This is a genomic window from Shewanella gaetbuli (genome assembly GCF_023284065.1).
Classification (GTDB): Bacteria; Pseudomonadota; Gammaproteobacteria; order Enterobacterales; family Shewanellaceae; genus Shewanella; species Shewanella gaetbuli.
On the sequence record NZ_JAKIKP010000009.1, the window covers coordinates 1 to 57,671 of the forward strand.

Sequence of the window (57,671 nt, forward strand, 5' to 3'; positions counted from 1 at the left end):
GAGCTGTGGTACCACCTGATCCCATTCCGAACTCAGAAGTGAAACACAGTATCGCCGATGGTAGTGTGGGGTCTCCCCATGTGAGAGTAGGTCATTTCCAGACGCCAAATTAAGTCCAGAAGTAGACTTCAATCATAGTGTGGCCAATACATCGTGAGTGAAAGTACTTTTAGACGCAAATTTAAGTAAGCAAGTTTTGCTGATATGGCTCAGTCGGTAGAGCGCATCCTTGGTAAGGATGAGGTCCCCAGTTCGATTCTGGGTATCAGCACCACGAATAATCTAGTGTGTCGTCCTAGAACAAAAATTTGTTTGGAAACCATAGAGCTGTGGTACCACCTGATCCCATTCCGAACTCAGAAGTGAAACACAGTATCGCCGATGGTAGTGTGGGGTCTCCCCATGTGAGAGTAGGTCATTTCCAAGCGCTAATTAAGATAAAAAAGCCCGTTGCATTAGCAGCGGGCTTTTTTGCATTTGTGGGTTTAATGCTTTGTGTTCGTCATCCTTGAGATCTGTTATCGAGGATCTGCTGTTGCTTAATGAAGATTCCGGCTCAAGGCATTGCCGGAATGACGTGGGTTAGGTTTTGACGTGGCATGAGTGTTGCTGTGAGCATACGGTGAGGCTTGATGCCCCGATCCGTCTTCCTCGAGATCAGTTATCGAGGACCTGTCGTTCTTACTGCATTAATCCACATAAACATTTTCACTTAATTGGATCTATTTTCTTGCTATTGCCATATTGGTTGCCTAACTTATTGGGCAATAGCGAATTTGAAGGATGATCAATGAAAGTTGAAATGATTTGTACTGGCGAAGAAGTGTTATCTGGCCAGATTATTGATACTAATGCAGCTTGGGTGGCTAATGAATTGATGTCTTTGGGCATCGAAATGCAATATCGTACTACGGTGGGTGATAGGCTTGAAGATTTAGTCGAGGTTTTTAAGTATCGTAGCCAGTATGCTGATGTCATTATTGTTAATGGTGGCTTAGGGCCAACGAGTGATGATATGTCTGCTTTAGCTATGGCGAAGGCAAAAGGTGAAGAGCTAGTTGAAAATGCAGTTTGGCGTGATCATTTAGAGTCTTGGTTTACCAAAAATGGTCGAGTCATGGCGAAAAGTAATTTGAAGCAGGCTTTGCTGCCAGCCTCTGCTGTGATGGTTGATAACCCTGTTGGTACCGCTTGTGGCTTTCGCGTTAAGCTTAATAATGCTTGGTTATTTTTCACACCAGGTGTCCCATTTGAATTAAAGCATATGTTTAAAGAGCAGTTTGTGCCCTTTATTCAAGCTGAGTTTGGCAAAGGTGAGAATACTCAGCTTTATAAGTTATTAACTATTGGTCACGGTGAGTCGTCACTTGCTGATACGTTATCAGCTTTGACTTTACCCACAGGTATTGAGTTGGGTTATCGCTCATCAATGCCACATATTGAGATTAAGATCTTTGCCCGTGGTAATTCTGCAATTAAGCAATTACCTAAGGTCGTTGAGGAAGTTAAATCTGTGCTTGGTCATGCGGTTGTTGCCGACAATAAAGCGACTCTAGCCGAAGAAATTCATCATCGTTTGTACCAGTCAGGCTTTAGTTTGGCTGTTGCAGAATCTTGCACAGGCGGAATGATCACCAGCCAGTTAATCGACTTTCCCGGTAGTTCATCATATTTACAGCATGGATTAGTGACTTACAGTAATGAATCTAAGGTTAAGGTGCTTGGGGTGAGTCCACAGATTTTAGATGACCATGGCGCTGTCTCAATCCAAACCGTAGAGGCTATGGCTGAAGGTGCTCGTGCATTATTAGATAATGATTTTGCGTTAGCCACAAGTGGTATAGCAGGCCCTGATGGTGGCACTGACGAAAAACCTGTTGGGACTGTGGCGATTGCGTTATCGACTAAGCAGGGGGTTTATAGCCAAATGATTAAATTACCTCGTCGTTCGCGTAGCTTGGTAAGAAGCATGAGTGCGGCGGTGGCTTACGATATGCTCAGACGGGCTTTATTAGATGAAGCGGTTATTGTTGACTACCCTTCAATTGGTCGCTTTTCTAAGTAATTGTCTTAAAGCTTAAATAGCCCCTAAAATAATAAAAGCGCCATTAGGCGCTTTTATTTTCGAGATAACGTTTGTTAAAACTTCACCACCAACTTACCTTTTTGCACAGCAAGCTCTTTGGTCATTTTTGCCATTAGAGCTTGATTCGAATCTTTCATATCCAATGTATAAACCGGCTGAGTTTCTAAGAAACCACGCACAAATGCCATTACTTGTGGTGTGGCACTCGTGAGGGCTTTTTCAATATCGGCAGGTTCTGCCGTCACATTAACTAGGTTTAGATTCCGTAGGTAAACACTTTTTGTTTCAGTGTCGTACCAAGGCTCGGCTTCAAAAGTGGTATTCAGCTTGGCACTAATAGGCATCAGCGGATTACGAATAGAGACTTTTGTGGTGGCGGTTAAGCCCATGGTATTAGGTTTATCACCTAAACTGACTTGCATATCATTAAGCACAAGGTTGATACCAATAATCTGGTTACCTTGTTTAACTTCAAAGTGCATCTCATTGTTTAGATAGTCTTCTATCTCACTTTCAGTAATGCTGTACTGGCTTGCGCAGCCAGTCAGCATTAATAATGCACTTGTGCATATCAGTTTAAGTGTATTCATTAACCCGTGTTTCTCATGCCTGCTGCAACTCCAGCAATGGTGAGCATTAATCCAAGTTCAACATTTTTAGAAGGCTCGGCTTCTTTTCGTGTACGTGCTAATAGCTCTGTTTGTAAGAAGTTTAGTGGATCAATGTATGGATTGCGAAGTTTTACTGACTCGCGGTTCCATGGTGTATGAGACATTAACTCGTCAGACTCTGTTAATGACAATACGGTATCTACACCTAGTTGAAGTCTTTGGCGTAGTTTCTCACCTAGATGATGTAGTTCAGGTTTCACCAAACAGGTTTCATAATATTTCGCCAAATTTGGCTCTGCTTTCATGTAAACCATTTCAAGCATTGAAATTCGGGTTTCAAAGAATGGCCATTGTGCTTCCATTTCCCGTAATAAGTTTAGCTCGTCCCGGTCTATTGCTGCTTTTAAGGCTTCGCCTGCACCTAGCCAAGCTGGCAACATTAAACGATTTTGTGACCAAGCAAAAATCCACGGAATAGCACGTAAGCTTTCAATACCACCATCTACTTTACGTTTAGCTGGACGACTGCCTAATGGTAGCTTGCCTAACTCTACTTCTGGAGTTGCTGCTCGGAAATAAGGCACGAAGTCTTTTTCTTCGCGAACAATTCCGCGGTAATGTGTAACAGACTCTTCAGCGATGCGTTGCATACAGTCGCGCCATTCTTTTTTCGGCTCTGGCGGAGGTAATAAAGTAGCTTCCATAACCGCAGAGGTATACAGCGCTAAACTTTGTACGGCGAGTTTGGGTAGGCCAAATTTGAAGCGGATCATCTCGCCTTGTTCTGTGACTCTAATTCTACCGTCAACTGAACCCGGAGGTTGCGACAGAATAGCTTTATGAGCTGGCCCACCGCCTCGGCCGATTGAGCCGCCACGACCATGGAACAACATTAATTTAACGTCAGCTTTTTTACACACTTCAACTAATTGCTCTTGCGCGCTGTATTGTGCCCAAGCGGCTGCCATTACACCGGCATCTTTAGCTGAGTCAGAGTAACCAATCATGACTTCTTGCATACCTTTGGTGTAGCCACGATACCAATCAATGTCTAACAATGACTTTATACAACTTGCAGCATTGGTTAAATCTTCCAATGTTTCAAATAGGGGGACGACACGCATTGGATGTGAGCAACCAGACTCTTTTAACAGCAATAATACGGTTAACACATCTGATGGTTTACCTGCCATTGAAATAACATATGAGCCTAGTGCTTCTTTTGGCTGTTTAGCAATTAATGCACAAGTGTTGATGACTTCTGCAACATCGTCAGAGGGTTGCCAGTTACTGGGTATTAATGGGCGTTTATTGGCTAATTCACGCAGTAAGAAAGCTTGTTTTTCACTTTCATCCCAGTGGTTGTAATCACCGACACCAAGGTAGCGTGTTAATTCGGCAATAACATCACTGTGTCTTGTTGAATCTTGACGGATATCAAGGCGCAGCATATGAATACCAAAGCTGGCTAGTCGACGCAGAATATCAAGCAGTAAACCATTTGCAATTAACTTCATGCCACAATCAGTTAGGCTTTGATAAAGTAACTCTAATGGCTGTTGTAGATCAGCTTGTTGCCAAATTAGTTCAGAGGTATCAACGTCTGGGTGACGGCCTTCTAAGCGATTGTTTAGGTAGTCGATTGTGTTGCGTAATTTACAGCGTAACTGACGTAGTACATCGCGATAAGGTTCATGACTATTGTTGGTGTAAGCCTGCAACTCTGCATTAGCTTGCTCCATCGATAATTCATTCACTAGCGCGGTAATGTCTTTTAAATACAGTCTTGCTGCAGCATGACGATTACGGTCAAGGACTTCTTGGGTGACCTTATGGGTAACAAATGGATTACCGTCACGGTCGCCGCCCATCCAGCTAGAGAAACGAACAGGTGCAATGCTAATGGGTAATTGCTTGCCTGTGCGTCGCTCTACTTGATCGTTAAGTTGGCGTAAAAAGTCTGGAATGGCTTGCCAAAGTGAAGACTCAATAGTGCTTAAGCCCCAACGAGCTTCGTCAACCGGAGTGGGTCTTTCACGGCGTATTTCATTGGTGTGCCATATTTGGGCAATTAATTGACGTAGCCTTAAAGTATTTTGACTGCGTTCGCGTTCAGACAGTTGGCTATTTTCTAGCTCAGTTAAACTATCTACCACAGAAGTGTATTTTTGAATTAGAGTACGACGTGAAATTTCTGTTGGATGAGCGGTTAATACTAAGTCGATTTCTAATTGTTGTAAGCAGTTAAGCAAGTCATCTTCTGCAAGGTTTGCATTTAGCAGGCGGCCTAATAATTGCTCCACGGGATCGGGTACACATACTAGCTCGTCGCAGTTGCGGCTAATAGTATGGTACTGTTCAGCAATGTTGGCTAAGTTCAGAAATTGGTTAAAAGCCTTAGCAAAAGGCACTAATTCGTCATCGGGTAATGCGGTTAATAGTGCTAGCATTTGTTCACGAGAAGACTCATCACCTTTTCGAGCTTGTTTGGCAAGAATACGAATGTGTTCTACTTTCTCAAGAAATGCATCGCCAAGGTGGCTTTGCATGGTGTCACCTAATATTTGGCCTAAATGTCCCACGTTTGCTCTCAGTGAGGCATACATATCTGCCACTTGCTCTGCCATACATACTCTCCAAAGTAAAATTAATAAACTTGTGAACTTGCTATCACAATAACCAGCGTTAACTAGTCGGTCAATACATCTGCGCGCTATTTTGTAATTAAATTTCGTTAAAAACTTACAAAAACTGTGTTTTGTGACGACTTTTATTTAATACAAGCGTGATAAATCAGTTTTTTGATCAACTCGACTGTCGGAGTGAGATATTCCAAACCAATAAATTCGTCAGGTTGATGTGCTTGATTAATGCTGCCAGGCCCCAAGACTAGCGTTTGGCAACCTAGCTTATTGATATAAGGTGCCTCTGTAGAGTAGTTAACCACTTCAGGTTCATTTCCTGATAATTCAGCCACTAATTTGGTCCACGGATTTTCAGCTTTGCCAGCAAATGACTCTGCACCTGGGTATAACGTGCTGACACTAATGCTGCCAGGGTACTCATTGCTAATATCAGCTAGGTAGTTAAGCACCAGTAGTTCAAGTTCAGCGAGCTCCATTCCCGGTAATGGGCGAATATCAAGGTGAAGGTCGCAACAACCACAAATTCTATTGGCGGCATCGCCGCCGTGAATATGGCCAAAATTCATGGTTGGATAAGGCACTGTGAAGGCGTCTTCTCGATAATTTTCGCTTAAATGCTGTTTTAACTTCATTAATTGGCTAATGACTTTGTGCATTACTTCAATAGCGTTTAATCCACGGGCGGGATCAGATGAGTGCCCACTGCGCCCAATCACTCTAATGCCTTGAGCCAAGTGCCCCTTATGCATATAAACCGGTTTTAGGCTGGTGGGTTCACCAATAATGGCGTAATCCGGCGCAATTGTTTTAGCGTCGGCAAACGCTTTTGCGCCACTCATGGTGGTTTCTTCATCGGCACTAGCGAATATGGTTAACGGGCGCTTAAAATCTTGTAATGGCATCTCTTTTAAGGCTTCGAGTACTAGGGCAAAAAAGCCTTTCATGTCGCAGGTGCCTAAACCATACCAGCGGTTATCTTTTTCGGTTAATTCAAAAGGACTTTGGCTCCAACGACCTTCATCAAATGGCACTGTGTCAGTATGGCCGGCCAACAATAACCCCCCTTCACCTTGACCAAACCGTGCAATCAGATTTTGCTTATTGCGTGAGTCAGCAACTTCAGGCGTTTCACAGCGAAATCCCAACTCGCTAAACCAATCTTGCAACAATCCAATAACTGCATGGTTACTCATATCTTGTTCAGCTTCTAATGCGCTGATGGAAGGAGTGGCAATTAACTGCCTAAATGCACCTTTCAGGTCGGGTAATGTGCTCATTTGTTGTCCTGTAATAAAAAACATTAAAAATATTTATTCAGTAATATTGCATAAATAATATCTTATGTTAGTCTAGCAAACAGATGACTAAGGTACTACAGCCTAACTGAGATAAATGAAAATATATATGTGTAACTTTACTGCTTTAACCAATAGCTCAACCTTCATGGTTCACTGCCTGCGACGATAGTTCAAATCGGGCGCATTTCGTCTATATGAACTATGATAATACCTTCTTTTTTAAATAAGACTCAACATAATGAAAAATATCGCAATTATTGGTGCCAGTGGTTACACAGGGGCACAAATCACCTCTCTTATACATGCTGATGCAAACTTAGCTGTACAAGGGTTATATGTTTCTGAAAACAGTCTTGATAAAGGCCGTAAATTAGCTGATTTGTATCCGGTTTATAGTCATATTCCTTATGCGTTATCTCCATTGTCTGATGAAGCGAAAGCTAAAATTGTTGCTGAAGCTGATGCTGTCGTATTGGCGACAGAGCACTCAGTAAGTTTAACCTTAGCAGCAGAGTTCTATAACAAAGGCTTGGCGGTATTCGATTTGAGTGGGGCTTATCGTTTTGCAGATGTTGAGCAATACCCTAAATGGTATGGCTTTGAACATACTGAACAAGCCGTTTTAGCTCAAGCCGTTTATGGTTTAGCTGAATGGAACAGTGAGCAAATTAAACAAACCAAAATGATTGCGGTGCCAGGGTGTTACCCAACGGCATCATTAACCGCTTTAAAGCCATTAAAGCCATTTTTGACTGACGCCTTTCCGGTTATTAATGCGGTAAGTGGTGTCACAGGCGCAGGTAGAAAGGCTCAATTACACACAAGCTTTTGCGAAGTCAGCCTAACACCGTATGGCGTGTTGGGTCACAGACACCAACCTGAAATTACGACACACTTGGGTCAGGAAGTTATTTTTACTCCTCATTTAGGTAATTTTAAACGTGGAATTTTAGCAACCATTACGGTGCAACTTAAACCAGGCACCACTGAAGCAGACATTGCTAAGGCTTATAGCGTTTATGACGATTCGCCTATTGTGTCAGTGAAGCAGAATCAGTTCCCTAAAGTTGATGACGTAGTGCTTACGCCTAATTGTCATTTAGGGTGGAAGTATGATGCAAACACCGGGTATTTAGTGGTTGCAAGTGCAATTGATAACTTAATGAAAGGTGCTGCAAGCCAAGGCTTGCAGTGCATTAAAATCCACTTTGGTGTTTAACACTTAAAAATATCAAGGATAACAATTATGTCTGCAAATTCTGTTTTGGTATTAAAAGTGGGTGGCGCATTGCTGCAAAATGAAGCGGCGACACTGAAGTTAATGAGCGCGATTAAAGAAATGGGCGCTACAGGACAAAAAATTGTTTTAGTGCATGGTGGTGGTTGTTTAGTAGACGAACAACTTGCCGCTAACGATAAGCAAGTGAGTAAACTGGATGGTTTACGTGTTACCCCAAGTGACCAAATTGGTATTGTGGTCGGAGCGTTAGCAGGCACTTCTAACAAAATGTTACAAGCTGCAGCTACCAAAGCGGGTATGGTTGCAGTGGGTATGAGCTTAGGCGACGGAAATACCGTTAATGCCACAATTAAAGACCCTCGTTTAGGGCTGGTTGGAGAAGTGACTCCTAATGATGCCAGCTATTTATCGTTTATTTTAGACCAAGGTTGGCTGCCTATTTGTAGCTCTATTGCCATTTCAGCAGCGGGCGACATGCTTAATGTCAATGCTGACCAAGCAGCCACTGCGCTAGCTAAATTGGTCAATGGCACCTTAGTCTTGTTATCCGATGTTTCGGGTGTGTGGGATGCCAACAAGCAAGTCATTAAAAGTTTAAATAAACATGAAATTGAAACATTAGTCGCTCAAGGTGTGATTGAGAAAGGCATGAAAGTCAAAGTTGAAGCAGCACTAGAAGTTGCTCAATGGATGGGCAAGCCTGTTTTAGTGGCATCTTGGCAAGATACTGAACAGTTAAAAACATTAGCACAAGGCGGGTCCGTTGGGACTCAAATTCAGCCTTAATGGAGTCATTTATGAACCACCTGTTGTCGATCAAAGAATTATCTCAAGCTCAGTTATTGGACCTTTTAGCATTAGCTAAAAAAATTAAAAATAACCCTGCCGATTACCGTCATGCATTAGATGGAAAAAGCGTAGTGATGTTATTTGAAAAGCCATCACTGCGAACTCGAGTTAGCTTTGATATCGGTATTAATAAATTAGGTGGCCACTGTTTATATTTAGATCAACAAAATGGTGCCTTAGGTAAGCGTGAGCCGGTATCTGATTTTGCCAGTAATTTATCTTGCTGGGCAGATGCTATTGTGGCGCGTACATACCTACACACCACAATTGAAGAGCTTGCTGAACACGGTAAAGTACCCGTTATTAATGCATTGTCTGATTTATATCATCCTTGTCAGGCTTTAGCTGACTTCTTAACCTTGTCAGAAAAGTTTGATGATGTCACTAAAGTGAAATTAGCTTATTTAGGTGACGGTAATAACGTGGCACATTCACTGATGTATGGTGCGGCTATATTAGGCGCCACAATGACCGTAGTATGTCCTGAAGGCCATTTTCCAGCAGATGAAGTGGTCACTGAAGTGCAGCAAATTGCCGAGCAAAATGGTGGCCAATTAATTTTAACTTCAGATTTAAATGCGATAAATGAGCAAGATGCCGTTTACACTGATACTTGGATTTCAATGGGCGATGATACTTCATTAGCAGAAATTGAAGCCAAGTTTAAACCATACCAAGTCACTCAAGCGTTAATGGATAAATTAGGCGCAAAATACTTTATGCATTGCTTACCTGCATACAGAGAAGTTGAAGCAACAGCAGAAGTGGTAGATGGTGAAGGCTCATTGATTTTAGATCAAGCTGAAAACCGAATGCATGCCCAAAATGCGGTACTGGTAACCCTATTAAGTTAATGTTTGGCTTAGGCCGAACACCAAAAAGAATAAAGCAACATCAAATTGAATTTAGGAAAATAAACATGTCTAGTGCAGTGAAAAAAACCGACGTTAAAAAAGTCGTATTAGCGTACTCAGGTGGGTTAGATACCTCAGCGATTATCCCTTGGTTAAAAGAAACCTATGATAATTGTGAAATTGTGGCCTTTTGTGCCGACGTTGGTCAAGGTGAAGAAGAGCTTGAAGGCTTACACGAGAAAGCACTAGCCTCTGGTGCATCAGAATGTCATATCGTTGATCTAAAAGAAGAGTTTGTTGCTGATTATATCTACCCAACTATTGCCACAGGCGCAATTTATGAAGGTACCTATTTATTAGGGACCTCAATGGCTCGCCCAATTATTGCTAAAGCACAGGTTGAAGTGGCGCGTAAAGTGGGTGCAGATGCCGTGTGTCATGGCTGTACCGGTAAAGGTAATGACCAAGTCCGTTTTGAAGGCTGTTTTGCCGCATTAGCGCCAGATTTAAAAGTGATAGCGCCTTGGCGTGAATGGGAAATGCGTAGCCGTGAAGACCTACTAGATTACTTAGCCGAGCGTAATATTAAAACTACCGCTTCAGCTACTAAGATTTATAGTCGCGACGCTAACGCTTGGCATATTTCTCATGAAGGTGGTGAGCTAGAAGACCCTTGGAATGAGCCTTCAAAAGGTGTTTGGACATTAACCGTTGCACCAGAAGATGCGCCAAATGAGCCAGAATATGTGTCATTAGCCATTAAAAATGGCCGTATTACCCATGTTAATGATGAAGCATTAACCCCTTATGCGGCACTAATGAAGTTAAACGACATTGCAGGTAAACATGGCGTAGGCCGTATTGATATTACCGAAAACCGTTTAGTTGGCATGAAGTCTCGTGGTTGCTATGAAACACCAGGCGGTACAGTAATGTTTGCTGGTTTACGTGCCATTGAAGAATTGGTTCTAGATAAAACTAGCCGTACATGGCGTGAGCAAATTGCCGGCCAAATGGCGCATTTAGTTTATGATGGACGTTGGTTTACACCATTATGTAACTCACTTATTGCTGCCTCTGAGTCACTAGCAGAATTAGTGAACGGTGATGTGGTTATTAAGCTTTATAAAGGCCAAGCAACGCCTGTGAAGAAACGTTCGCCAAATAGCTTGTACTCAGAAGACTTCGCAACCTTTGGTGAAGACGATGTGTACGACCAAAAACATGCTGAAGGTTTTATTCGCTTGTACTCGCTAGCGAGTCGTATTCGTGCATTAAGCACTAAATAACATAAGACGCTGCAGCATATCCAAATTTAGGGCGCAATGCAGCGCCCTTATTTTTAGCCACAACGGCAACATGACACAAATTTTGCAAACTCACTTTGTAAACTAAAGAGGAACACCACCATGGCATTATGGGGCGGAAGATTTCAGGGCGAAACCAGTGCACTTTTTAAATTATTCAATGACTCTTTGCCAGTTGATTACCGCTTATTTGAGCAAGATGTGGTTGGCTCAATTGCGTGGGCAGATGCCATTGCAAGCGTTAATATTATTACCGCTCAAGAATGCACAGACTTAAAAGCGGCCTTAAATGAATTATTGGTTGAAGTAGGTGATGACCCGCAAGCTATTATTGGTACGGGCGCTGAAGATATTCACAGTTTTGTAGAGCAAAAGCTCATTGCCAAAGTGGGCGACTTAGGTAAAAAGCTCCATACAGGGCGTTCACGTAACGACCAAGTGGCCACTGACTTAAAGTTATGGTGCAAAAAAGAAGGTGCTGCATTACTGGCTAAATTGGGTACTTTACATGCTGAATTAATTGCGGTTGCTGAACGTGAAATAGATGCCGTTATGCCTGGGTACACTCACTTACAACGTGCTCAACCGATAACATTTGGTCACTGGGCCATGGCCTATGTTGAAATGTTTGAGCGCGACATTAGCCGTTTACAAGATGCGTTAAACCGTGCGGACTCTTGCCCATTAGGGTCTGGTGCATTGGCCGGTACAGCGTATCCGATTGATCGTCATGCGTTGGCCGCGGCTTTGAATTTTGCTCGTCCAACCTTAAACAGTTTAGACACCGTATCTGACCGTGACCATGTTGTTGAGTTATGTAGTGCAGCTTCTATTAGCATGATGCACTTAAGCCGCATGGCTGAAGATTTAATTTTCTTCAATTCAGGTGAAGCTAACTTTATTTCATTAGCAGATGAAGTGACATCAGGTTCATCATTGATGCCGCAAAAGAAAAACCCAGATGCATTAGAGCTAATTCGGGGTAAAACTGGCCGAGTTTATGGCAGCTTAATGGGTATTTTAACCACCATGAAAGCCTTACCACTGGCCTACAATAAAGATATGCAGGAAGACAAAGAAGGCTTGTTTGACGTAGTAGACAGCTGGGCAATTTGTTTAGATATGGCTGCATTAGTGCTATCGGGCCTTTCAGTGAATCGTGAGCAAGCGCTAACTGCCGCGCAACAGGGGTATGCCAATGCGACTGAACTGGCTGATTACCTTGTAGCCAAGGGTATGCCGTTCCGTGAAGCACACCATGTGGTGGGTGAAGTAGTGGTGTATGCTATTAATCAGCAAAAGCCGATTGAAGACCTGAGTGTAACTGAGCTAAAGCAGTTTGCCGATATAATTGCCGAAGACGTTTATCCAAACCTAACCATTGAAGAGTGTTTAGGTAAGCGGGATGTATTAGGCGGTACAGCTGTTAAGCAAGTTAAGGCCGCTATTGAGGCTAAAAAAGCTTAACTCATATCAATCATATTTACTGATGCTAAAGCCCTGAGAATCATTTTTTCGGGGCTTTTTTATGGTTTATTCTTAAGCTTCATAGGCTTATGGCGTTAGTGTATAAGAAAAAAACTGGCGTCGATACTCACCTGATAAGTTAGCACTGACTTTATTGGGGTGCTTATATTCATCCCAACTGGCGACATTTCTGCCGACATTCAGTAATGGAAATTGTTGCGGTTCGTCAGTGGTTATGCCGATAAATTTGAGTAACCTTTCAAGGCTATCTGGTTGGCTAATATCAAGACTTAAAAAGTTATCACGTTCGGCAAAATAGCTAAAAACTTGCTGCTGGTGGCGTATATAACACTGGCTTAAGTGGTTTGGGTCAAATACGTCTTGTGCCTGCCAAATATCAAAACAATGCTGAAAACTCCGTTTCATGATCGGATGAAAGCGGCCAGTGGTTTTATCTAAGTGCGGCAGCATTCTTTGCAATAGCATTTGCATTGATGGTAGCCATTTATCCATTGGACGGTCTAAATAAACAAATTTAGCCTGTGGAAACAAGTTGTCTAGGTGCGGATAATCACTAAAACAAGGTGCGTCAGACACCACATCGGCTTTTTCAAAAGCTGCCATAGTAAAAGCTTGGTGCGCAACATGAAACCCCTGTTGCAGTAGTGCAACGCTAACACTGGTGGTGCCGGTTCGGGGCAAGCCAATAATAAACAACTTGGGCTGTTGGTAAGCGGAGTGTTGCGGTGGATTATTCAACAGGCGGTATCCATATCGGTTAATTTTACAGGCATAAAATTCACTGGTACTAAAACGCTAACAAGTTGGCCGCAGTTAGCCAACTTGTTAGCGGTATTTCTGTTCACTATCTTAATCGGTATTAGTCGCGAGTAAGCACTTCTAATAACTCAATTTCAAAATACAAATCAGAATGAGGAGGAATCTTATCGCCAATTTGGCGTTCGCCATAACCTAATTCAGCGGGTACCGCTAATGTGCGTTTGCCGCCCACTTTCATTGGGTTGTCACCAATAATCCCTTGATACCACCCTTGAATGACACGTTTAGCGCTAATCACAAACTGAAAAGCATCAGAGCTGTCAAACACGCTGCCGTCGGCTAATTTGCCAGTATATTTACAGGTGATCAATGCGCCTTTTTCTACGGCTTTGCCTGTGCCGATTTCAAGATCATTAATGGTTAACTCAGTTAATTTTTCTACTGTCATAATGTTGCTGCTCTTATCAATATAACGATTTATTAAACGCTAAAAAAAACGGCCTATAGCATAACAGATGATATAGGCCGGGTGGACGAGCTAATGTGCTGTTTGTGGCAATTGAGCTTACATTGCCTTGGTAGTGGGTAAGTATTGTTGTAAAAAGGCCTCAATAGCATGAAAGGTTTTTAACCTATCAGCATTGTCACTTAAATAATGATCGCCATCTTCTAATTCGACAAACTCCACTGGCTTATTATATTTTTTAAGTGCGTCATACATATCTTCACTTTGTTCAATATCTACTACACGATCTTTTTCGCCGTGGATCAGCAATACTGGCACATTAATATTGTTGGCTTTACTCACTGGCGAGCGCTCATATAAGGCGTCATAATCATCGCCTATTTGCTTTTTGACGATTTCAAAATTGGTATAACCCCGGTGTGATTTAACTAAATCTTCCACATCGGCAACCCCAGCAACGCTAATGGCACATTGGAATAAATCTTTAGTGGTCGCTACTGCCATTAAAGCCGCATATCCACCGTAACTTGCGCCAGCAATGCATATTCTTTTAGGGTCTGCTATGCCTTCGCTAATTAACCATCTGGCACCGTCTTCCACATCGGTTTGCATTTCTAAGCCCCAGTTTTTCAAGCCGGCTTTCATAAAATCAAATCCGTAGCCGTATGAACCACGAAAGTTCATGCGTAATACCGCATAGCCGCGATTTGCAAAGTATTGGGTCCAATAGTCGAAGCTGTTGTTGTCAAAACTAATTGGTCCACCATGGGGAAATATAATGGTCGGTAATTTGGTTTTTGGCGTGTCATTGGGCGTTGTAAGAAACCCCTCAATCGCTAAGCCATCGCGAGCTTTGTACTCAATGGTGGTAGTTCTAGCCATTAGTTCAGGGAGTAATTCTTTGTATCGGTAAGCAATGGGTTGCAGTGATTTTTCGTCTCTGTCACCTAAATAGTATGTGCCTGAGTCGGTTGAGCTGGTGGAAAACACAATATAACGGCGTTCATTTTCACTGTATTGCACTATGTAATTGCGGGTGTCTGGTAACACCTTGTTCAAGCCATTAATAAGCCCATTATATTCGTCATCCCAAAAGGTATATTCAGCGTCGGTACCGTCACTAATGCCAATATAATCTTTTTTAACCTTTGAATAGATTAACCCACCCGTGACGTCTACTTTGTCGCGCTTAAACACAAGCTGCTTGGTTAATTTAGCATCGGTTAAGTCGACCTTAAAAATGGCTTTATAGCCTTCGTGGTAGGCCTGAACGTACAAAATGTTAGGGTCTTTTCCGAATCCCATCGGCCAAACTTGGTCTTCGCTAAAGGCTTCAAACTCCCATAAGGTACGATAATCTTCATTGTTATCAGGTTGCTCGACAATTTTATAGTGAGTGTCGTCTCGATATATCCCCACACGGACTCTATTTTGTTTATCTGTGGTCCAATCAATCACATTTTTTTCGGCATATTGCACCGTACTTGAGCGTCCATTGCTAAGGTTCACTTTCATAACGGTTTCAAATTGTGAGTTATTACCTAACCCTCTAAATTGCATAAGGATATGGTTCTCATCGCCCTCAAGCATATTAATAATGTCAGATTGAACTTGTGGTACCCACTTGAAACGTTTAAGTAGCTTAGGTTTTAAGACGCTAGAAAGGTTTTTGTCGGATAAACGATACTTGAATAAGCGAGACTCGGTAGTGGGTGTGCCGTAGCGAACGGCTGGAAACTTGGCATAAATAAACAGTAAGTCATTACTGGCCCAAGTGAGGCCGGTAATGGTAAATTTTTGGTTGTCTGTTTGTACGGGGTAAATCGATTCCCCGCTGGCGACATTATAGATACTGACTAGGGAACCCTGTTGATTCTCTAGATCCATTTTTACTACAGTGGCAATATTTTGACCGTCGGGTGATAACGTGACATTGCTAACATCCGCTATACTGGCAAAGGCTTCTACGGGTAACTTTTGAGGTGCGGCAATAGTGTTTAGTGACACCAGAATAACTAATGCCAGTGTCGGTAAAGTCCATTTCATTTTATTTCCTTGGATGTTGTATCAATTATTAATTTATTACCTTGATAGGTTAATCTTGCTTGAGATTGAAAAACACTAAATTTACGTTTTAATTTTTTTTAATTATTTATATTGTTAGCTGAGCCTTCTGCACGGCTCAATTTATATTGATAATGCCAGCCTAGACTTAAACTCCTAAACAGCATAAAACCACATAATGCTGCCCATAAAGCATGGTTACCAAAAGATTGTAAGCTCCACCATAAAGGGAAATATACTGCAAAAGTGGCTAGTATCATACTGTTACGCATAATATGACCTTGTGCCGCGCCAATATAAACCCCGTCAAATAAATAGCAGCCAAACGCCATTATGGGCATTAAAACCAACCACAATAAAAATAGACTAGCGGTGTGTTGAACTTCAGGAATATTGGTCAACAGGTTAATTATTTGCTGTCCGCATAGGTAGAAAAGGCCGCTGAATACAAGGGCAATAATGGCCGACCATGCAAAAGCTAAGCTGACAGATTGAGTTAATAAAGTATTGTCTTGTTTGCCGATGGCTCTGCCAACTTCGGCTTCAGCATAATAAGCAATACCGTCAAGCGCATAAGAGATCAGCATGAGTAAATTCAGCAAAACCGCATTAGCGGCAAGGGTGTTATCGCCTAGGCCAGCACCATGAAATGTCATAAAACTAAATGCGGCTTGTAAGCATAGGCTGCGAATAAAGATGTCACGGTTCAAGCTGAGTAATTGTGACATCCCTTGTAAGCGACAGTGGGGTAATAGTTGCGACCAATTAAAGTTATGTTCAGCTAATAAGTGCTGCCTCACCATAAATATCGCCACTGAAAAAGCACATATATCGGCAATAACTGATGCTAAAGCGGCGCCTTGAACATTCAGCCCGAAGCCAATAACGAATACAATATCAAGAATAATATTTACGCTGTTGGCAATAATTAACTGCCACATTGCCGCTTTTGGGGCCTGTCGACCCAGCAGCCAACCTAGTAATACGAGGTTTGTTAACGCAAAAGGTAATGACCATATTCGAATATCTACATATTGGCGACAATAAAACTGAACTTGTTCGCTGGCTTCTGTGAGCTGTAGGGCAAATGAGATGAGTGGTTGCTGAAAAATAACCCCACTAAAACCCAGTAAACACGCTAAAATAACCCCTTGAACCAATAATTTTTGTTGCTTGTGACTGTCATTAGCACCATAGGCTTGTGCAACCAAGCCGGTGGTCGACATACGTAAAAAGCCTAACAACCAAATAATAAGCGTGATAATGGTGCTGCCTAATGCAACACCACCTAAATAATAGGCTTCACCTAAATGGCCTATGACAGCCGTGTCGACTAATCCTAATAACGGAATAGTGATATTAGATAAAATCATTGGAATGGCTAATGCCATTAATTGGCGATTTTTATCGCCATTTGTTAGTAAACGTAGCCAAGCCATATTGAGAGATAATTATGCTAAAAAACTTAATGACTGCCTTATGCGCAATATTATTCAGTGCTATTGCGGCCAAAGCAGATGCTGTGGTGATATTACAATACCATCATGTATCTGATAACACACCTAAAAGTACCTCGGTCACTCCCAGTCAATTTGCGGAGCAAATGCAATATTTAGCCGACAACGACTTTAGCGTTATTCCGTTAACTCAGGCGGTTGCGCAAATTAAAAATCAGCAAGTATCAAAACCTAAGCAAGTAGTGATAACTTTTGATGATGGCTATGACAGCATTATTAATAATGCTGCCCCGATATTAGCCCAACATCAATTTCCTTATACGGTGTTTATTTCAGTTGAGCCCATTGAGCAAGCTTTTAAAGGCATGATGAGTTGGCAACAAATAAACCAGCTGGTGGAGCAAGGTGCGTTGATGGCTAATCATAGCTGGGCACATGAACATTTGATTCGTCGTTTGCCAGATGAAACCGATGGCCAGTGGCGTGAGCGTATTAAGCAAAATTTGTTAAATACCGAAGCCAAAATTCTTGAAAAAACAGGCCAAAGTGCAAAAATGCTGGCCTATCCCTATGGCGAGTTTGACCAGCAATTAGCTGGCTTGGTAACCGAGTTAGGTTTTGTCGGCTTTGGTCAGCAGTCTGGGGCTGCTGGGCCGTACTCAATGTTAACCGGGCTACCTAGGTTTCCCGTTGCTCATGATTATGCTGATATGGCGAGCCTTAAAACCAAATTCAATAGTTTAAATATGCCCATTACTCATATGAATATTACTGACCCGTTATTACCTCAGGGACAGTGGCGTCCTGAGCTAAAAGTGACCATTGAAACTGATGATATTAATCCGGCGCAAGTGATGTGTTTTATTCAAGGCCAAGGAAGTCAAACGCCTAGATGGTTAGATAAAAACACTTTTGTGGTTCAAGCTGAACAAGACTTGCCCGCGGGACGGTCGCGTTACAATTGCACCGCCCCGAGTATTAAGCAGGGCGGCTATTATTGGTTTTCCCAAGCCTGGGTTCGACAAAAAGATGATGGTACGTGGGTGAAAGAATAACTCACTCCTCAACCTTGTATGTTAATGATATTTGAGGGAGCGTTATGAATGATTGATGATTTTCTTGAAGTCATCAATCAGTTCAGCATTAATTATTTGAGGTAGTTGTCCCGGTTGGGGTTTTGCTTTAAAAACAGCAAACTTTTCACCTTTTGGAGATACCAATACATAAGATGCACTGTGATCAACTTGATAATTATCTCCCTCTCCAACCATGGCATAAGCAAAACCTAAATCGCGACTAAACGGAAATAGCTGGCTGTGATCCGCCGTTATCGCTTTAAAGTCACGATTAAAAAAGTTGATGTAGTCTAAGCGTTTTGTTTGGGTGTCTCGCTGAGGATCGGCTGACACAAAAATAATTTGAATATTATCAGTAATTTTTTGTAGCTCAGGGTAGGCGGCAGCGAGCTTATTGAGTGTTGTTGGGCAAACATCAGGGCAAGAAGTAAACCCGATAAAAAATAAACTCCAATGGTTTTGCAAATTAGCATTAGTAAAACGATTACCGTATTGGTCATCTAAGGCAAACGGAGCCAACGGTCTTGGGTTATCGTAAATAAAGCTGGTGGCTAGCTCTATATTGGGTTTGGTTAATGGGGCATTTTGTGGGGCGCGAGTATCTGTGCTATTGCTGAACCATTGATAAGCAAAGCCACCCAAACCGATTAATATAAATACAAAAATAACATGACTTTTACGCATTGAAACTCCACATAAACATACCCGAGCGTAGAAATAGATAATATTGTCGTTGCAGGCTTGAGATAAAACAGGCTTTATCTCAAGCTGACATTTGGCAACTTACTGAGTTAGCTTACCCAAAGATAATGGTCGACCAGTAACACAATAAACAGCACCATTAAATGATAAATAGAAAACTTAAACACCTTCATGGCTAAACCTGAATAGTCTTGGTATTTAAGTTGCCATGCTTTGTAAATAAAGCCACAACTCAGTATGGTTGAACCAATTAAATATAGCGGACCGCACATGCCAACTAACACCGGCAATAAGCAGGCAATCGCTAATAAAACGGTATAAAGTAAAATACAGGTTTTGGTAAACTCAGTGCCGTGGGTGACAGGCAGCATTGGAATATCAACCTTGGCATATTCTTTCTTACGGTGAATGGCTAAAGCCCAAAAATGCGGTGGCGTCCAGGTAAAAATAATAATCACTAACAGTAACGCATGCCCATGCAGTTCATTGGTTACCGCAGTCCAACCCAGTAACGGTGGCATGGCGCCTGCTAGCCCACCAATAACAATATTTTGCGAGGTAGCGCGTTTTAAATAAGCGGTATACACCACTGCATAGCCGATTAAGCTGGCAAATGTCAGCCAAGCGGTAAGTGGATTTACTAAACTATAAAGCAGGGCAAAGCCAATAGTGCCAATAGAAACGGCAAAAATGGCCGCCTTAGTCCCAGACACTTTCCCTTTAGGCAATGGGCGGTTATAGGTGCGAGCCATTAGCCCATCAATACGGCGATCAATTAAATGATTAAATGCCGCCGCAGCCCCAGCCATTAATCCAATACCCATCATGCCAAAAATTAACGGCTGTAGCGGGACGATACCGGGAACTGCTAAACACATACCAACCAGCACGGTTAATAACATTAATGCGACTACTTTGGGCTTAGTCATTTCAAAATAAGCACGCCATTGCCATGAAAAAACAGTGGATGGAGCGATGAGGGTGATAGGTTTTGTCATGTTACTTCCCCTTGTTACGCTTTACGCCATAGAGCGTAATTAATAAAAACGACACAAAGCAGTAAAATTGCTGCTCCGCCATTGTGTGAAACAGCAATACTCAGTGGTAAATGCATAACGACATTACTGATACCTAAACCCACTTGAATAATGACCAAGGCGATGAGTAATAAACCGCTGTTTCTCATTGTTGAAGACTGTGCTTTGAGTAATTTAATCGCTAGCCATAGCAAGAGGATGGCTGTGATAACGCCCCATATACGATGGGTGACGTGAATGGTCATGCGGGTTGGATAGTCTAAAACGCCAAATTCAAAACTAGGATGCTCGCCCTGAAAAGGCGAAAAAGCATCCGCAAAGCGTAGATTATCGACCCAATTTCCTTCACAAATGGGCAGTGAAGTACAGGCCAGTGCTGCGTAATTTGATGAAGTCCAGCCACCCAACATAATTTGAATCACTAAAACGACTAAACCTAATACTGCCAACGGGGCGAGTTTACGTGCATAAATGTCGCCGCCAGGAATGCGTAACGGTTTGGTTCGTAGATACAACAGAAATAACAAGCAAAATAACGTGAAGCCCCCAAGCAAGTGCGACATAACTACAATGGGCATCAACTTCATGGTAACGGTCCACATGCCCAATAAAGCTTGGAAAATAATCAAGGCAGAAATAAACACCGGCAACTTTTTAGGCGCTTCTTCTTGCCTAAGACAAATGATTAAAATCCCTAAAACCATTAATCCCAATGTACCGGCAATATAGCGATGGATCATTTCTAACCATGCTTTATCTTGCTCAACCGTGAACTCAGGAAAATACTGTTCGGCTTTGGCTATTTCATGGGTTTCGTTTGGAACCGTTAAATGACCATAACAGCCCGGCCAATCTGGGCAACCTAACCCCGCATCAGACAAGCGGGTATAAGCGCCCATTAAAATGACCATTAAGGTAAATACCAGGGTGATTTTTAATATATTGGACAATTGCATCAACCTACCCTCGACAACTTCAGCATTTTACGTAAGTCAGCAATAATGGCTTTACCTTGCGCAATATTGGCTTCGCGGCCATCTACTGGGTCATATTGCATAATCAAGCTGCCAAGCGGATCGACAATAATGACTTGATCTTGCTGTAATAGGCTAGCGAATTGGTTATTCACTTCAGCGGTACTAAACTCAATATTCAGCTGGCTTAGTGCATTTTTATCACTGTTGGGCTGCACTAAAATGATGGGCTTAACTCGTTTTCGTTCTCGCCCTAATGCAATATAACTTTGGTTGAGCACGTACAGGCGGTCGGCACATTGTTGATCACATTGCTCTGGTAACAAGTACACGATTTGCCATAAGTGAGGGGTAGGGTTATCCATATTTAAGCTTTGATAACTTAAATTTGAGTCCAGCAGTGCGCCTTTATTGGTTGCGCCGCCCTGATATAAATCAAAACTTAACACCAATTTAGCTAACGCAACTGGCACAATAAATACCACTAATAGCAGTATTAAGGTTTTTTGACTTCGTTTCGGTTGGGAGTTCATTCCATCTCCTCTTTTATCATGTATGTATTATTATGAGTTTGCGCGCCAATACTTCATTGCTAGCCAACCCATTAGCCCTAAAAAGACCGCAGCCATGGTGAACCATTGCAACGCGTACCCTTGATGTTTTTGTGCTGATAACGGAATAGGCTGCCAAGGTTGTGGGTAGTGAAGGTTTGGCAAATTATTCGGTTGTAACACCACGTTTAGTAACGATAAATTCTCTGTGCTTGCTAACTCGTCAATGGCTAAGTTTTGAAATCGCATCGGATTACCGGGTTCGGCATAAAGATGCTCACTTAACGGGTTAGCTTGCTTTTGGTAAATACGGCCTGTTAACTGATACTCTTTGTTGGGCAGCGCATCAACAACAGGCAATACTTGGCGATCTTTATTTGCCGCTATAAAACCCAGTTCAACCAGTAAATATGGTGAGGCGTCGTTATGCTTGAATATTTGGTAAGCTAAATAACCCACTTGCCCTTGGTATACTTGGTTGTCCAGTAAGTAAATTTGGTTTGAAACCGGACTAACATTCACAGCCACCTTGTAACCTGTTAATAGCTGAGTGGGTATATCTGTGCTGGTGGATTGGCTTTGGATTAATAAATCTACTAATTCGTCATAATCCATTGCCGGTAAAGTTTCTCGGTTATGGATTGTTTGCTGCCACTGAGTTTTAAATTCTGCTCGGTCTAATTGCCAAAAACCTAACTTGACCAAAACACTAAACACGCTCACAGTAATCAATATAAATAACCCAGACAGCCAACCTAAACCCATTAAAGGATTGCTTGTGACAGCCCCTCTATTTGTTAAGTTAGTTTTAGTATTACTGCTGCTATTCATATTGTTTAATCTGGCCCGAGCCTTATTTATTATGGTTAAGGGTGAAAACAAACAGTCTATGAGCCCATTTTTAGGGCGGCGAGTGATGTTTTCAGCCATAGTGGTTGTGCTTTTACTGTTGGCCATGGGGCTAGGCATTATTCAACCTAACCCTAGGCCATATTAAGTAAGGTGCTTTACAGCACGTAAACAAACACAAACAGGCATAGCCATACCACGTCGACAAAATGCCAATACCAACTACCTGCTTGGAAGGCAAAATGTTTGTCAGCTGTGAAGTGTCCCTTAATGATTCTGAAAAATAGCACCAGTAAAAATACCGTCCCTAATGTCACGTGCATGCCGTGAAACCCAGTTAACAAAAAGAACGTATTGCCATAAATGCCAGACTGAAGCGTTAGCCCCATATCTTGGTAAGCATGGGCGTATTCTTCCACTTGTAAAAATAAAAATACCACCCCTAAAACAATGGTCAGGGCTAACCATATCACTAAGGGTTTGCGGTTATTTTTTTCTAAACTAGTGTGAGCAAAATGCAGGGTGACTGATGAGGTTAGCAGCAACAAGGTATTAATTAACGGCAACCCTGTCCATGGCATCGCTTCTGTTGTAGTGCCGTCAGGGGTTTTAATTAATGGCCAAATGGCTTCAAATGTGGGCCATAATAATTCATGGGTCATGGCGTTATTTGACGCACCACCTAGCCAAGGTACAGCAACCATTCTGGCGTAGAACAAGGCACCAAAAAATGCGCCAAAGAACATAATTTCAGAGAAGATAAACCAGCTCATACCTTGACGGAAAGAGCGATCCATCTGAGCCGAGTATAACCCTGACATAGATTCGTCGATGACATTTTTAAACCAGCCGAAAATCATAAAGATAATAACGGCGATTCCGGCAACGAGAATATAGCCACCCGAACTTTGTTCGGTTGATAATTGTTGAACATAATTGCCAGCGCCAAAGGCAATAAGAAATAGTCCTATTGCGCCAACAATGGGCCAGGCACTTTGAGCTGGCACATAATAGTTTTCATGCTTTGTGGTCATTTTGCTGCTCCTTGCTTTAAGCCACCACCGACCTTAGCGGTAATATCATAAAGAGTATAAGAGAGGGTCAATGTATTGATGGATTCCGGTAAGTCGGGATCGACATAAAATATTAATGGAAGTTCTGCACTGGCAGATGCCGCAAGCGGTTGTTGATTAAAGCAAAAACATTCCGTTTTATTAAAGTATGCTGCGCCTTGTCCAGGTGAAACAGATGGAATAGCTTGCCCAACGGTATCTTTACTGGATAAGTTTTTGGCATAAAACTTTGCATGGGTTAATTGCCCCGGGTGAACTTCTATTCGGTTTACGGTAGGAATAAACTCCCACGACATACCCGATTGCACATGCGCAATAAACTCAACGGTTACGGTCCTGCTTTCATCTACAATGACCGCCTCATAAGTGCTAGCAGTGCCTTGGGGTTTACCATTAATTCCCAAGGCGTCGCATAGCACGTCATATAAAGGCACCAACGCAAAACCAAATCCAAACATACCTACCGCACCCAAAATGAGCATGGTAAGTAATTTACGGTTTGATTTAGGTTGAGTTGTCATCTCACTTTACCTCTGGTGGCGTGGTAAATGAGTGATAAGGTGCAGGGCTGGCTATGGTCCACTCCAAGCCTTCAGCACCTTCCCAAGGTTTATCTGCTGCTTTTTCGCCACCTCTAATACATTTAATCACCACCGCTAAGAAAATCAGCTGAGACAGGCCAAATGCAAATCCACCAATTGAGACAATTTGGTTAATATCGGCAAATTGAATCGCATAATCAGGAATACGTCTTGGCATACCAGCCAAGCCTAAAAAGTGCATTGGGAAAAACAACACGTTGACTGAAATAACCGAACACCAGAAGTGCCATCTTCCCAAGGTTTCGCTGTACATATGGCCGGTCCACTTAGGAAGCCAATAGTATGCTGCAGCCATAATGGAGAATACGGCACCTGTGACTAAAACATAATGGAAATGTGCCACAACGAAGTAGGTATCATGATACTGGAAATCTGCTGGTGTAATGGCCAGCATCAGGCCAGAAAATCCACCAATAGTGAATAATATGATAAAGGCGAGGGCAAATAGCATTGGTGTTTCAAAGGTCATTGACCCTCGCCACATGGTAGCAACCCAGTTAAATACTTTTACCCCAGTGGGTACAGCAATCAACATGGTACAGTACATAAAGAACAGCTCAGCAAATACCGGCATACCTGTGGTAAACATATGGTGAGCCCATACTAAAAACGACAGGATGGCGATACTGGCTGTGGCGTATACCATTGACGCGTAACCAAACAGCCTTTTACGACTGAATGCCGGAATAATGGCAGAGATAATGCCAAAAGAAGGCAAAATCATAATGTATACTTCAGGATGACCGAAGAACCAGAAAATATGCTGGAACATAACGGGGTCACCCCCTCCAGCGGCATCAAAGAAGCTTGTGCCAAAATATTTATCGGTTAATACCATGGTTACTGCGCCAGCCAGTACAGGCATTACCGCAATTAATAAGAACGCGGTAATTAACCATGTCCATACAAATAGCGGAAGCTTCATCCAAGTCATACCTGGTGCGCGCATGTTCACAATGGTCACAATCACGTTAATGGCACCCATGATTGAACTGATACCCATAATATGGACCGAAAATACAAATAGTCCTGTAGTATCAGGGCTGTAAGTTGTCGACAGCGGAGCATAGAATGTCCAACCAAAGTTGGGACCGCCCCCTTCCATAAATAGTGAACCAATCAACATCGCAAAGGCGAAGGGTAAAATCCAAAAGCTCCAGTTGTTCATGCGAGGTAATGCCATATCTGGCGCACCAATCATCATAGGTATTAACCAGTTTGCTAAACCTGTGAAGGCTGGCATCACCGCGCCAAATACCATGATAAGACCATGAACAGTGGTCATTTGATTAAAAAAGTTTGGCTCGACTAACTGTAAACCAGGCTGAAATAATTCAGCACGGATCACCATCGCCATTGCGCCGCCAGTTAAAAACATAATGAAACTGAACCATAAATACATTGAACCAATATCTTTATGGTTGGTGGTTAATAGCCAGCGCATTATGCCTTTAGGTGCACCATGGTGATGATCATCATGGGCTGCAACAGTATCGTGGGTTGTTGTACTCATAGTCATCTCCTATTGTCCGTGGCTATTAACATCGGTGGCTTGCACCGTGTCGCCTGAATTATTACCCCATGCATTTCGCTCGTAGGTTATTACCGCCGCCATTTGTCGGGGAGATAACGAACTAGCAAAAGCTTGCATTGCTGTGCCGGGTTTGCCGTTACGCACAATGTCAATATGCGCATCAACTGGGCCGGTAATAATTGGACTGCCAATAAGAGAGGGGAACACGCCAGGTAAGCCAGCGCCAGTAGCTTGGTGGCAAGCTAAACAGCTGGTGGTGTATACCTGTAGGCCTTCGGTCATTAATTCGTCATGGGTTAATTCCGTTAAATCGACCGGCATAACCGTTGCGGCCATATCATCACCTACGTCAGCTTGAACTGGCTCAGTTGGCGTAGTGCTTGCCTCTGTTGGCTGCTTTGCAGTTGGTGAGCTCATGTCAGCGGTATCACCCGTGGCGACATTATTCACATCAGCAGCTTGTACTATATCGCCAGTGTCATTACCCCAGGCGTTTCTTTCATAGGTCACGACTGCGGCAATTTGTTTGGCTGATAGTTGCTTAGCAAAAGATTGCATTGCTGTTCCTGCTTTACCATGCAATACAATATCAATATGTCCGGCTACAGACCCCTTGATTAGCGGACTGCCTATTAATGAAGGGAAAACACCAGGTAAACCTGCGCCATTCGGTTGATGACATGCAGCACAAGTTGATAGGTAAACTTGTTCACCTTCTGCCATTAGCTCTTCTTTAGATAAGGTTTCTGACAGTGCTGCTTGTGCAGCAGCTTGTGCATTTTTAGCGAGTTGTTTTTGCTCTTGAAGCCATGCATCGTATTCAGCCTCAGGTAATGCTTTTACGACAACTGGCATAAAGCCATGGTCTTTGCCGCATAATTCGGCACACTGTCCACGATAAACACCAGGTTTATCAATTTTTGTCCATGCTTCATTAATAAATCCGGGGTTAGCATCTTTTTTGACCGCAAACGCAGGTACCCACCAAGAGTGAATTACATCATCAGAAGTCATTAAAAATCGTACTTTACGATTAATGGGTAGCACTAAAGGCTTATCGACTTCTAAAAGGTAATTTTCGGTTTTAGTTTCGTCGCCGTCTATTTGGCTACGAGGGGTAGATAAAATGCTATAAAACTCGACATCTTCATTGAAATAGCTGTAATGCCATTTCCATTGAGAGCCGGTGACTTTAATCGTTAAATCTGCATTGGTAGGATCTTCCATGGCGATTAAAGTTTTCGTCGCTGGAATAGCCATGCCAATTAAAATTAAGAACGGAATAACGGTCCAAGCGATTTCCACTTTGGTGCTTTCATGAAAATTTGCTGGCACTGCTCCTTTGGATTTTCGGTGATAAATAATGGAGTAAATCATTATTCCAAACACCAAAACACCAATAGCGCAGCAGATATAAAGAATAATCATGTGAAGGTCATAAACCTGCCCACTAATATTCGTTACACCTTTCGTCATGTTGAGGGGCATTTCACTTGCCCCAAGAGAGGGGGCAACTAGCGCTGCCAAAAAACAATACAACCATTGCTTCACAAGACTTCTCCTCTGTCCATTGCTGATAGCAATTACAAAGAAGAGTCACACAGTAAGTCTCTGCTCTATGCAAACTCTTCGGTTCCCAAAAAAGCTTGATGACTTCAAAGTACGTTGGTGGTTGTAAGCGTTATTGGCTTACTAATAAATGTTAAACTTGCACCACACTGGTACCTACAACTGAACTAATCAACTTATATTTGACGCATTTTTTAGCTAATAAAAACATAGCTTCAGCGTTTCATTGGTCGAAAAATGTTTCGACCTTGTAACAACATTACTTGCAGTTTAAATATTGATCAAGATCACTTTTATGTCTAGCTTGCTGAAAAAACATACAAAAATGCCCTGCGCATTAGGCAGGGCATGATAAAAAGACACCTGAAAATTAGTGAAAAGAATTAAAATTTATTCTACTTATCGTTGAGTGACTTGGTTTGATGAAGCTGTTATCGGCTAATTCAGTGTCTGTATGACTTGAAATATCCTCAATTACGACCCCTAAAGCTCTGGCACTTTTGGCAACCAACTGTAGTCTTCTACTGTCTCGGGTATCTAACTGACTTGTCCATGAAATGACTGCGCTAGAAGTCCCGCTAGTAAGGGCTTTTTCCATCGCCCAAAGAGTTTCTATTTCGTCTTTAGTGTGAACAAGTAATACTCTGTCCATTCTTACGCCAGCACTGGCTAACATTTGTTTGTAACTGATGTTGGCTGGGTTAATCAGTACTATCCATTGCCCTTGATGACTAAGCCTTGCTAGCTCACTTGCATAAGCCGCTAACTCAGTTTTGCCATGGGTTTGTGTTTTTAGTGTTGTAATGGATTTGGCCGACGGCATGACTTCCGTTGGTATATCTGTCCATAATCCTGGGTGACGAGGAGCATTGCCCATTAGCTTGTTCATAACCATTCTCCATTACGAATAACACCAACTGCAAGCCCTTCAATCGTTAGGCTTTGGTAACTTAAATCAACTTTAATTGGGTTGTAGGCTTCGTTTTCTGCATGTAAAAAGACCACATTGCCTTTTTTCTCAAATCGCTTAACAGTGACATCATCTTCCACACGCGCTACCACAACTTGACCGTTGCGTGCTTGCTGCATTTTGTGTACCGCAAGTAAATCACCTTCTAAAATGCCAATATCTTTCATGCTGTCACCACGCACACGCAGTAAAAAATCAGCAGCAGGCTTAAACATACTAGGGTCGACTTGGTAATACTGTTCAACATGCTCTTGGGCTAAAATCGGCTCACCTGCGGCGACTTGACCGATTAAAGGCAGGCCACTTTCTTCAGCTTCTTCCTCTTGAGGTAAACGGATACCTCTAGATGTGCCAGGCATAATTTCAATAAACCCTTTTTTAGCCAATGCTTTTAGGTGCTCTTCAGCGGCATTTGCACTTCTGAAACCTAAGCGGGTTGCAATTTCAGCTCGAGTAGGAGGCATACCTGTTTCAGAGATATTGTTTTTAATTAGCGCTAAAATTTCAGCTTGGCGTGGTGTTAAGGGTCTCATGTTGTTTCCTGTCTTTCTATACAGTAACTGTCATTATATACAGTGTTTTTTATTGTGCAAGTATTCACCAATTGTTTTTTAACATAAATATTATAATGTTCTAAAAATGTTAACTTTATCAGTGCTGTGAAGTAGTTTTTTTGATGCGATATTTAAAAGCGGCTGTTGGTTTTCATTGCAATTAGTGAAAGGCGTACAGTTTCTGGTATTCTATGCGCCCATATTAAAAGGGCGTTATTGCGAAGATTATTATGTCAAAACCAGATTCAATTATGCTTAGGCTTTTGCGTTGGATTCAAAAACGTATGGTACATACTATTGTTGTGCCACATGATCCATTTGCAGACTTGAACTACGATCCTGAAAAACCCATTGTTTATGTCATGAAAACCGAGTCTATCAGTGACACGGCTGCATTAAGTGAGATGACTGAAAACTTGGGGCTTCCTAGTCCATATGATCCTTTGAAACTAGACGGTTTAACTGTGCCAAGAGTGGTTTGCCTAGAAGGCCGGAAACCGATTATTGGTAAGCGGGAAAATGGTGATAAGTTTCTAGATTGTTTTACCCATTTATTAACGCTTCATCGTCAACAGCCTGAGTTAGATATTCAGCTGGTACCTGTTAGTCTTTATTGGGGGCGTACACCTGGTAAAGAAGATGACACCATGAAAGCCGCTGTACTTGAGCGTGAAAGCCCAACTTGGCTGCGTAAGTGGTTGATGATTTTGTTTTTAGGTCGACATAACTTTGTGCAGTTTTCAAATGCGATGTCTTTGCGCTATATGACTGATGAGCATGGCAGCGACAAAGCTATCGCACACAAACTTGCTCGTGTCGCTAGAGTGCATTTCCGTCGTCAGCGTAAAGTGATGACTGGGCCACAACTGCCTAATCGTCAAGCGATGTTTGCTTCATTATTAAAGTCAGACTCGATTACTAAAGCGATTGAAGAAGAAGCGACAAATAAAAAAGTTTCTAAAGAAAAAGCCCGTGAAATCGCAATAGAGTATTTAGATGAAATTGCAGCTGATTATTCCGATAGTTTAGTTCGAATTGCGGAGAGATTTTTAACATGGCTGTGGAATAAGTTATACAGTGGGATCAACATCAAAGGTGCTGAGCAAGTGCGTCAATTGCATCACGATGGCCATGAAATTGTTTATGTACCTTGCCATCGCAGCCATATGGATTACCTGCTGTTATCTTACATTTTGTATTATCAAGGCATGGTGCCACCGCATATTGCAGCGGGCATTAATTTAAATTTCTGGCCTGCAGGCCCAATGTTCCGTCGTGGCGGGGCATTTTTCATTCGCCGAAGCTTTAATGGTAACAAACTCTACACAGCGGTTTTCCGTGAATACCTAGACCAGCTATTTGCCAAAGGTTATTCCGTTGAATACTTCACTGAAGGTGGACGTTCTAGAACGGGTCGCTTACTAGCCCCCAAAACGGGCATGTTGGCGATGACTGTGAATAGCGTATTACGTGGTATTGAACGCCCTGTAACTCTAGTGCCCGTTTATTTAGGGTATGATCATGTGATGGAAGTGGCCACTTATCACAAAGAATTGAGTGGTAAGAAGAAAGAAAAAGAATCGGTTTGGCAAGTCTTTGGCGCGATTCGTAAGCTGGGTAATTTTGGTCAAGGTTATGTGAACTTTGGTGAGCCGATTAATTTACAGAGCTTTTTGACCCAACAAGCGCCAAGCTGGCGTGAAGAAATGGCAAAAGATCTTGAGCAAAAGCCATCGTGGATCACCCCAGCAGTGAACCAATTGGCGAATCAAGTCATGACTAATATCAATGGTGCTGCAGCCGCCAGCTCTGTGACGTTAACCAGCTTGGTGCTATTGGCATCTGAGCAGAATGCGTTACAACGTCATCAATTGGAACGTCAGTTAGACTTCTATTTGAAGATCATCAAAAATGCGCCTTATTCAGACTATACCTCGGTTGCTGAAGGTGATGGTAAAGCGATTGTTGAACATTGCTTGACGCTGAATAAGTTCACCTTAGAAAAAGATCCATTAGGCGACATTATTGCTATCGACCCTAATCATGCAATTACCCTAAGCTATTATCGCAATAACATTATTCATTTAATGATTATTCCAGCGATGATTGCCAGCTGTTTAGTACGTTACGAGAATTGCAGCCGTGAACAGATCATCGCCATTGTTGAAGATTTCTATCCGCTCATTAAAGCGGAGCTATTCATGGGAATCGATGATATTAGCCATTACGTTGACCAAGTGCTTGAGCAAATGGTTAACGAGAATCTGATCACCGATAGTCAACAGTGTGAAGTTGTGACTCGTCAGATTACTCAGCTTGAATTGCTGGCTGAAACCGCCAGTGAAACACTGCAACGCTATGCGATTATTTTCAATTTATTAGCGATAAAACAGCAATGTGAACGAGCCGATTTAGAGCGAGACAGCCACTTGTTAGCACAACGTTTAGGTGCATTACATGGCGTTACCGCCCCAGAGTTTTATGATAAAAAACTCTACAACACCCTCAGTGTCAAATTAAAAGAGTTAGGTTATTTATGTAGTACAGAGCATCTTGATGATGTTGCCCGTATACGTGACCACGCGAATGGATTATTGCGCTCTTCAGTTAAACAAACCATTCAAGATAGCGTAAACGCGGAGCATTTAAATTAATGGCAAACCATATGAATGCGGCAAAAAGCCGTAAAAATAAATCACTATTAGGTGGCGCAATGATTATTGCGGGTACCACCGTTGGCGCAGGTATGTTTTCATTGCCCGTTGTGGGTGCGGGAATGTGGTTTAGTTATTCAATGTTGATGTTGGTCGGCATTTGGTTTTGTATGTTAATGTCAGGGCTGTTACTGCTTGAAGCGAATTTACACTTCGAGCCAGGAGCCAGTTTTGATACCTTAACTCGCGATACCTTAGGGCAATTTTGGCGTATTATTAATGGCTTATCGATTGCCTTTGTATTGTATATTTTAACCTACGCTTACATCAGTGGCGGTGGCTCTATTGTTAACCATAGTCTTGAGGCTATTGGTATTAGCTTGCCTCAAAGTGTCGCTGGATTAATTTTTGCCGTCGTATTGGCTTTCATTGTACTGATTAGTACTAAAGCGGTTGATAGAATTACTACCATTATGTTGGGTGGTATGGTGATCACCTTCTTTTTAGCCACCACTAATCTATTAATTGAAATTGAGCCAAGTCGATTATTTTCACCTGATGGCGAAGCAAAGTATTTACCTTATATGTTAGCCGCTTTGCCATTCGGATTAGCCAGCTTTGGTTACCATGGTAATGTTCCTAGCTTAGTTAAATACTATGGCAAAGATGCCAACACTATTGTGAAAGCGTTAGTATTAGGCACCTCAATTGCGTTAGTGATTTATGCTTGTTGGTTAGTCGTCACCATGGGGCATATCTCTCGTAGCATGTTCTCAGACATTATTGCCCAAGGCGGTAATATGGGTGTGTTAGTTGGCGCACTGTCTGAAGCCATTGCCAACGATAATTTATCGCGCATATTAACCCTGTTTGCCAACCTTGCAGTCGCGTCATCATTTTTAGGTGTTACTCTTGGTTTGTTTGATTATCTAGCTGATTTATTTGGCTTTGATGATTCTAGAACTGGGCGCTTAAAAACAGCCTCTATTACCTTTATTCCGCCGACATTTTTAGGGCTACTATTTCCAAATGGCTTTTTAATTGCGATAGGATTTGCCGCATTGGCAGCCAGTATTTGGGCTGTCATTGTGCCAGGGTTATTAGCTTATAAAACGCGTAAAATGTTCCCTAACAGTCAAACTTATCGTGTGCCAGGTGGCACTGGATTAATTGTGATTGTGGTATTGTTTGGCGCAGTGACTGCAATGTGTCATTTGCTGGCAATGGCAGGGATATTACCTGTATACCAATAGCGCAACCTAGCGCGTTCAGCAGTTATTCAAAAAGTCTTCTTCGGAAGACTTTTTTGCATTTATGGCACTTTGGGTCTTAACTTTGAATCAATACCATAAATTGTAGGATTGAAAATGAAAGTATCACAATATTTTCAAGGGCAACCTTGCTGGGTTGAGTTAGCATCGACAGATTGGGCGGCAGCGAAAGGGTTTTATCAAGCCTTATTTGGTTGGCAGGCATTTGACTTATCAATGCCTGACGGACATTACACCATGCTGCAGATAGACAATGAAGATGTGGCGGCACTGTATCAAATATCTGCCTCAATGGGCGAAAATATACCTACACATTGGACCGTTTATTTTGCCGTCGATGATGTGGATAGCTCTATTAACGATATCACCGCGGCTGGCGGGCAACTGCTAATTGGTCCTCACAATGTAGGTGATGCCGGTCGTATGGCGCTATTTGCTGATCAAGAAGGAAGCCGTTTTGCCATATGGCAAGCCATTAACCATACCGGTATTAAACTCGCGCAAGTTGATAATACTCTTTGTTGGGTTGAGTTAGCTTGCCGAAACATTCAACAAAGTGAAGCGTTTTATTGTCAATCTTTAGGCTTTAAGACTCAGCATTCTGACATGGACGGCTTTACTTATACTGAATGGTTGGTGAAAAACCAACCTATTGGCGGCATGATAGAAATGACCGAAGAATGGGGCGAGACTCCTGCTCATTGGATGCCATATTTTATGGTGGCCAGTTGTGATGAAACCGCGGCCAAAGTGGCTGAATTAGGCGGTAAAGTTTGTGTGCCTCCAACTAACATTGAAAAAGTAGGACGATTTGCCGTCGTTAATGACCCTCAAGGCGGGGTGTTTTCTATCATTACTTTACAGGAGTAGATTGAACTTGGGGGCGGAGGAGATTTATATGGGTTTATTATCAATAATTAAAATGAAGATTAGGTGATGGTTAAAAGTTGGTCGATATGAGATCTGTGTTGCATTTATACTGCTGATTTTTAGTGTTTAGTTGTTAAACAGCTGAAGCTGTATTAAGTTTAGTTTAAGTTTGGAGTGAGTTAGTTCAAAATTGATTGTTGATCGACTTCAAAGTTTAGATGAAAGATAAATTTTTTTTCATGTAAACCTAGAGGCATATCTGTTTTTTGGGTTCGAGAACACTCTACACTTGCCGATAATTAAAAATGTAAATTCTGTAAAAAACGGAGATGTGTGATGAACTGGCGTGCACTATTTAAACCAAGCGCGAAATATTCAATAATTGTACTGATTGTTATTGGTGTGATTCTGGGTGTTGTTGGCTATTTTGCTACTCAACAAACTTTACATGCAACAAGTACAGATGAATTCTGTATGACTTGTCATAGCAACCATTCGCTAAAAGATGAAGTATTAGCTTCTGCGCACGGTGGCGGTAAAGCTGGCGTAACAGTTCAGTGTCAAGACTGTCATTTACCTCATGGTCCAGTTGATTACTTGATCAAGAAAATCATCGTATCTAAAGATTTATACGGCTTTGTAACCATTGACGGCTTCAACACTCAAGAATGGTTAGACGAAAACCGTAAAGAACAAGCTGATATCGCATTAAAGTATTTCCAAGCTAATGACTCAGCTAACTGTCGTCATTGTCATACTCGTATCGAAGAAAACCAACCTGAAGATATGAAGAAGATGGCGAAAAGAATGCATGCGAACAACTTCAAGAAAGCTCCAGAAGACAGAAAAACATGTGTAGACTGTCATAAAGGTGTAGCGCATCCTTACCCTAAAAAGTAAGTTTACCTAGCACGCATATTAAAAACCTCGCTAATTAGCGAGGTTTTTTTATGCCTGAACAAGTTAAATCAACGGTAGGGTAATCGCTTATTTTTGCAATATTTTTTGCCGATATGATAACAGGGCAAAAACACCAAATAAGTAAGCCGTAGCGTAGTCTTTTGCCGTTAATGTTAACTGTGGGCTGAATAAGGTGTGGAAAATGAATACTTGTAAACCATGCATTACGGCCATAAAAGCCAAAAAGATATACAAAATCATCCCGATACCATTGTCAAAAGGCATGATGAGATTAAACAGCAGCACCAACCATGTTACAGAGGTTAACCCATAACCTATTTTGATAATGTAGTTCATGCTGATGGCTCCGACTGTAATTGGAATAAGCGGTAGCAAACTTGTCCAGCTTGTTTTTCTTTTAAAAGTTGCCAGTTGTTTGGAATAACAAGGTCGCTAATATCAGATTCAGTTTCTAAATAAATTAACGCTTCAGGATTAAGCCAATTATGCTTAACAAGCAGTTCAATGGTGTTATTCGCTAAGCCTTTTCTGAATGGCGGATCAATAAAAACCACATCAAAACCGTCAGTGGTACCTTTAGCCAATAACTGCAAGCTGTCACCATGAACCACTTTGGCATTAGTACATTTTAATGTGTCTAGGTTTTTAGTTAGTTGTAATGCAGCACTTTTTTGTAATTCACATATTAATGCATAGTCAGCATAGCGAGACAACGACTCTAAACTGAGAGCACCGCTACCGGCAAAGCAATCAAGCACTCTTGCACCACGAATATCCATAGCAAGCCAGTTAAATAAGGTTTCTCTGACGCGGTCTGTAGTTGGACGTAACCCTTCTAAATCATGAATAGGTAATTTTCTAGAACGCCATTGCCCTGAAATAATTCTGACTTGTCCACTGCTGGTATTTTGTCGTGCCATGGGTTCCTCATGATTTTGCCTGAACAAAGAAAAAGAAAGTGATAGACTATGCTCACCTTAAACGGCTGATATTTTATCTTAAACTCAACGAAAATACTGAGTATTCTGAATTTACTCGCGTTGACACATTTAATTAGCTGTAATTGAACTTATTTTTATCTCTATTACTGGTAGCAAACATGGCAAAGAAAGGTTTTTTCTCGTGGTTTCGTAAAGACAAAAAAGAACAAGCAAAAGACGTTGTTTCGGAATCCGTTGATACAAATATTGTTGATAGTGGCTCTGAAAAGACATCTTCAACTCAAACGCTAGAAAAAGCCCCATCAAATGAAGCCCAAGCTGCAGAAGAAGAGCGTTTAGCCGCTGAAGCCCAAGCTGCAGAAGAAGCGCGTTTAGCCGCTGAAGCCCAAGCTGCAGAGGAAGCGCGTTTAGCGGCTGAAGCTCAAGCTGCAGAGGAAGCGCGTTTAGCGGCTGAAGCACAAGCCGCAGAAGAAGCGCGTTTAGCTGCTGAAGCCCAAGCTGCAGAAGAAGCGCGTTTAGCCGCTGAAGCCCAAGCCGCAGAGGAAGCGCGTTTAGCCGCTGAGGCTCAAGCCGCAGAAGAAGCGCGTTTAGCCGCTGAAGCTCAAGCTGCAGAGGAAGCGCGTTTAGCCGCTGAAGCTCAAGCTGCAGAGGAAGCGCGTTTAGCTGCTGAAGCACAAGCCGCAGAAGAAGCGCGTTTAGCCGCTGAAGCCCAAGCTGCAGAGGAAGCGCGTTTAGCCGCTGAAGCTCAAGCTGCAGAAGAGGCCGCTCAACAGCTTGCTGTTCAAGTTGAGCCAGAACCACAAGCTAAGCCTCAAAAAGAAGGTATGTTTGCTCGTTTAAAGCGCGGTTTAATGCGCACCAGCGAGAATATCGGCTCAGGCTTCATGGGTCTATTTAGTGGCAAAAAAATCGATGATGACTTATTTGAAGAATTAGAAGAGCAGCTATTAATTGCCGATGTTGGCGTTGAAACCACCACCAAATTAATTAATAGTTTAACTGATCACGCTTCTCGTAAGCAGTTGAAAGATGCTGAAGCTTTATATGAATTAATGCGTGAAGAAATGCAAAAAATGCTCGCGCCTGTTTCTATTCCTTTAGTACCAGACAATGCAGACGGCCCATTTGTGATATTAATGGTGGGCGTTAATGGTGTGGGTAAAACGACTACTATTGGTAAATTAGCTAAGCAATATCAAAATCAAGGTAAATCGGTCATGTTAGCCGCCGGTGATACCTTCCGTGCTGCAGCCGTTGAACAGCTTCAAGTTTGGGGCCAACGTAATGATATTCCGGTAGTCGCACAGCACACGGGTGCCGATAGCGCGTCGGTATTATTTGATGCATTACAAGCGGCTAAAGCAAGAAATGTAGATGTATTGATTGCTGACACAGCGGGACGCCTACAAAACAAAGGCCACTTAATGGAAGAGCTTAAAAAAGTGGTCAGGGTGATGAAAAAGCTCGATGCCAACACCCCACATGAAGTTATGCTAACGCTAGATGCAAGCACAGGTCAAAATGCCATTAGCCAAGCGCAGCTATTCCAAGAGGCTGTAGGGGTGACGGGCATTACCTTAAGTAAGTTAGACGGTACAGCTAAAGGTGGGATTATTTTCGCCATTGCAGACAAATTTGCCATTCCAATTCGCCACATTGGTGTGGGAGAGCAAATTGATGACTTACGTACTTTTGATGCAAACGACTTTATCGAAGCACTTTTTAGTCAACAGAAGGCAGAATAATAAAAAATGATTCAATTTGAGCAAGTCAGTAAAGTCTATCCAGGTGGGCAAAAAGCACTAATGGATGTTAATTTTCATCTGCGTAAAGGTGAAATGGCTTTTTTAACCGGTCACTCAGGTGCCGGAAAAAGCACCTTGCTCAAATTAATCACCGTCATAGAACGTGCGTCCGCAGGTAGAGTCGCCATTAACGGGCATGATATTGCTAGTGTCAGCGCTAAACATGTGCCTTATTTACGCCGTAATATTGGAATGATTTTTCAAAATCATCATTTATTAATGGAGAAAACCGTTTTTGATAATATTGCCCTGCCATTGGTGATTGAAGGCTTTTCTCATTCCGAAATTAAAAAGCGCGTAGCAGGTGCGTTAGATATGGTGGGTTTATATGGTAAAGAGCGCCATCAACCCATTATGTTGTCAGGTGGTGAGCAACAGCGTGTTGGCATTGCCCGTGCTATCGTTAACAAACCGCCTATCTTATTAGCCGACGAGCCAACAGGTAATTTAGACCCTAAATTGTCGATGGACATTTTACGTTTATTTGAAACCTTCAACGATGCCGGCACCAGTGTGTTAATTGCAACCCATGATTTAGGGCTAATTGCTCGAATGAAATACCGTACATTCACCTTAAAGCAAGGTCGAATGATTGGAGGGGAGCAATAATGGCCAAACAGAATAATATTACTCAAAGCAAACTCCCCATTACTGGCCGAATCGTAATGTTTTTTATTCGTCATATTCAACAGGGTATGTCGAGTATTGGTGAGCTTTGGCGTAACCCTGTGTCATCAATAATGACTATGGCCGTATTAGGGGTAAGCTTAAGTTTACCAGCGGCTTTGCAGGTATTAGTTAAAAATGCTGAAACGATTACCCAGTCTTGGAACAGTGCTGCTGAAATTTCATTATTTATTAATGAAGGCCGCAGCGAGCAATCGATACAAAGTTTAATTTCGCGTATTAAAGTCTTTAGAGAAGTCGAATCCGTTGACTACATCAGCCGCGAGCAAGCACTGGACGAGTTTCAACGTTTGTCGGGGTTTGGTGAGGCATTGTCCTACTTAGATGAAAACCCATTACCAGCGGTTGTTACCGTGACACCATCATTAAAGTTTTCTAGCCCAACAGGTGCCAGAGAATTATTAGTAAAACTAGAGCGTGAACCAGAAGTGAGCTTTGGCCGACTAGATATTGAATGGTTAGAACGGCTACAAGCATTAGTTCGATTATTAGAAAAGACGGTTTTGGCCATTGCTGCGCTATTGGTGCTTGCTGTGGTGTTAGTGATTGGTAATACGATTCGACTTGCCATTATGAATCGGCGCACTGAAATTGAAATTATGAAGCTAGTTGGCGCCACAGAGGCGTTTATTCAACGCCCTTTTTTATATACCGGCATTTGGTATGGCGTTATTGGAGGCATGTTAGCGTGGTTAATCATTAATGCGTTGGTATGGTATTTAGATGGCGCGTTAGCTGAATTAATGGGCTTGTATGGCAGCCAATTAAGTTTAGAGTCATTAACTCTGACTGAACTCGGTCAATTAGTGTTACTGGCCTCGTTTTTAGGTTGGTTAGGGTCATATTTATCTGTTCGTCAGCATTTAAGAAAAATTGAACCGTCATAAAAGGGTAACCTCTGTTCTGCTATGGTTATCAGCTAATATTAGGCGGGTTTAATTTTTTCGATTTTCCTTATCGATTTAATGACCGTAAATGAAGCTTTGTTTACTTGCAAAGTGACTCATTTACAGGTTAAATAACACCTCGAATGAACTTATTTTGACATAAGATGTCATAAAATTAGCAGGTTCATTAGCTAATATTTTGTGAGTTGATTTAATTTTTTATTTGAATTCATTAATTTATAGCGTGTTTTTTATGAAGTAGTAGGAGAGCGAATGACTTATCAAACGCAATCAATGGCGCTAGCGTTACCACAAAGCAGTGGCAGCATAGAAGCGTATATTCAGTCAGTATCTAAAATTGAAATGTTAGATGCGCAAACTGAGTATGATCTTGCCAAGCGTTTACAAGAAACTGGTGATCTTCAAGCGGCAAAACAATTAATTATGTCGCATTTACGCTTTGTTGCGCACGTTGCTAAAGGCTACTCTGGTTATGGCTTACCTCAAGCCGATTTAATTCAAGAAGGCAATGTTGGTTTGATGAAAGCGGTAAAACGTTTTGATCCTGACGTTGGTGTTCGCTTAGTTTCATTTGCAGTACATTGGATTAAAGCTGAAATCCATGAATACGTGCTGAAAAACTGGCGTATTGTTAAAGTTGCGACGACCAAAGCGCAACGCAAGTTATTCTTTAACATTCGTAAAGCAAAGCAGCGTTTAGGTTGGTTTAGCGATGAAGAAGTTTCAATGGTTGCAGAAAACTTAGGCGTATCTAAGGCTGATGTAACAGAAATGGAATCTCGAATGGCAGCTCAAGATCCTGCATTTGATTTAACCAATGACAGTGACGACGACAGTACAGACTTCGCTCCAGCATTATATTTAGAAGATCATTCTTCAGATTTAGCGCAAAACATTGAAGATGATAACTGGGAGTCAAACTCTCAAAATCGTTTATTATCGGCAATTAAAACCTTAGATGAACGTAGCCAGCATATTCTACGAGCACGTTGGTTAGACGACGATAAAATAACCCTTCAAGAGTTGGCAGATACGTACCAAGTGTCTGCAGAGCGTATTAGACAGTTAGAAAAAAATGCCATGAACAAGCTTAAATCTTGTATGGAAATCTAACGCTATAGATAGTTAAAAAAACCTGCTTCGGCAGGTTTTTTTGTGTCTTTTTTACAATCATAAAATTATTGATTCGTATCAATAATGATTAAATCTTTACAAAAAATATTAAAATAGATTAATGCACCATAACCTATAACAACGGGTTTTTGACTAGCTGAACAATGGCGGTTTTGATAACATCAGATATCAAATAATGAGCGAGAAATAATATTGAATTATTCAGTTGCAGTGAAAATGTTATTAGTTGTGGTGATTGTTCTGCAATCATTGACCGCTTTTGCATCTGCAACACCTCAAAATCATGCTATTGATATTGAACACCTGCAAACTCAGCATGATCATCAATCAGATACTAACATTGCTAATACCTCAGCCAATAATCAACAACACGACATTAATGACTGCCATCATTGTGGTCATTGTAATGGCCATCATTTAACGTGGATATTAGTCGATACTTCAGATGATACCGCGCAGTTATTTACCCGTCATATTAGCGCGTATCAACAACGCCATACTCAGCAATTTTTAAATGCGATTCTGCGCCCTCCTATTGCTTAATCTTGTTGGTTTTTAAACTCTCAGCCTGTCTTAAATAAGCATAACAGGCTGTTATTTATCAATAAGAACACTTAAGACAACACCTAAAAACAACACATAAAACCGTTTCGATTTTATGGGGTAATGGCTGCCATTTTAATGGGCGCTAATTATTTACTCCCATGAAAGGTTGTGGTGTCTTAAGCTCAATAAAGCGTTATAGGGACAACATGAATATAGATTACGTTGACTACAAGCACGCCTTTCTAATGGCAGGCCTGTTAATAGGGCTATCATCAAGCTCTGCTGCCCATGCTCAAACTGAACAGGTTAATCACGAAATAACCATAGGGGTGACAACTGACTCTGTTGAGCCAGAATCTAACCATGCTTCACAATACCAACATGCCCACCATGATGACTCATCCAGTATGGATTTAAGCTATGCAGATGAAGATAATCATCAAAAACACATTAACCTTGAGGATGATGAACATGCTCATGTTAGTGCCAGTGAAAGTGAACCACACTCTCCTCATGAAGAATCACTGCATAATGATGATTCTCAATATAATGATAAAAATGCCGAAGAAGATGAGCATCAACAAGGTATTACTTTAAGCCCTGAAAAAATCGCCTTGGCTGATATACAGATCAGGGCTATTCAGCCTGAGATTCAATTCAGTACCGTTTATGCTCCTGCAGAAGTGTTGGTAAATGGATATAGCAGTTATGTGGTTTCACCACGAACAGAGTCGGTCATTATTAGCCGTCATGCAGCATTAGGTGAGCATGTAAAGAAAGGGCAAAAGCTGGTGACCTTATTTAGTGAAGAAATGGTGCAAGCTCAGGCGGACTATTTAATTGCTTCAACCGAATGGCAACGCGTTAAAACATTGGGTAATAGAATTGTCAGTGACAGCGATTCAGTTCAGGCTAAAACGGCATTTAAAGCGGCTTTTGGCAAACTGATTGCCTATGGGGTTACTCAGGCTGAAATTAATAATATTTCTAATAATGATGTGACCTCATTTGGCGAATACACATTAATAGCACAACGTGATGGGGTAGTGTTACAAGACGACTTTATTCAAGGTCAACGTGTTGATGCCGGTGAAGCCGTTATGTTGCTGGCTAATGAACAACAGTTATGGGTTGAAGCCAAAATATCGCCCTACAAGCAACTCGAGTTAACCGCTAATGCGCCTGCAATAGTAGAGCTTGATGGACAAACTTATCAAGCCAGTGTGATTCAAGAGTCTCATACTATTGACCCCGTTACCCGCACCAGAATTATTCGCTTATTAGTCAACAATAGTGATGACAGCCTTCATCCCGGCATGTTTGTAAAAGTGCATTTTCAATTTGCTACCGCCACTAAAGTGATAGCCGTTCCAGAGCAAGCGTTGATCCGTAGTCCAGATGGCGATTGGATGGTATTTGTTGAAGACCATCCCGGTGAGTTTCAGGCTGTTGAAGTCGAATTAGGCAGAGCTTTAGGCAGTAACAGGGAGATATTGGGTTTAGCTAACAATACCCGAGTGGTAACAAAAGGGGCGTTTTTTGTTGCTTCTGAAATTGCGAAAGGCGGATTCGATCCGCATAACCATTAGGGGTTGGCATTATGTTTAATCGAATTATAGATTGTGCGGTAAATAATCGACTGCTTATCGTAATCATGCTTTTTGCCACCATAGTGGCCGCAGTATTGGTTATTCCTAAGCTAAATTTAGATGCGTTTCCTGATGTGACCAACGTGCAGGTTGCGGTCAATACTGAAGCCCCAGGACTAGCCGCAGAAGAAGTAGAGCAGTTAATTACTTACCCCATTGAAGCCGTTATGTATGCGCTACCAGATGTAGAGCAGGTTCGCTCAATTTCCAAAACAGGACTGTCAGGCGTTACGGTGGTATTTAAAGAAGGCACCGACATTTACTTTGCAAGGCAATTAGTTTTTGAACGACTACAAGCAGCCAAAGAGTTAATTCCCCAAGGTGTTGGCACACCTGAAATGGGGCCAAATACTTCAGGCTTAGGCCAAGTTTATCAGTACTTACTTATGGCTGATGAAGAGGCGGATTATGATTCAATGGCGCTACGTAGTTTAAATGATTGGATAGTTAAATTACTGATTATGCCGGTGGATGGCGTGACTGACGTATTGTCATTTGGCGGCAATGTGAGGCAATACCAGGTTAATTTAGACCCGGCAAAATTATTGTCTTATCAATTAAACCAACAAACCGTGGTTAAAGCGCTTGAAAATAATAATGCCAATGTAGGCGGTTGGTATATGAATCGTGGCCAAGAGCAATTGGTAATTAGAGGGACGGGCTGGTTTGAAAGTGGCCCCGCAGGCATTGAAAACATAAAGCAAGTTCCAGTGAAAACTGTTGACGGTACGGTGGTGACGGTCGCCGAAGTGGCTAAAGTCGAAATGGGCAGCAAGATCCGTCAAGGTGCGGTGACCATGACTCGTAAAAACGCCGACGGTAGCTATGACAATTTAGGCGAAGTTGTGTCTGGTATTGTGCTAAAGCGCATGGGCTCGAATACCAAAGCCACCATTGACGGCATAAACGCAAAAGTAGCCTTAATTAACCAAGCTCTGCCCAAAGGCGTGAAGTTTGAAGCATTTTACGACCAAGCTGATTTAATCGAGCAGGCGGTTACTACGGTAGTTAACGCCTTATTACTGGCATTTGTGTTCATTAGCATCGTACTGGCGTTATTTTTAATGAATTTACGTGCGACGTTGTTAGTGCTGATTTCTATTCCTATTTCTATAGGTATCGCCCTGATGGTAATGTCTTGGTGGGGTGTGTCGGCGAATTTAATGTCATTAGGCGGTATTGCCGTTGCTATTGGAATGTTAGTTGATGGTTCAGTTGTGGTGGTTGAGAACATGTTCAAACACCTTAGCAATGCCAATGAAAATGCCAATAACCCTGCTTTAAACGCCACAGAACATCACGACCAACAGCAGAAAACACTAGGGTTTTATGATGCTTTAACCGTAAAACCAGATGCTCAACAAGTCTCTTTACGGTTAAAGCAAGCTTGCAAAGAAGTGACTCGGCCGGTGTTTTTTGCAACCGCCATTATTTTAGTGGTTTTTATGCCCCTGTTTAGCTTTGAAGGGGTTGAGGCTAAATTGTTTCAGCCTATGGCCATTAGTATCATTCTTGCGGTAATTTCGGCCATTGTCGTGGCGTTATTTATTGTGCCCGCATTAGCGACATATTTGTTTAAAAGCGAGGTAAAACAACGTGAAAGTTGGGTGCTTAAACCCCTCGACAAACTCTATAAAACAGGCCTTAAGCTGGCGTTAAACCACACTAACATAATTATTTCAGTTTCAATTGTTTTAGTGGTGTCAGCGTTTGCCATAATACCCAAAATTGGCACAGAGTTTGTGCCCGAATTAGAAGAGGGCACTATAAATTTACGGGTAACATTAGCTCCATCTGCCAGTTTAGAAACCGCATTAACCGTTGCGCCTATTCTTGAGCAAAAACTGATGGCCTTTCCAGAAGTAACCTATGCCCTCAGCCGCATTGGCCGCGCCGAAATTGGTGGCGACCCAGAGCCGGTTAATAACATTGAAATCTACATTGGATTAACGCCCACTTCAGAGTGGACAACAGCAACAAACCGTTATCAGCTGCAAAATAAAATGGAGCAGTCTTTGGAAGCGTTTCCAGGGCTATTGTTAAATTTTTCGCAGCCCATTGCCACGCGGGTAGATGAACTGTTATCTGGGGTAAAAGCTCAGCTGGCGATTAAATTATTCGGCCCAGATTTAGCGGTTTTAGCGGCTAAAGGTCAGCAACTTGAGGAGGTGATAAAAACCGTTGATGGCGCGCGAGATGTTGCCCTTGAGCAAATTGCCGGAGAAGCGCAATTAGTCATAAAACCTAACCGACAAGAGTTATCACGCTTTGGCTTGTCTGTTAGCGATATTATGGATGTGGTTCAAAATGGCATTGGGGGAGTTGAAGCAGGGCAAATTATTAATGGTAATGAGCGATACGATATTTATGTGCGCATTGCTGATGAGTATCGCAATAACAAAGAGGCCATTGCTGATATTCGCATTCAATCACCCACAGGCGCATGGGTTCGTTTAGGTGATGTGGCTTTTGTCACTTATGAATCTGGTCCACCTCAAGTAAGAAGAGACGATGTACAACGACGAGTAGTGATACAAGCCAACGTACAAGGCCGAGATATGGGCAGCGTAGTCGCTGATATTCGCCGTGAAATTGCCAATAAAGTTGACTTACCAGCTGGCTATTCGGTTGCCATTGGTGGCCAATTTGAAAGCCAGCAACGCGCTCAAAAACGTTTGGCTATTGTTGTGCCTTTGTCTTTAGCCCTAATCGCCTTATTACTGTATTTAGCCTTTGGTTCCGTTGGCCAAGCATTACTGATATTAGTTAATGTGCCGTTAGCGGTAATTGGGGGAGTATTTGCTTTGTATTTATCAGGGCAATATTTATCAGTACCTAGCTCAGTAGGGTTTATCACCTTATTTGGCGTGGCCGTATTAAATGGTGTGGTGATGGTGGAAAGTATCAACCAACGGATAACGGCAGGTTTGCCGACCGCAGAAGCCATTTTTGACGGCGCCACATCACGTTTAAGACCGGTATTAATGACCGCCATCACTTCCGCACTAGGGTTAATCCCGATGTTGATGTCGCACGGCGTAGGCGCAGAAATTCAACGGCCATTAGCCACCGTGATTGTAGGAGGTTTAGTCACCGCAACCCTGCTTACGCTATTTGTACTTCCGGTGTTATATCGCAGGTTTTCAAAACAAAAAATTGTAGAGTTAGCAGGGTAGGTTTTTAAAGTATCAAGCCTTCAGGTTGGCATCTGAAGGCTTGGTTTTATGTAGAAGCTTGAGGGGAAGTGTTTAATGGGTATTCTGGGGTAGCCCATTGGGCAGCGTTATAATGGCAAGTAAAATCAACAGCTTAATATTAGTTGTATTCAAGGGTGCCTGTTTGCTCATCAGGCTGTCTATGGCTTTTACTAAATATTAGTGGTTAGCAATGGAAAAACAGTGCCATTTTTATGCTGCTGTTAGGACTCAAAAATAACCGTTTAAAAAGGCTTTATCGAGCACGATTTTTTCGCTTTTTCTATGCAATAGTGGTGGTTCAGCAGGAAACTCACCTAACCAGAAATGGACATTATGATGTCCATTTTAATAGAGATAAGCTTGATATGGGTACTACGGTATCCAAGAGAGATAAGGCTGAGTGTCGAATGGCAGGCATCAGGTCTACAAATTGTTACCTCAAAGGTGACTTTGTGTAGACCTCGGGGCTAAGCAACGCGCCTTTACCATCTCTGAGGTAAATACTGCGTGAAATACAAAGGCATTACGATATTGGCTTGTTCTAACGCTGAAGAGCCTTGTGTACCCGTTAACTTAAAGGTTTTACTTGGAGTACATTTTTCAACGTAGGATGCCAACGATTTTGCTCTTGTACGTTTACCACTTTTGACTTCAACAGGGACGATATCGCCGTCATCGGTTGCCAAAAGAAATTCGATTTCGGCGCGGGCGTCATTCCATGAATAGCTTGGGTCAACGCCAATAGCTGTGAGCTCTTGTTGCACAAAGTTTTCAGCCACATAGCCTTTGTATTCATAGTTTTGTTGCTTAATCTCTTTATAACTGCTGCCTAGCATATGATTGAGCAGGCCCACATCAAACAGAAACAGTTTAACCATATTTTCTTTTTTATAGGCCGCCAGCGGAGATTTCGGCAATCCTTCAATAGGGTGGTTTGGCAAAGCTAAGCGGCAGCCGTTAAGCCAATGGATCGCGGTTTCAAAGTCGCTATAACGAGATTTACGCTCATGCACATGCTTAAATTTAAAGCGTTTAACCGACTCATCGATGACAAGTGATAGCTGGGCTGGAATGCTATTAAATACCGATTCAATCAGTGTGGCGTCGACCTTGCCCGCGTACTTACCAAAATCGCGGCGATAACCTTCAACTAAATCGGCATGAATTTTTGTGACTTTTTCAACACGCTCTAGAATGCTTGAATCCTTATACTGATACCAAGCTGAAACGGCTTCCGGCATACCACCGGTAAAAAAGTAGTCTGTTAGTTTATCCATCAATTTAGTGTGCACCGCCGGTGTGCTTGCTTGGCTATCAAATGCTTTGATCAGTGCTTGCTCGTTGGATGCGTAAATAAATTCTTGGAAGGTCAGTGGTCGTAAATTGTATTGTTCTACCTTGCCCACAGGGAAGGTGTTGAGCAAACCAATGTTCGAACCGCTGGCTGCGACGAAATAGGACGGTGCTTTTTCGGCAAAATACTTAAGCGAGGTAACAGCACGTTCACATTCGCCAATTTCATCTAATATCAGCAAGTCGGTTTCTGGGTTGAACGCTTGGTTGGTTAACAACTCAATGTTCATTACTAGCTCGTCAGGTGACAGTGAGCCATCGAACGCCTCTTTGTAGACAGGATTTTCAAGGAAGTCGATACGAAGGATGTTGGCAAAGGTGTTCCCAAATAACTCTTGCAGCAGATAGGTTTTACCTGTTTGTCTTGCGCCATCGATTAATAATGGCTTGCGCACAGGTTGTTTTTTCCATGCTATTAGGGCGTTAAGTAAGTTGCGCTGCATTGTCATTTCCCGCCAATTAAAACTGTTAACTGCCTGTAGTATAGCTCAGTCTACACTTTTACGCGCAGAAAAGTGTTATATTTTACATTTTTATGCGCATAAAAGTGTAATTTGCTGGCCTTTGGCATTCAGGGATTCACATCATCGCCTTGACCAACGTGCAAGCTAAACCTAAAGGTGGAATATAAATCCAATTATATTGAGTAAAGTGGGAATATAGTCCCTTTGGTTGGTGATATGGCTAAGCGTGACTTACACAATGTACTGTTTCCAAAGCAGCGCAAAATCCTGACGCATTTTGGTGAAGACTTGCTGTTGGCGATGAAACGACGTGGTTTTACAAAAAAGCTACTGTGTGAACGGTATTGGTTTTGATTATAAAACCGTGAATAAAGTCTTCGCAGGTGATCCGGGTGTTGCCATAGGCACTTACTTAAAAGTGATGGCCGTTCTTGGCATGGAAAGCAACTTTGCAGAAATGGCCGCTCATGATGAAGTTGGTATCAAGCTGCAAAACATAAAATTGCTGGAAGGTTCAAGATGAGTCGTGAAATCGTTGAAGTCTATGCCGACTGGCAGCCAATTGAAGCGCCTTTGCTAATTGGGCAACTTGCTTACAGTGATTCAAGCCGGGGTGGCGTGTTTAGTTTTACCTACGATAAAGCATTTTTAACCTCAGCCTATCGCTTGCAAATTGATCCAATCCTGACGCTTCCCCCCGGTGTGGGTAGCGAGCGTCATTCATGACAACATAATTTTTATGCGCAGCGCTATGAAGCGCGAACTTGCGGCGGCTTGATTAGCGACTCTGCTGGAATACCTAGCCCTTCATGAAGTTTCCAAATCATTTTTAGCGTGAGTGATCGCTTATGGTTTAGGATTTCATAAACACGATTGCTTTTACCTATCATGGGCTCAAGGTCTTTAATCGTTAATCCTTTGCGCTCCATCTCAAACTTTATTGCCTCAACAGGGTCTGGCAAATCCATTGGAAAATGCTTTGCTTCGTAGGCTTCAACTAACGTAACCAAAATGTCCAGCTTTTCGCCTTCGACGGTATCAGGCTCCGCCATCATTAGGTTTTCGATGTCGTTTAATGCCGCGCGGTAGTCGGCATCTGTTTTAATAGGTCTGATGTCCATTGTATTTACCTCTTGTTACTACCTTTTGGCTTCAAATCGTTTGCACATCAATTTTATCGTATTGTGTATGGGTGCCGATAAACCGTATGTAAACCACCTTGTAGGTATAATTGATCCAAACAACTAACCGGTATTTATTACCGGCAATGTTAAACACGACACGCCCATCTTTTAGGATGCTGGCATTTCTAAAGTCCTGTTTCACATCCACCGGTGATCCCCAATCAGCGTTTAATGCATGCCTATACCACGCTAAAGTTGGATCTTTAGCATCAATATATTCTGGGCTGTCTTCCCAAAATGTTTTTAAGGTTGATAGTGCGATAATTCTCATAAATAGATGGTAGTCCCAATTTGGGACTCTTGCAAGTTTGGCGGTTTTGATGCTGTTAGGAGTTGTTACCGCATCCCCTATTGCACCATTCCTTGGGGCAGTTTAATCTCCTCTTACTCACCCTCTAAAGCTCGGCATTTCAAGTGTTGTCCCATTGTCCCAACTGCCCACGGTAAGTGAGTAAATGGGGGCTTGTTAGTTTCGCCTGATTGGCTTTTTCGGCTTGCCATCGAAGAAGGCCAATACTCTGAACCAGTAGAGTGATTCTTCATAACCTAGGCTATGCGTTGGGCGTGCAGGCGGGATGAACCCCAGTTTACGTCCTAGGCTGATAATCACATAGAACGTGAATTTTAGCGTCAGCTAAGGAGCGAGTACTACGAATACCGTCAGACAATATCGGGTAAGCGCGTATCCTGCGCCATAAGGTTGTTCGAGTAAGGCAATGTCAATACACCACCAAGGCCTGCCAGCATGGCTATTGGTAAGGTAATGGGGGCTCGTCGCATCACAAATTGCATGTTAACGCCCTCCAGTGTTGTGCTGTGAGCTTTCCCATGCTTACTCCACAGTAGCTGAAATAATGGAGGGGGAATAATGGCTGCCCACCACTAAACAGGTAGTTGGTAACGGACATCTGCACACCGATTTGGACGGTGAAAAATAAAAAAGCCCTGTATTTACAATGCTCTTCACAAGGTAACACAGGGCTTTTAAGACATTCTTGGGCGGGTGAAAAAGCTACTCAATATTCTGGATCTGCTCTCTCATCTGCTCAATTAGCACTTTAAGTTCTACTGCTGCAGCGGTGATTTCTGCGCTGATTGATTTTGATGCTAGGGTGTTTGATTCACGGTTAAATTCTTGCATCATGAAGTCGAGGCGTCTGCCTTCGCTGCCGCCTTTTTTGAGGATGCGGCGGGCTTCGGTGACGTGGGCTTCTAATCGATCCATCTCTTCGGCTACATCTTGTTTTTGTGCCAGTAATACCATTTCTTGTTCGATGCGTGCTGGGTCAAGTTCACCTTGAATATCGGCTAGGCGATTGGTGAGCTTTTCACGTTGGTATTGCATCACGGTGGGCATGTGTTCACGTACGATGTTAACTTGCTCCATCACGCTGTCTAGACGTGTCATTAACATGTCTTTCATTGCGCTTCCTTCACGGCCACGTGCTTCAATAAATTGGTCGATGGCGGTGTCGAATACGCTCATTAATTCGGCGCCGATGCTGTCCATGTCTTGTTCGGCTGATGATAAAACACCTGGCCAGCGTAGTACATCTGTTAGGCTCAGTTCACCTTGGCCAGCTTCTTGTTTTAACCAGTTTGCAGCGCTAAGTAATTGCTTGGCGAGGTCTTGATTAAGTTGTAGCTCGTTGTTGCTGTTGTCGGCTAATTCATAACGTAAGTTCACTTCAACTTTACCGCGATTTAAGCGTTTACGTAGGCGATCTCTTAGTACAGGCTCAAAGCTTCGAAATTGTTCAGGTAAGCGTAGGTAGGTTTCTAAATAACGTTGGTTGACTGAACGGATTTCCCATGAGGCGGTTCCCCATTCGGCTTTGTGCTCGATGCGAGCGTAGGCTGTCATGCTTTGGATCATGAAGTGTCCTATTATCATTTAAGTCAGATTGATAGGTGATTATAGCGGGTTTCTGGTGACGTATTAAAGGATTCGTTCACAGAATGACGGCTTTGCATGGCATCTGGGCATTTATATGACTATAATATCGACCCAATTTAAAGACGAATTCGATAACAGGACTATACATGCGCCCAAGCAATCGTACACCCGCTCAAACTCGCCCAATTACTATTACCCGTAACTTTACTGCTCATGCAGAAGGGTCTGTTTTAGTTGAATTTGGTGATACCAAAGTACTTTGTACTGCTAGTTTTACTGAAGGTGTACCGCGCTTTTTGAAAGGCCAAGGCCAAGGCTGGGTTACGGCTGAATATGGCATGTTACCGCGTTCAACTCATAGCCGTATGGATCGTGAGGCGGCTCGTGGCAAGCAGTCTGGTCGTACTCAAGAAATTCAGCGTTTAATTGGTCGTTCTTTACGTGCTGCGGTTGATATGAAATTACTGGGTGAAAACACTATTGTAATTGATTGTGATGTTATTCAAGCGGATGGTGGTACACGTACTGCGGCAATTACAGGTGCTTGCGTAGCATTAGTTGATGCGCTTAATTGGGCGCGTGGCAAAGGCATTATTAAAGCCAATCCATTGAAGTTCTTAATTGCTGCCGTTAGCGTGGGTATTTTTGAAGGTGAAGCAATTAGCGACCTTGAATATATTGAAGACAGTGCAGCTGAAACCGATATGAACGTTGTAATGACGGAAACAGGTAAAATTATTGAAATTCAGGGTACTGCTGAAGGTGAGCCGTTTAGTCATGAAGAGTTGATTGAGCTATTGGGCTTAGCGAAAAACAGTATTCGTGAAATTGTCGATGTTCAGAAAGCGGCTTTAAGCTAAAATTGTTGTGAAAATAGGGGGCCGTTTACGGTCCCTTTTTTTAAGTAAAAATTGTCATTTGAGGAAGAATAGTGAAAGCTTATCAACGCGAGTTTATTGAATTTGCTCTAGAGCGTCAGGTGTTACGTTTTGGCGAGTTCACCTTAAAGTCTGGACGTACTAGCCCATACTTTTTTAACGCTGGTTTATTTAACACGGGCAAGGATTTAGCGCGTTTAGGTCGTTTTTATGCTGCGGCATTAATGGATGCAGGCATTGAGTTTGATTTACTATTTGGCCCTGCTTACAAAGGTATCCCTATTGCCACTACTACGGCGGTTGCCTTGTGTGATCACCATGATGTTGATGTGCCTTATTGCTTTAACCGTAAAGAAGCTAAAACTCACGGTGAAGGGGGTAATTTAGTGGGTAGCGCGCTACAAGGTAAGGTCATGTTAGTGGATGACGTGATTACTGCGGGTACGGCTATTCGCGAATCGATGGAAATTATTAATGCTAATAATGCGCAACTTGCTGGGGTGTTAATTGCATTAGACCGCCAAGAAAAAGGCAAGGGTGAATTGTCGGCGATTCAAGAAGTTGAACGGGACTTTGGCTGTGAGATTGTATCGATTATTAAACTTGCTGATTTGATTAGCTATTTATCTGAAAAGCCTGGAATGGAAACTGAGTTGGCTTCTGTGAGTGCGTATCGCGAGCAATATGGTATTTAATCACGCTTGTTAGTATATGGCTTTAAAACAAAAACGCAGCCCAATGGCTGCGTTTTTTTGTGGGCATTCTATGTTGCCGTGGGGTCGCTTTATACTTGATGTAAAAACTCGGCGCGGGTGGCGGGGTTTGATTTAAATATGCCCCCCAATGCGGTGGTGGTAGTTGAGCTGGTGGAATCCATTACCCCACGTGATTTAACGCAGTAATGTACGGCATCCATTTTCACGGCGACATCTTTGGTTTCTAATAACGTTTGTAATGCGACCAAAACCTGTTGAGTTAAACGCTCTTGTACTTGGGGGCGTTGGGCAAAAAAGCGCACGATACGGTTAATTTTCGATAAACCAATAATTTTAGTTCGAGGTAAGTAAGCCACAGTTGCAACCCCGTCAATGGTAACTAAGTGATGCTCGCAGGTACTGGTTAGGCTGATGTCTTGAACTCGTACCATTTCATCAACGCCCATTTTATTTTCTATGACGGTAATTTTTGGAAAGTTTTCGTAGTCAAGGCCCGAGAAAATTTCATCAACGTACATTTTGGCTATTCTGCGTGGAGTATCAGCTAAGCTGTCGTCTGTTAAGTCTAGTGACATTAACGTCAGAATTTCACGCATGTGATGCTCTATTTTGACCTTGCGATCTTCTGGGGTAGAGGTTTTTGGCAGCATAGGGGTTTCAAGCCCACGATCAGCTAAGGCTTTTTGGACTTTAATAGCGGCTTCAGATAATGCCATGAGATCCTCCAACAACGAATAATGCAAAATAGAGTGACTATGTTGGCCACAGGATGTGGATAATAACGTTATTTGAAACAAATTAATATTATTGAAACACAAAAGCCGACCTTTTTAGTCAAGTATCGGCTTTTAACGACAATTACGTTCTAGTTATCAGTTGCTTTCAGCGCTTTAGCTATTGGTCTTAGGAACATATAAATTGGCGATTTAGGCACAGTTGAGTAGTAAGCTATAACTAAACCGTCTTCAGGGGAGACATAAAGCCCTTGGCCAAACATGCCCCCCTTAAAGATGCCACCATCAGCATATACCGCATCCCATTGGCGAGATTGGCCTACTGGTTGCTCACCTAAGTAGTGTTCAACAAAGACAGGGCCATCGCCTTTCATAAATGAATCTGGATGTTGTACATCGGCTATACGAGCCAAGGCTTTGTCAGAAACAACTTGCTTATCAGCAACTAATGACCAATATGACGTGTACAATAAACCATAGCGTGCAAGGTCGCGTAATCGAGATGACACTATGCCATGAGCCATTGCCATACCGTCTGGTGCTAAATTAATTTGCAGTGAACTGTCGGCTTTAACATGTGACCACACGCGCTCATCAAAAGCATCAGACCAAGTTTTTTGGGTAATAGCTTCGGCAATAAAGACTAGCATTTGGGTGATGCCAGAGCTGTATTCAAAAGCTTTTCCTGCAGGACCTGTGCGTTCTGCTGTTTTTAAAATCTCACGCATGGTTTCAACTTCGCCGTTTTTGTATGCTTCATTAAACTCTGCGAGGTAATAACGGGTTGCTATCGAATCTGGGTTTGCGCGAGACTCAGGGCTGTCGTGAGTATCAGTGCCAGGCACCATATCAAGTAACTCAATAATGCGGGTGTCGCCTAGTGCGCTGCCTTTAAAGTCAGGTAAAAATTTCTCAACTTTATCTGAATCTTTAATCTTGCCTTCATCAATAAGTTGTTCAATGAGGAGAGCAGCAGTTGGCTTGGCTACCGATGCCCAAAGGTGGTTATCCGCTGGGTGGATACCTGGATAGCTTTCGTAGACGATTTCTCCTTTATGCATGATGATCATGGCTTTTAGTGCCGAGCGAGGATCGTTGACAGCTTGCTTGAATGTCATCTCTCCCCATAGAGTATTAGCGCGAAGATCGCCAAGCGTTTTTTCCCAGTCAATATCACTTTGTTTGAAAGTATTTTCTGGTAAGCGATTAGGGATAATTGCGGTAAGCATGGTGCGAGAGATGTTTTCGCTCCACCACGAGGTGACCTCACCACCACTTAGTAATTTTACATAACTAGTATCACTGGCGTAGAGCTGATTTTGTTCGAGTGAAAATCCATCTCGGGTTTTAGTGACATCAAGTTGGCCAGCGTTAAGAGCGAAGCTAGTGAGTAACAAGCTTGGAATAGTTTTAGTTAAAAATGATCTCATATTTCCCTCATGTATGTGAATAAAGTATAGCCTTGCACCATGAGGACAATAGAACAGGTGGAAAGGGTTATCAATAAAGATAACCCAATAATATTAGTAAGTTATGCCTGTGTGAATATTTTGACTGCTAGCTGTTTAGAAGTTGTTGTTGAATAAAGTTCCACTGCTGTTCAAAGTGCTGTGTCGGTTTTTGTTTAAAATCGCTACGAACAAATTGTGAAATACGTCCTTCAGCAAATGCCAACAGTAAATTGGCTAAAATGGCTTCGTCAATGTTGAAACCTTGTCCTTCTCGTAAGGTTTTTTCACGGAGTATTTGCTTAATTTGGGTTTCTACTTTGGCAAATAAAGCACTGATACGACTTCTTAATCGTTCATTTTCACCTAATAGTGCGTCACCGTTAAGCACTCTAGAGATGCCTGGGTTACGCTCTGAAAACACTAATAGCAGTTGTAGCACTAATTGGCAGCGCTTCATGGTGTCTTTTTCATCGTCCATGATGATATTTAGACGCGATAAAATAGCGTCTTCGATAAATTCGATAAGTCCTTCAAACATTCTAGCTTTACTGGGGAAATGACGATATAACGCGGCTTCAGAAACTCCCACTTCGGCGGCTAATTTAGCCGTGGTGATCCGTTGACCAGGGCTAGTTTCAAGCATTTGTGCTAAACATTGTAATATGTGTTCGCGACGATTAATTTTCGGGCTGTCAGCCATTATTCTTTTCCTTGACTCAGTGACAACATGTGATGGTTATTTGGTGCTAAAGTGACCAAATCCACCTTCACCTCGATCTGAGCGATTAAATTCATCAACTACAGTAAATTGTGCTTGTACAATTGGAACAAAAACTCATTGCGGCATCGGGTGTCGCGTAATCTGATAGAGGGAGCTCACTACTTCCTATGCGATATACGCGAATCCAGAATTTTCAGTTCAACGGGTGTTTGCTTTAATTTGGCATTTGTTGATTAATTAACGCTAATAATTGGCGTGCCAGTACAAGTTTATCTGCCACGGGTAAAGCCTGACTTCCGTTAGGCCAAAATACTTGCAACGCGTTGTTATCGGCATTAAATCCTAAGCCTTTAACAGATACATCATTAGCGGCAATCATATCGAGTTTTTTATGTTCGAGCTTGCCTTTAGCATACCCTTCAACGTTGCTGGTTTCTGCGGCGAACCCAACCGTAAATGGCTTGTTAGCTAAAGCGGCAACGCTGGCCAGTATATCGGGGTTTTTAACTAAATTAAGTTGCATTTTATCGGCAGATTTTTTTATTTTTTCATTAGCAGCATCAGCAAAGCGATAATCTGCTACCGCAGCACAACCAATAAAAATATCAATGCCTTCTACATTGTCCATTACCGAGTCGAGCATTTGCTGCGCTGACTCTACATTGATTCGCTGGACATTGTTAGGAGTGGCTAAATTAACAGGCCCTGAAATTAAAGTGACGTCAGCGCCCATTTCTGCCGCTGCTTGCGCCAATGCAAAGCCCATTTTGCCTGAACTATGATTTGAGATATATCTTACCGGATCAATGGCTTCTCGAGTTGGCCCTGCGGTTAATAATAACTTTTTGCCTTGCAATGGTTTATTTGTGGTTGTTGCAACAAACTCAACGGCTTTTTCGGCAATGTCTAGTGGCTCTAACATTCGACCAGGGCCGATTTCACCACAAGCTTGGCTACCTGATGCTGGCCCCCAAATGGTGTAATTTTTACGTGATAAGTTAGCAATGTTCTCTTGAGTGGCGATGTTTTGGTACATCTGCTGGTTCATGGCTGGACAAACAATCACTGGTGCGCTGGTGGCTAAGCATGTTGTTGTCAGTAAATCGTCAGCCATGCCGGCATTGACTCTAGCGATAAGGTTTGCTGTCGCGGGCGCTAAAATGACCATATCAGCCCAGCGAGCAAGCTCTATGTGGCCCATTGCCGCTTCTGCAGCGGGGTCAAGTAAGTCTGCAGCAACAGGATGGCCTGATAGCGCTTGAATCGTTAACGGGGTTATAAACTCCATTGCGCTTTGGGTCATTATCACTCGAACATCTGCGCCGCGCTCTTTTAAGCGGCGTATCAGGTCAGCACTTTTATAAGCAGCAATACCGCCACCGATACCTAATACGATTTTTTTATCTGTCAGCATGGGAAAAATTCGCTTCAAATACTAATGCGGCTAAAGATACCACAAAGCAATCCAAAGTGGGTGAAGATCAATACGCAAAATATTCGGTTTTATTCATTTTAGATAAGGCTATGATGGTGATGTAAAGCGACCCAGCTAAACAAGGAACGTTTATGGCGATAAAAGATTGGCCTCAGGGAGAAGGGCCAAGAGAAAAGTTACTTTCCCATGGTGCAGCATATTTATCTGATGCTGAGTTACTGGCGGTTATTTTGCGTAATGGCCAAGCAGGACAAAATGCGCTGGAGTTATCACGACATCTGATCAGTGAATTTGGCGGCTTACGTAAATTAGTTTCATCATCAAAGCAGCAGGTTTGTAAAATTTCTGGTATTGGGCCGGTAAAATATGCTCAATTACAGGCCGCAGCCGAAATTTCTACCCGAATTGCACGAGAAAATTTGCAAAGAGGTCAAATTTTGACAAATCCTGATTTAACTCGGGACTATTTAATGAGACAATTAGCAGACCGATCCTATGAAGTGTTCGCTTTATTATTGTTGGATAGCCAACATAGAGTCATTCAATTTGTAGAATTATTCCGCGGAACCATTAATGCCGCCTCGGTTTATCCTCGTGAGGTGATAAGCTTAGTGCTGGAAAAAAATGCCGCGGCTGTAATAGTGTGTCACAACCATCCATCTGGAATTGCAGAGCCCAGTCAAGCTGATCGGCGAATAACTGAGCGAATAAAAAATGCATTAGAAACTATCGATGTTTCTCTTTTAGATCATATGGTTGTAGGTGATAAAGAGATAGTGTCCTTCGCCGAGCGAGGATGGATAATTTAATCAGTACTTGATCTTGTGTAGCCAATCGTGTATAAAATGCGCCCTCTTTGTGCCTCGGGCGACGGCCATACGAGGCACATTAATGCTCGAGCGTTAAAAATTTGTTTTGGAGAAGATTGACATGTCAAGAGTATGCCAAGTAACTGGCAAAAAGCCTATGGTTGGTAACAACCGTTCGCATGCTAAAAACGCGACTCGTCGTCGTTTTTTACCTAACCTACAAAACCACCGTTTTTGGTTAGAAGAAGAAAAGCGTTTCGTACAATTACGTGTATCTACTAAAGGTATTCGTATCATCGACAAGAAAGGTATTGAAGTTGTTGTTAAAGAACTTCGTGCCCGTGGCGAAAAGGTATAATAGAAAATGGCTAAATCTAAAGGTAACCGTGAGAAGATCAAATTAGTCTCTAGTGCTAAAACTGGTCATTTCTACACTACTGAAAAGAACAAGCGTAACATGCCTGAAAAAATGGAAATCAAAAAATTTGATCCAGTTATTCGTCAGCACGTTATGTACAAAGAAGCTAAAATCAAGTAATTGATATTTAATTTCTTTAAAAAAGCCCCTTAATAGGGGCTTTTTTTATGCCTGCAGAAAACCTCTACATCCATTTAAGCTTACTGCTTCAATTCTGTCATAAAGGTTATATACTTCTGAGATACGATATATTTATATAAAATGAAAATAAATGCTTTAAAAGTGAATTAAAATGCAATAGCATTGCTTTTTAATACATGTACTAGGTGGTTGTAGCCTAGTTGAAGTTAATATTTAATCAATTTGAGGTGAATATACCTGTGAGAACCACTGAACTGGTTGATGGATTTCGT

General features: G+C 42.3%; 54 protein-coding genes, 1 tRNA gene, 2 rRNA genes and 3 pseudogenes (1 of these 60 running past the window's edge). 30 read left to right on the plus strand and 30 right to left on the minus strand.

From position 1 onward, the window contains the following. The 4 genes from rrf (L2672_RS12090) to L2672_RS12105 all read left to right on the plus strand — a co-directional run. Positions 1 to 103: ribosomal RNA gene (rrf, locus tag L2672_RS12090) — 5S ribosomal RNA — on the plus strand; the annotation flags it as partial. 95 nt (positions 104 to 198) lie between these two features. Continuing rightward, positions 199 to 274 (plus strand) — tRNA-Thr (locus L2672_RS12095). A gap of 37 nt (positions 275 to 311) precedes the next feature. Continuing rightward, positions 312 to 427, plus strand: a 5S ribosomal RNA gene (rrf, locus tag L2672_RS12100). A gap of 363 nt (positions 428 to 790) precedes the next feature. Then, positions 791 to 2,065, plus strand: coding sequence for a competence/damage-inducible protein A (locus L2672_RS12105; protein WP_248996116.1), 1,275 nt, complete (start codon positions 791 to 793; stop codon positions 2,063 to 2,065). 74 nt (positions 2,066 to 2,139) lie between these two features. Here L2672_RS12105 and L2672_RS12110 read toward each other — a convergent pair whose 3' ends face one another. The 3 genes from L2672_RS12110 to argE all read right to left on the minus strand — a co-directional run bounded on the left by L2672_RS12110 (position 2,140) and on the right by argE (position 6,619). Further along, complete coding sequence (locus tag L2672_RS12110) at positions 2,140 to 2,676, minus strand: YceB family lipoprotein (RefSeq protein WP_248996117.1); 537 nt, start codon at positions 2,674 to 2,676, stop codon at positions 2,140 to 2,142. Then, positions 2,676 to 5,324: a phosphoenolpyruvate carboxylase gene (gene ppc / locus L2672_RS12115; protein WP_248996118.1), complete on the minus strand. Its 2,649-nt coding sequence runs from the start codon at positions 5,322 to 5,324 to the stop codon at positions 2,676 to 2,678. The genes L2672_RS12110 and ppc overlap by 1 nt, the downstream gene beginning before the upstream one ends. A gap of 143 nt (positions 5,325 to 5,467) precedes the next feature. Beyond that, positions 5,468 to 6,619 carry an acetylornithine deacetylase gene (gene argE, locus L2672_RS12120; protein WP_248996119.1) on the minus strand — a complete coding sequence of 384 codons (1,152 nt, stop codon included), beginning with the start codon at positions 6,617 to 6,619 and terminating at the stop codon, positions 5,468 to 5,470. Positions 6,620 to 6,878: 259 nt separating this feature from the next. Between argE and argC the strand changes: the two genes are divergently transcribed. The 5 genes from argC (at position 6,879) to argH (ending at position 12,357) form a co-directional block, all read left to right on the plus strand. Then, a complete protein-coding gene (argC, locus tag L2672_RS12125) occupies positions 6,879 to 7,859 on the plus strand; it encodes an N-acetyl-gamma-glutamyl-phosphate reductase (protein WP_248996120.1) in 981 nt (326 codons plus the stop codon). 24 nt (positions 7,860 to 7,883) lie between these two features. Continuing rightward, on the plus strand, positions 7,884 to 8,666 hold the full coding sequence (gene argB, locus L2672_RS12130) for an acetylglutamate kinase (RefSeq protein ID WP_248996246.1): 783 nt from the start codon (positions 7,884 to 7,886) through the stop codon (positions 8,664 to 8,666). A gap of 11 nt (positions 8,667 to 8,677) precedes the next feature. Further along, entirely contained in the window at positions 8,678 to 9,583 is a 906-nt protein-coding gene (locus L2672_RS12135) for an ornithine carbamoyltransferase (protein ID WP_248996121.1), read from the plus strand. Positions 9,584 to 9,648: 65 nt separating this feature from the next. Further along, the gene (locus L2672_RS12140) at positions 9,649 to 10,872 is read left to right on the plus strand and encodes an argininosuccinate synthase (protein WP_248996122.1); all 1,224 of its coding nucleotides are present in this window, start codon (positions 9,649 to 9,651) and stop codon (positions 10,870 to 10,872) included. 120 nt (positions 10,873 to 10,992) lie between these two features. After that, complete coding sequence (gene argH, locus L2672_RS12145) at positions 10,993 to 12,357, plus strand: argininosuccinate lyase (RefSeq protein WP_248996123.1); 1,365 nt, start codon at positions 10,993 to 10,995, stop codon at positions 12,355 to 12,357. Between the two features lie 87 nt (positions 12,358 to 12,444). On the opposite strand, the gene L2672_RS12150 is transcribed toward argH, so the two are convergent. The 4 genes from L2672_RS12150 to L2672_RS12165 all read right to left on the minus strand — a co-directional run bounded on the left by L2672_RS12150 (position 12,445) and on the right by L2672_RS12165 (position 17,106). Continuing rightward, on the minus strand, positions 12,445 to 13,116 hold the full coding sequence (locus L2672_RS12150) for a sulfotransferase family protein (RefSeq protein ID WP_248996124.1): 672 nt from the start codon (positions 13,114 to 13,116) through the stop codon (positions 12,445 to 12,447). Between the two features lie 121 nt (positions 13,117 to 13,237). Continuing rightward, complete coding sequence (locus L2672_RS12155) at positions 13,238 to 13,585, minus strand: FKBP-type peptidyl-prolyl cis-trans isomerase (RefSeq protein WP_248996125.1); 348 nt, start codon at positions 13,583 to 13,585, stop codon at positions 13,238 to 13,240. 117 nt (positions 13,586 to 13,702) lie between these two features. Further along, positions 13,703 to 15,649 (minus strand): alpha/beta hydrolase family protein, encoded by a 1,947-nt coding sequence (locus L2672_RS12160; protein WP_248996126.1) that lies wholly within the window; start codon positions 15,647 to 15,649, stop codon positions 13,703 to 13,705. 98 nt (positions 15,650 to 15,747) lie between these two features. Next, the gene (locus L2672_RS12165) at positions 15,748 to 17,106 is read right to left on the minus strand and encodes an MATE family efflux transporter (RefSeq protein WP_248996127.1); all 1,359 of its coding nucleotides are present in this window, start codon (positions 17,104 to 17,106) and stop codon (positions 15,748 to 15,750) included. 14 nt (positions 17,107 to 17,120) lie between these two features. On the opposite strand from L2672_RS12165, the gene L2672_RS12170 reads away from it, so the two are divergent. Beyond that, positions 17,121 to 18,179, plus strand: coding sequence for a polysaccharide deacetylase family protein (locus L2672_RS12170; RefSeq protein ID WP_248996128.1), 1,059 nt, complete (start codon positions 17,121 to 17,123; stop codon positions 18,177 to 18,179). A gap of 42 nt (positions 18,180 to 18,221) precedes the next feature. On the opposite strand, the gene L2672_RS12175 is transcribed toward L2672_RS12170, so the two are convergent. The 5 genes from L2672_RS12175 to L2672_RS12195 all read right to left on the minus strand — a co-directional run bounded on the left by L2672_RS12175 (position 18,222) and on the right by L2672_RS12195 (position 22,229). Beyond that, on the minus strand, positions 18,222 to 18,884 hold the full coding sequence (locus L2672_RS12175; RefSeq protein WP_248996129.1) for an SCO family protein: 663 nt from the start codon (positions 18,882 to 18,884) through the stop codon (positions 18,222 to 18,224). Between the two features lie 107 nt (positions 18,885 to 18,991). Continuing rightward, on the minus strand, positions 18,992 to 19,900 hold the full coding sequence (gene cyoE / locus L2672_RS12180; RefSeq protein WP_248996130.1) for a heme o synthase: 909 nt from the start codon (positions 19,898 to 19,900) through the stop codon (positions 18,992 to 18,994). A 14-nt stretch (positions 19,901 to 19,914) separates the two neighbouring features. Continuing rightward, complete coding sequence (locus L2672_RS12185) at positions 19,915 to 20,895, minus strand: COX15/CtaA family protein (RefSeq protein ID WP_248996131.1); 981 nt, start codon at positions 20,893 to 20,895, stop codon at positions 19,915 to 19,917. Then, positions 20,895 to 21,446 (minus strand): hypothetical protein, encoded by a 552-nt coding sequence (locus L2672_RS12190; RefSeq protein ID WP_248996132.1) that lies wholly within the window; start codon positions 21,444 to 21,446, stop codon positions 20,895 to 20,897. Before L2672_RS12190 ends, L2672_RS12185 begins: the two co-directional genes overlap by 1 nt. A gap of 30 nt (positions 21,447 to 21,476) precedes the next feature. Next, positions 21,477 to 22,229, minus strand: a complete 753-nt coding sequence (locus L2672_RS12195) for an SURF1 family protein (RefSeq protein ID WP_248996133.1) — start codon at positions 22,227 to 22,229, stop codon at positions 21,477 to 21,479. Positions 22,230 to 22,242: 13 nt separating this feature from the next. Between L2672_RS12195 and L2672_RS12200 the strand changes: the two genes are divergently transcribed. Further along, positions 22,243 to 22,461: a DUF2909 family protein gene (locus L2672_RS12200; RefSeq protein WP_248996134.1), complete on the plus strand. Its 219-nt coding sequence runs from the start codon at positions 22,243 to 22,245 to the stop codon at positions 22,459 to 22,461. A 10-nt stretch (positions 22,462 to 22,471) separates the two neighbouring features. Here the strand turns inward: L2672_RS12200 and L2672_RS12205 are convergent, their stop codons facing one another. The 6 genes from L2672_RS12205 to lexA form a co-directional block, all read right to left on the minus strand. Then, entirely contained in the window at positions 22,472 to 23,347 is an 876-nt protein-coding gene (locus L2672_RS12205; protein WP_248996135.1) for a cytochrome c oxidase subunit 3, read from the minus strand. After that, positions 23,344 to 23,907, minus strand: coding sequence for a cytochrome c oxidase assembly protein (locus tag L2672_RS12210; RefSeq protein ID WP_248996136.1), 564 nt, complete (start codon positions 23,905 to 23,907; stop codon positions 23,344 to 23,346). The genes L2672_RS12205 and L2672_RS12210 overlap by 4 nt, the downstream gene beginning before the upstream one ends. Before the next feature lies 1 nt (position 23,908). Continuing rightward, positions 23,909 to 25,501, minus strand: a complete 1,593-nt coding sequence (gene ctaD, locus L2672_RS12215; RefSeq protein ID WP_248996137.1) for a cytochrome c oxidase subunit I — start codon at positions 25,499 to 25,501, stop codon at positions 23,909 to 23,911. Positions 25,502 to 25,510: 9 nt separating this feature from the next. Then, the gene (gene coxB, locus L2672_RS12220) at positions 25,511 to 27,073 is read right to left on the minus strand and encodes a cytochrome c oxidase subunit II (RefSeq protein WP_248996138.1); all 1,563 of its coding nucleotides are present in this window, start codon (positions 27,071 to 27,073) and stop codon (positions 25,511 to 25,513) included. A gap of 388 nt (positions 27,074 to 27,461) precedes the next feature. Further along, positions 27,462 to 27,980: a cell division inhibitor SulA gene (locus tag L2672_RS12225; protein ID WP_248996139.1), complete on the minus strand. Its 519-nt coding sequence runs from the start codon at positions 27,978 to 27,980 to the stop codon at positions 27,462 to 27,464. Then, positions 27,977 to 28,594, minus strand: coding sequence for a transcriptional repressor LexA (lexA, locus tag L2672_RS12230; protein WP_248996140.1), 618 nt, complete (start codon positions 28,592 to 28,594; stop codon positions 27,977 to 27,979). Before lexA ends, L2672_RS12225 begins: the two co-directional genes overlap by 4 nt. Positions 28,595 to 28,845: 251 nt before the next feature. On the opposite strand from lexA, the gene plsB reads away from it, so the two are divergent. From plsB to L2672_RS12250, 4 genes are all read left to right on the plus strand, one after another. Continuing rightward, positions 28,846 to 31,269, plus strand: a complete 2,424-nt coding sequence (plsB, locus tag L2672_RS12235; protein WP_248996141.1) for a glycerol-3-phosphate 1-O-acyltransferase PlsB — start codon at positions 28,846 to 28,848, stop codon at positions 31,267 to 31,269. Then, positions 31,269 to 32,522, plus strand: a complete 1,254-nt coding sequence (gene mtr, locus L2672_RS12240) for a tryptophan permease (RefSeq protein WP_248996142.1) — start codon at positions 31,269 to 31,271, stop codon at positions 32,520 to 32,522. The genes plsB and mtr overlap by 1 nt, the downstream gene beginning before the upstream one ends. Before the next feature lie 114 nt (positions 32,523 to 32,636). Beyond that, the gene (locus L2672_RS12245) at positions 32,637 to 33,410 is read left to right on the plus strand and encodes a VOC family protein (protein ID WP_248996143.1); all 774 of its coding nucleotides are present in this window, start codon (positions 32,637 to 32,639) and stop codon (positions 33,408 to 33,410) included. A gap of 336 nt (positions 33,411 to 33,746) precedes the next feature. Beyond that, on the plus strand, positions 33,747 to 34,310 hold the full coding sequence (locus L2672_RS12250; RefSeq protein ID WP_248996144.1) for a NapC/NirT family cytochrome c: 564 nt from the start codon (positions 33,747 to 33,749) through the stop codon (positions 34,308 to 34,310). An 87-nt stretch (positions 34,311 to 34,397) separates the two neighbouring features. Here the strand turns inward: L2672_RS12250 and L2672_RS12255 are convergent, their stop codons facing one another. Then, positions 34,398 to 34,667 (minus strand): DUF1145 domain-containing protein, encoded by a 270-nt coding sequence (locus L2672_RS12255; protein ID WP_248996145.1) that lies wholly within the window; start codon positions 34,665 to 34,667, stop codon positions 34,398 to 34,400. After that, positions 34,664 to 35,251: a 16S rRNA (guanine(966)-N(2))-methyltransferase RsmD gene (gene rsmD / locus L2672_RS12260; RefSeq protein ID WP_248996146.1), complete on the minus strand. Its 588-nt coding sequence runs from the start codon at positions 35,249 to 35,251 to the stop codon at positions 34,664 to 34,666. The genes L2672_RS12255 and rsmD overlap by 4 nt, the downstream gene beginning before the upstream one ends. A gap of 179 nt (positions 35,252 to 35,430) precedes the next feature. Here rsmD and ftsY point away from each other — a divergent pair, with 179 nt between their 5' ends. The 7 genes from ftsY to L2672_RS12295 all read left to right on the plus strand — a co-directional run bounded on the left by ftsY (position 35,431) and on the right by L2672_RS12295 (position 45,177). Further along, positions 35,431 to 37,017: a signal recognition particle-docking protein FtsY gene (gene ftsY / locus L2672_RS12265; RefSeq protein WP_248996147.1), complete on the plus strand. Its 1,587-nt coding sequence runs from the start codon at positions 35,431 to 35,433 to the stop codon at positions 37,015 to 37,017. A 6-nt stretch (positions 37,018 to 37,023) separates the two neighbouring features. Next, complete coding sequence (ftsE, locus tag L2672_RS12270; protein WP_248996148.1) at positions 37,024 to 37,686, plus strand: cell division ATP-binding protein FtsE; 663 nt, start codon at positions 37,024 to 37,026, stop codon at positions 37,684 to 37,686. Beyond that, complete coding sequence (gene ftsX, locus L2672_RS12275; RefSeq protein ID WP_248996149.1) at positions 37,686 to 38,651, plus strand: permease-like cell division protein FtsX; 966 nt, start codon at positions 37,686 to 37,688, stop codon at positions 38,649 to 38,651. The genes ftsE and ftsX overlap by 1 nt, the downstream gene beginning before the upstream one ends. Before the next feature lie 273 nt (positions 38,652 to 38,924). After that, positions 38,925 to 39,785 (plus strand): RNA polymerase sigma factor RpoH, encoded by an 861-nt coding sequence (rpoH, locus tag L2672_RS12280; RefSeq protein ID WP_248996150.1) that lies wholly within the window; start codon positions 38,925 to 38,927, stop codon positions 39,783 to 39,785. Between the two features lie 213 nt (positions 39,786 to 39,998). Beyond that, entirely contained in the window at positions 39,999 to 40,349 is a 351-nt protein-coding gene (locus L2672_RS12285) for a hypothetical protein (protein WP_248996151.1), read from the plus strand. 209 nt (positions 40,350 to 40,558) lie between these two features. After that, positions 40,559 to 41,941, plus strand: a complete 1,383-nt coding sequence (locus tag L2672_RS12290; protein ID WP_248996152.1) for an efflux RND transporter periplasmic adaptor subunit — start codon at positions 40,559 to 40,561, stop codon at positions 41,939 to 41,941. An 11-nt stretch (positions 41,942 to 41,952) separates the two neighbouring features. Beyond that, positions 41,953 to 45,177 carry an efflux RND transporter permease subunit gene (locus L2672_RS12295; RefSeq protein ID WP_248996153.1) on the plus strand — a complete coding sequence of 1,075 codons (3,225 nt, stop codon included), beginning with the start codon at positions 41,953 to 41,955 and terminating at the stop codon, positions 45,175 to 45,177. Between the two features lie 503 nt (positions 45,178 to 45,680). Here L2672_RS12295 and L2672_RS12300 read toward each other — a convergent pair. Continuing rightward, complete coding sequence (locus L2672_RS12300; RefSeq protein WP_248996154.1) at positions 45,681 to 46,994, minus strand: ATP-binding protein; 1,314 nt, start codon at positions 46,992 to 46,994, stop codon at positions 45,681 to 45,683. Positions 46,995 to 47,231: 237 nt separating this feature from the next. On the opposite strand from L2672_RS12300, the pseudogene L2672_RS12305 reads away from it, so the two are divergent. Then, positions 47,232 to 47,538, plus strand: a pseudogene (locus tag L2672_RS12305) (transcriptional regulator). Then, positions 47,535 to 47,717, plus strand: a pseudogene (locus L2672_RS12310) (type II toxin-antitoxin system HipA family toxin); the annotation flags it as partial. The pseudogenes L2672_RS12305 and L2672_RS12310, both read left to right, overlap by 4 nt. A 47-nt stretch (positions 47,718 to 47,764) precedes the next feature. Here L2672_RS12310 and L2672_RS12315 read toward each other — a convergent pair. The 4 genes from L2672_RS12315 to L2672_RS12325 all read right to left on the minus strand — a co-directional run bounded on the left by L2672_RS12315 (position 47,765) and on the right by L2672_RS12325 (position 50,075). Further along, a complete protein-coding gene (locus L2672_RS12315) occupies positions 47,765 to 48,136 on the minus strand; it encodes a helix-turn-helix domain-containing protein (RefSeq protein WP_248996156.1) in 372 nt (123 codons plus the stop codon). A 31-nt stretch (positions 48,137 to 48,167) separates the two neighbouring features. After that, entirely contained in the window at positions 48,168 to 48,470 is a 303-nt protein-coding gene (locus tag L2672_RS12320) for a type II toxin-antitoxin system HigB family toxin (protein WP_248996157.1), read from the minus strand. Positions 48,471 to 48,859: 389 nt separating this feature from the next. Next, a complete protein-coding gene (locus L2672_RS17325) occupies positions 48,860 to 48,991 on the minus strand; it encodes a hypothetical protein (protein WP_275975039.1) in 132 nt (43 codons plus the stop codon). Positions 48,992 to 49,211: 220 nt separating this feature from the next. Next, on the minus strand, positions 49,212 to 50,075 hold the full coding sequence (locus tag L2672_RS12325) for a YicC/YloC family endoribonuclease (RefSeq protein ID WP_248996158.1): 864 nt from the start codon (positions 50,073 to 50,075) through the stop codon (positions 49,212 to 49,214). Between the two features lie 167 nt (positions 50,076 to 50,242). Here L2672_RS12325 and rph point away from each other — a divergent pair, with 167 nt between their 5' ends. Beyond that, positions 50,243 to 50,956 carry a ribonuclease PH gene (gene rph, locus L2672_RS12330; protein ID WP_188842163.1) on the plus strand — a complete coding sequence of 238 codons (714 nt, stop codon included), beginning with the start codon at positions 50,243 to 50,245 and terminating at the stop codon, positions 50,954 to 50,956. Positions 50,957 to 51,027: 71 nt separating this feature from the next. After that, on the plus strand, positions 51,028 to 51,669 hold the full coding sequence (pyrE, locus tag L2672_RS12335) for an orotate phosphoribosyltransferase (protein ID WP_248996159.1): 642 nt from the start codon (positions 51,028 to 51,030) through the stop codon (positions 51,667 to 51,669). Between the two features lie 89 nt (positions 51,670 to 51,758). Here the strand turns inward: pyrE and folE are convergent, their stop codons facing one another. The 5 genes and pseudogenes from folE to coaBC form a co-directional block, all read right to left on the minus strand. Beyond that, a complete protein-coding gene (gene folE / locus L2672_RS12340) occupies positions 51,759 to 52,406 on the minus strand; it encodes a GTP cyclohydrolase I FolE (RefSeq protein WP_248996160.1) in 648 nt (215 codons plus the stop codon). Positions 52,407 to 52,555: 149 nt separating this feature from the next. Next, positions 52,556 to 53,854, minus strand: coding sequence for a serine hydrolase domain-containing protein (locus L2672_RS12345; protein WP_248996161.1), 1,299 nt, complete (start codon positions 53,852 to 53,854; stop codon positions 52,556 to 52,558). 127 nt (positions 53,855 to 53,981) lie between these two features. Then, positions 53,982 to 54,575, minus strand: a complete 594-nt coding sequence (gene slmA / locus L2672_RS12350; protein WP_248996162.1) for a nucleoid occlusion factor SlmA — start codon at positions 54,573 to 54,575, stop codon at positions 53,982 to 53,984. A gap of 36 nt (positions 54,576 to 54,611) precedes the next feature. After that, positions 54,612 to 54,710 (minus strand): annotated as a pseudogene (locus tag L2672_RS12355) (dUTP diphosphatase); the annotation flags it as partial. A 100-nt stretch (positions 54,711 to 54,810) separates the two neighbouring features. Further along, positions 54,811 to 56,010 carry a bifunctional phosphopantothenoylcysteine decarboxylase/phosphopantothenate--cysteine ligase CoaBC gene (gene coaBC / locus L2672_RS12360; protein WP_248996163.1) on the minus strand — a complete coding sequence of 400 codons (1,200 nt, stop codon included), beginning with the start codon at positions 56,008 to 56,010 and terminating at the stop codon, positions 54,811 to 54,813. A 152-nt stretch (positions 56,011 to 56,162) separates the two neighbouring features. On the opposite strand from coaBC, the gene radC reads away from it, so the two are divergent. From radC to argA, 4 genes are all read left to right on the plus strand, one after another. Continuing rightward, the gene (radC, locus tag L2672_RS12365) at positions 56,163 to 56,840 is read left to right on the plus strand and encodes a RadC family protein (RefSeq protein WP_248996164.1); all 678 of its coding nucleotides are present in this window, start codon (positions 56,163 to 56,165) and stop codon (positions 56,838 to 56,840) included. Between the two features lie 121 nt (positions 56,841 to 56,961). After that, positions 56,962 to 57,198: a 50S ribosomal protein L28 gene (gene rpmB, locus L2672_RS12370; protein ID WP_130600401.1), complete on the plus strand. Its 237-nt coding sequence runs from the start codon at positions 56,962 to 56,964 to the stop codon at positions 57,196 to 57,198. A gap of 6 nt (positions 57,199 to 57,204) precedes the next feature. Then, on the plus strand, positions 57,205 to 57,378 hold the full coding sequence (gene rpmG / locus L2672_RS12375) for a 50S ribosomal protein L33 (RefSeq protein WP_011494790.1): 174 nt from the start codon (positions 57,205 to 57,207) through the stop codon (positions 57,376 to 57,378). 260 nt (positions 57,379 to 57,638) lie between these two features. Continuing rightward, a protein-coding gene (gene argA, locus L2672_RS12380) for an amino-acid N-acetyltransferase (protein ID WP_248996165.1) crosses the window boundary here: on the plus strand, positions 57,639 to 57,671 show its start. 1,287 nt of this gene lie beyond the right edge of the window; 33 of the gene's 1,320 nt are visible here — the first part of the coding sequence; it begins with the start codon at positions 57,639 to 57,641; the stop codon falls past the right edge of the window.

Excerpts from the sequence above, each read along its gene's own strand:
- L2672_RS12105 (WP_248996116.1), top strand. The coding sequence starts at position 791 with ATGAAAGTTGAAATGATTTGTACTGGCGAAGAAGTGTTATCTGGCCAG.
- L2672_RS12110 (WP_248996117.1), bottom strand. The coding sequence starts at position 2,676 with ATGAATACACTTAAACTGATATGCACAAGTGCATTATTAATGCTGACT.
- ppc (WP_248996118.1), bottom strand. The coding sequence starts at position 5,324 with ATGGCAGAGCAAGTGGCAGATATGTATGCCTCACTGAGAGCAAACGTG.
- argE (WP_248996119.1), bottom strand. The coding sequence starts at position 6,619 with ATGAGCACATTACCCGACCTGAAAGGTGCATTTAGGCAGTTAATTGCC.
- argC (WP_248996120.1), top strand. The coding sequence starts at position 6,879 with ATGAAAAATATCGCAATTATTGGTGCCAGTGGTTACACAGGGGCACAA.
- L2672_RS12135 (WP_248996121.1), top strand. The coding sequence starts at position 8,678 with ATGAACCACCTGTTGTCGATCAAAGAATTATCTCAAGCTCAGTTATTG.
- L2672_RS12140 (WP_248996122.1), top strand. The coding sequence starts at position 9,649 with ATGTCTAGTGCAGTGAAAAAAACCGACGTTAAAAAAGTCGTATTAGCG.
- argH (WP_248996123.1), top strand. The coding sequence starts at position 10,993 with ATGGCATTATGGGGCGGAAGATTTCAGGGCGAAACCAGTGCACTTTTT.
- L2672_RS12155 (WP_248996125.1), bottom strand. The coding sequence starts at position 13,585 with ATGACAGTAGAAAAATTAACTGAGTTAACCATTAATGATCTTGAAATC.
- L2672_RS12160 (WP_248996126.1), bottom strand. The coding sequence starts at position 15,649 with ATGAAATGGACTTTACCGACACTGGCATTAGTTATTCTGGTGTCACTA.
- L2672_RS12165 (WP_248996127.1), bottom strand. The coding sequence starts at position 17,106 with ATGGCTTGGCTACGTTTACTAACAAATGGCGATAAAAATCGCCAATTA.
- L2672_RS12170 (WP_248996128.1), top strand. The coding sequence starts at position 17,121 with ATGCTAAAAAACTTAATGACTGCCTTATGCGCAATATTATTCAGTGCT.
- L2672_RS12175 (WP_248996129.1), bottom strand. The coding sequence starts at position 18,884 with ATGCGTAAAAGTCATGTTATTTTTGTATTTATATTAATCGGTTTGGGT.
- cyoE (WP_248996130.1), bottom strand. The coding sequence starts at position 19,900 with ATGACAAAACCTATCACCCTCATCGCTCCATCCACTGTTTTTTCATGG.
- L2672_RS12185 (WP_248996131.1), bottom strand. The coding sequence starts at position 20,895 with ATGCAATTGTCCAATATATTAAAAATCACCCTGGTATTTACCTTAATG.
- L2672_RS12190 (WP_248996132.1), bottom strand. The coding sequence starts at position 21,446 with ATGAACTCCCAACCGAAACGAAGTCAAAAAACCTTAATACTGCTATTA.
- L2672_RS12195 (WP_248996133.1), bottom strand. The coding sequence starts at position 22,229 with ATGGGTTTAGGTTGGCTGTCTGGGTTATTTATATTGATTACTGTGAGC.
- L2672_RS12205 (WP_248996135.1), bottom strand. The coding sequence starts at position 23,347 with ATGACCACAAAGCATGAAAACTATTATGTGCCAGCTCAAAGTGCCTGG.
- L2672_RS12210 (WP_248996136.1), bottom strand. The coding sequence starts at position 23,907 with ATGACAACTCAACCTAAATCAAACCGTAAATTACTTACCATGCTCATT.
- ctaD (WP_248996137.1), bottom strand. The coding sequence starts at position 25,501 with ATGAGTACAACAACCCACGATACTGTTGCAGCCCATGATGATCATCAC.
- L2672_RS12225 (WP_248996139.1), bottom strand. The coding sequence starts at position 27,980 with ATGAACAAGCTAATGGGCAATGCTCCTCGTCACCCAGGATTATGGACA.
- lexA (WP_248996140.1), bottom strand. The coding sequence starts at position 28,594 with ATGAGACCCTTAACACCACGCCAAGCTGAAATTTTAGCGCTAATTAAA.
- plsB (WP_248996141.1), top strand. The coding sequence starts at position 28,846 with ATGTCAAAACCAGATTCAATTATGCTTAGGCTTTTGCGTTGGATTCAA.
- mtr (WP_248996142.1), top strand. The coding sequence starts at position 31,269 with ATGGCAAACCATATGAATGCGGCAAAAAGCCGTAAAAATAAATCACTA.
- L2672_RS12245 (WP_248996143.1), top strand. The coding sequence starts at position 32,637 with ATGAAAGTATCACAATATTTTCAAGGGCAACCTTGCTGGGTTGAGTTA.
- L2672_RS12250 (WP_248996144.1), top strand. The coding sequence starts at position 33,747 with ATGAACTGGCGTGCACTATTTAAACCAAGCGCGAAATATTCAATAATT.
- L2672_RS12255 (WP_248996145.1), bottom strand. The coding sequence starts at position 34,667 with ATGAACTACATTATCAAAATAGGTTATGGGTTAACCTCTGTAACATGG.
- rsmD (WP_248996146.1), bottom strand. The coding sequence starts at position 35,251 with ATGGCACGACAAAATACCAGCAGTGGACAAGTCAGAATTATTTCAGGG.
- ftsY (WP_248996147.1), top strand. The coding sequence starts at position 35,431 with ATGGCAAAGAAAGGTTTTTTCTCGTGGTTTCGTAAAGACAAAAAAGAA.
- ftsE (WP_248996148.1), top strand. The coding sequence starts at position 37,024 with ATGATTCAATTTGAGCAAGTCAGTAAAGTCTATCCAGGTGGGCAAAAA.
- ftsX (WP_248996149.1), top strand. The coding sequence starts at position 37,686 with ATGGCCAAACAGAATAATATTACTCAAAGCAAACTCCCCATTACTGGC.
- rpoH (WP_248996150.1), top strand. The coding sequence starts at position 38,925 with ATGACTTATCAAACGCAATCAATGGCGCTAGCGTTACCACAAAGCAGT.
- L2672_RS12290 (WP_248996152.1), top strand. The coding sequence starts at position 40,559 with ATGAATATAGATTACGTTGACTACAAGCACGCCTTTCTAATGGCAGGC.
- L2672_RS12295 (WP_248996153.1), top strand. The coding sequence starts at position 41,953 with ATGTTTAATCGAATTATAGATTGTGCGGTAAATAATCGACTGCTTATC.
- L2672_RS12300 (WP_248996154.1), bottom strand. The coding sequence starts at position 46,994 with ATGCAGCGCAACTTACTTAACGCCCTAATAGCATGGAAAAAACAACCT.
- L2672_RS12315 (WP_248996156.1), bottom strand. The coding sequence starts at position 48,136 with ATGGACATCAGACCTATTAAAACAGATGCCGACTACCGCGCGGCATTA.
- L2672_RS12320 (WP_248996157.1), bottom strand. The coding sequence starts at position 48,470 with ATGAGAATTATCGCACTATCAACCTTAAAAACATTTTGGGAAGACAGC.
- L2672_RS17325 (WP_275975039.1), bottom strand. The coding sequence starts at position 48,991 with ATGCAATTTGTGATGCGACGAGCCCCCATTACCTTACCAATAGCCATG.
- L2672_RS12325 (WP_248996158.1), bottom strand. The coding sequence starts at position 50,075 with ATGATCCAAAGCATGACAGCCTACGCTCGCATCGAGCACAAAGCCGAA.
- rph (WP_188842163.1), top strand. The coding sequence starts at position 50,243 with ATGCGCCCAAGCAATCGTACACCCGCTCAAACTCGCCCAATTACTATT.
- folE (WP_248996160.1), bottom strand. The coding sequence starts at position 52,406 with ATGGCATTATCTGAAGCCGCTATTAAAGTCCAAAAAGCCTTAGCTGAT.
- L2672_RS12345 (WP_248996161.1), bottom strand. The coding sequence starts at position 53,854 with ATGAGATCATTTTTAACTAAAACTATTCCAAGCTTGTTACTCACTAGC.
- slmA (WP_248996162.1), bottom strand. The coding sequence starts at position 54,575 with ATGGCTGACAGCCCGAAAATTAATCGTCGCGAACACATATTACAATGT.
- coaBC (WP_248996163.1), bottom strand. The coding sequence starts at position 56,010 with ATGCTGACAGATAAAAAAATCGTATTAGGTATCGGTGGCGGTATTGCT.
- radC (WP_248996164.1), top strand. The coding sequence starts at position 56,163 with ATGGCGATAAAAGATTGGCCTCAGGGAGAAGGGCCAAGAGAAAAGTTA.
- rpmB (WP_130600401.1), top strand. The coding sequence starts at position 56,962 with ATGTCAAGAGTATGCCAAGTAACTGGCAAAAAGCCTATGGTTGGTAAC.
- rpmG (WP_011494790.1), top strand. The coding sequence starts at position 57,205 with ATGGCTAAATCTAAAGGTAACCGTGAGAAGATCAAATTAGTCTCTAGT.